53 protein-coding genes and 1 riboswitch (1 of these 54 cut by a window edge) are annotated in these 56,781 nt (G+C 58.7%); of the genes, 36 read left to right on the forward strand and 17 right to left on the reverse strand.

Annotated features, from left to right (window positions below; translation table 11 throughout):
• Positions 1–469: the 5' portion of a hypothetical protein gene (locus ACR0MS_RS00275; RefSeq protein WP_480567680.1), read on the reverse strand. 395 nt of this gene lie to the left of the window's left edge; only the first 469 of its 864 coding nucleotides appear in the window; it begins with the start codon at positions 467–469; its stop codon lies off the left edge, out of view.
• 120 nt (positions 470–589) lie between these two features.
• Between ACR0MS_RS00275 and miaB the strand changes: the two genes are divergently transcribed.
• The 17 genes from miaB to trpB all read left to right on the forward strand — a co-directional run bounded on the left by miaB (position 590) and on the right by trpB (position 18,589).
• A complete protein-coding gene (miaB, locus tag ACR0MS_RS00280; protein WP_480567683.1) occupies positions 590–1,909 on the forward strand; it encodes a tRNA (N6-isopentenyl adenosine(37)-C2)-methylthiotransferase MiaB in 1,320 nt (439 codons plus the stop codon).
• A gap of 180 nt (positions 1,910–2,089) precedes the next feature.
• The gene (locus ACR0MS_RS00285; RefSeq protein WP_480567686.1) at positions 2,090–2,854 is read left to right on the forward strand and encodes an outer membrane protein; all 765 of its coding nucleotides are present in this window, start codon (positions 2,090–2,092) and stop codon (positions 2,852–2,854) included.
• A gap of 158 nt (positions 2,855–3,012) precedes the next feature.
• A complete protein-coding gene (locus ACR0MS_RS00290) occupies positions 3,013–4,035 on the forward strand; it encodes a PhoH family protein (RefSeq protein WP_480567689.1) in 1,023 nt (340 codons plus the stop codon).
• A 38-nt stretch (positions 4,036–4,073) separates the two neighbouring features.
• Positions 4,074–4,568: an rRNA maturation RNase YbeY gene (gene ybeY / locus ACR0MS_RS00295; RefSeq protein WP_480567692.1), complete on the forward strand. Its 495-nt coding sequence runs from the start codon at positions 4,074–4,076 to the stop codon at positions 4,566–4,568.
• A gap of 37 nt (positions 4,569–4,605) precedes the next feature.
• Positions 4,606–5,493: a hemolysin family protein gene (locus tag ACR0MS_RS00300; RefSeq protein WP_480567695.1), complete on the forward strand. Its 888-nt coding sequence runs from the start codon at positions 4,606–4,608 to the stop codon at positions 5,491–5,493.
• Positions 5,490–6,986: an apolipoprotein N-acyltransferase gene (gene lnt / locus ACR0MS_RS00305; protein ID WP_480567698.1), complete on the forward strand. Its 1,497-nt coding sequence runs from the start codon at positions 5,490–5,492 to the stop codon at positions 6,984–6,986. Before ACR0MS_RS00300 ends, lnt begins: the two co-directional genes overlap by 4 nt.
• 42 nt (positions 6,987–7,028) lie before the next feature.
• Positions 7,029–7,077, forward strand: a riboswitch (SAM-SAH riboswitch).
• A gap of 5 nt (positions 7,078–7,082) precedes the next feature.
• The gene (gene metK, locus ACR0MS_RS00310) at positions 7,083–8,264 is read left to right on the forward strand and encodes a methionine adenosyltransferase (protein WP_480567701.1); all 1,182 of its coding nucleotides are present in this window, start codon (positions 7,083–7,085) and stop codon (positions 8,262–8,264) included.
• A gap of 163 nt (positions 8,265–8,427) precedes the next feature.
• Positions 8,428–9,138, forward strand: coding sequence for a tRNA (guanine(46)-N(7))-methyltransferase TrmB (gene trmB, locus ACR0MS_RS00315; protein WP_480567704.1), 711 nt, complete (start codon positions 8,428–8,430; stop codon positions 9,136–9,138).
• 69 nt (positions 9,139–9,207) lie between these two features.
• Positions 9,208–10,554: a 3-phosphoshikimate 1-carboxyvinyltransferase gene (gene aroA, locus ACR0MS_RS00320; RefSeq protein ID WP_480567706.1), complete on the forward strand. Its 1,347-nt coding sequence runs from the start codon at positions 9,208–9,210 to the stop codon at positions 10,552–10,554.
• A complete protein-coding gene (gene cmk, locus ACR0MS_RS00325) occupies positions 10,551–11,168 on the forward strand; it encodes a (d)CMP kinase (RefSeq protein ID WP_480567709.1) in 618 nt (205 codons plus the stop codon). The genes aroA and cmk overlap by 4 nt, the downstream gene beginning before the upstream one ends.
• A 106-nt stretch (positions 11,169–11,274) precedes the next feature.
• Positions 11,275–11,790 carry a hypothetical protein gene (locus ACR0MS_RS00330; RefSeq protein WP_480567711.1) on the forward strand — a complete coding sequence of 172 codons (516 nt, stop codon included), beginning with the start codon at positions 11,275–11,277 and terminating at the stop codon, positions 11,788–11,790.
• Positions 11,791–12,030: 240 nt separating this feature from the next.
• Positions 12,031–13,716 (forward strand): tryptophan halogenase family protein, encoded by a 1,686-nt coding sequence (locus tag ACR0MS_RS00335; protein WP_480567714.1) that lies wholly within the window; start codon positions 12,031–12,033, stop codon positions 13,714–13,716.
• A gap of 294 nt (positions 13,717–14,010) precedes the next feature.
• Complete coding sequence (gene rpsA, locus ACR0MS_RS00340; protein ID WP_170769919.1) at positions 14,011–15,687, forward strand: 30S ribosomal protein S1; 1,677 nt, start codon at positions 14,011–14,013, stop codon at positions 15,685–15,687.
• A gap of 272 nt (positions 15,688–15,959) precedes the next feature.
• Entirely contained in the window at positions 15,960–16,244 is a 285-nt protein-coding gene (gene ihfB, locus ACR0MS_RS00345) for an integration host factor subunit beta (RefSeq protein WP_037310872.1), read from the forward strand.
• A gap of 6 nt (positions 16,245–16,250) precedes the next feature.
• Positions 16,251–16,601 carry a lipopolysaccharide assembly protein LapA domain-containing protein gene (locus tag ACR0MS_RS00350; protein ID WP_480568586.1) on the forward strand — a complete coding sequence of 117 codons (351 nt, stop codon included), beginning with the start codon at positions 16,251–16,253 and terminating at the stop codon, positions 16,599–16,601.
• 9 nt (positions 16,602–16,610) lie between these two features.
• Positions 16,611–17,252, forward strand: a complete 642-nt coding sequence (locus ACR0MS_RS00355; protein ID WP_480567718.1) for a phosphoribosylanthranilate isomerase — start codon at positions 16,611–16,613, stop codon at positions 17,250–17,252.
• An 89-nt stretch (positions 17,253–17,341) separates the two neighbouring features.
• Positions 17,342–18,589 (forward strand): tryptophan synthase subunit beta, encoded by a 1,248-nt coding sequence (gene trpB / locus ACR0MS_RS00360; protein WP_480567721.1) that lies wholly within the window; start codon positions 17,342–17,344, stop codon positions 18,587–18,589.
• Positions 18,590–18,683: 94 nt separating this feature from the next.
• Here the strand turns inward: trpB and ACR0MS_RS00365 are convergent, their stop codons facing one another.
• From ACR0MS_RS00365 to ACR0MS_RS00395, 7 genes are all read right to left on the reverse strand, one after another.
• A complete protein-coding gene (locus tag ACR0MS_RS00365) occupies positions 18,684–19,058 on the reverse strand; it encodes a DUF2237 family protein (protein WP_480567724.1) in 375 nt (124 codons plus the stop codon).
• A 9-nt stretch (positions 19,059–19,067) separates the two neighbouring features.
• Positions 19,068–20,231, reverse strand: coding sequence for a serine hydrolase domain-containing protein (locus ACR0MS_RS00370; RefSeq protein WP_480567728.1), 1,164 nt, complete (start codon positions 20,229–20,231; stop codon positions 19,068–19,070).
• Between the two features lie 82 nt (positions 20,232–20,313).
• Positions 20,314–21,006, reverse strand: coding sequence for an aminoacyl-tRNA hydrolase (gene pth, locus ACR0MS_RS00375; protein WP_480567731.1), 693 nt, complete (start codon positions 21,004–21,006; stop codon positions 20,314–20,316).
• 139 nt (positions 21,007–21,145) lie between these two features.
• Positions 21,146–21,805, reverse strand: a complete 660-nt coding sequence (locus tag ACR0MS_RS00380; RefSeq protein WP_480567733.1) for a 50S ribosomal protein L25/general stress protein Ctc — start codon at positions 21,803–21,805, stop codon at positions 21,146–21,148.
• A gap of 247 nt (positions 21,806–22,052) precedes the next feature.
• Positions 22,053–23,219, reverse strand: a complete 1,167-nt coding sequence (locus ACR0MS_RS00385; protein WP_480567735.1) for an alpha-hydroxy acid oxidase — start codon at positions 23,217–23,219, stop codon at positions 22,053–22,055.
• Positions 23,220–23,380: 161 nt separating this feature from the next.
• On the reverse strand, positions 23,381–24,172 hold the full coding sequence (trpA, locus tag ACR0MS_RS00390) for a tryptophan synthase subunit alpha (RefSeq protein WP_480567739.1): 792 nt from the start codon (positions 24,170–24,172) through the stop codon (positions 23,381–23,383).
• Between the two features lie 78 nt (positions 24,173–24,250).
• Positions 24,251–24,736, reverse strand: coding sequence for an acyloxyacyl hydrolase (locus ACR0MS_RS00395; RefSeq protein ID WP_480567742.1), 486 nt, complete (start codon positions 24,734–24,736; stop codon positions 24,251–24,253).
• Positions 24,737–24,933: 197 nt separating this feature from the next.
• On the opposite strand from ACR0MS_RS00395, the gene ychF reads away from it, so the two are divergent.
• The 7 genes from ychF (at position 24,934) to ACR0MS_RS00430 (ending at position 33,484) form a co-directional block, all read left to right on the forward strand.
• The gene (ychF, locus tag ACR0MS_RS00400) at positions 24,934–26,031 is read left to right on the forward strand and encodes a redox-regulated ATPase YchF (RefSeq protein ID WP_480567745.1); all 1,098 of its coding nucleotides are present in this window, start codon (positions 24,934–24,936) and stop codon (positions 26,029–26,031) included.
• 67 nt (positions 26,032–26,098) lie between these two features.
• Positions 26,099–26,533 (forward strand): ester cyclase, encoded by a 435-nt coding sequence (locus ACR0MS_RS00405; protein WP_480567748.1) that lies wholly within the window; start codon positions 26,099–26,101, stop codon positions 26,531–26,533.
• A 93-nt stretch (positions 26,534–26,626) separates the two neighbouring features.
• A complete protein-coding gene (locus tag ACR0MS_RS00410) occupies positions 26,627–27,508 on the forward strand; it encodes a LysR family transcriptional regulator (RefSeq protein WP_480567750.1) in 882 nt (293 codons plus the stop codon).
• Between the two features lie 85 nt (positions 27,509–27,593).
• Complete coding sequence (locus ACR0MS_RS00415; protein WP_480567753.1) at positions 27,594–29,297, forward strand: NAD(P)H-dependent oxidoreductase subunit E; 1,704 nt, start codon at positions 27,594–27,596, stop codon at positions 29,295–29,297.
• Positions 29,298–29,311: 14 nt separating this feature from the next.
• Entirely contained in the window at positions 29,312–32,095 is a 2,784-nt protein-coding gene (gene fdhF, locus ACR0MS_RS00420) for a formate dehydrogenase subunit alpha (RefSeq protein ID WP_480567755.1), read from the forward strand.
• A gap of 95 nt (positions 32,096–32,190) precedes the next feature.
• Positions 32,191–32,979, forward strand: coding sequence for a cyclase family protein (locus ACR0MS_RS00425; RefSeq protein WP_480567758.1), 789 nt, complete (start codon positions 32,191–32,193; stop codon positions 32,977–32,979).
• On the forward strand, positions 32,972–33,484 hold the full coding sequence (locus tag ACR0MS_RS00430) for a thioesterase family protein (protein ID WP_480567760.1): 513 nt from the start codon (positions 32,972–32,974) through the stop codon (positions 33,482–33,484). Before ACR0MS_RS00425 ends, ACR0MS_RS00430 begins: the two co-directional genes overlap by 8 nt.
• On the opposite strand, the gene ACR0MS_RS00435 is transcribed toward ACR0MS_RS00430, so the two are convergent.
• From ACR0MS_RS00435 to ACR0MS_RS00445, 3 genes are all read right to left on the reverse strand, one after another.
• Positions 33,481–37,560 carry a translocation/assembly module TamB domain-containing protein gene (locus ACR0MS_RS00435; protein WP_480567763.1) on the reverse strand — a complete coding sequence of 1,360 codons (4,080 nt, stop codon included), beginning with the start codon at positions 37,558–37,560 and terminating at the stop codon, positions 33,481–33,483. The genes ACR0MS_RS00430 and ACR0MS_RS00435 overlap by 4 nt on opposite strands.
• Positions 37,557–39,362, reverse strand: coding sequence for an autotransporter assembly complex protein TamA (locus ACR0MS_RS00440; protein WP_480567765.1), 1,806 nt, complete (start codon positions 39,360–39,362; stop codon positions 37,557–37,559). Before ACR0MS_RS00440 ends, ACR0MS_RS00435 begins: the two co-directional genes overlap by 4 nt.
• A gap of 158 nt (positions 39,363–39,520) precedes the next feature.
• Positions 39,521–40,744, reverse strand: a complete 1,224-nt coding sequence (locus tag ACR0MS_RS00445; RefSeq protein ID WP_480567768.1) for a urate hydroxylase PuuD — start codon at positions 40,742–40,744, stop codon at positions 39,521–39,523.
• Positions 40,745–40,840: 96 nt separating this feature from the next.
• Between ACR0MS_RS00445 and ACR0MS_RS00450 the strand changes: the two genes are divergently transcribed.
• Positions 40,841–41,755: a LysR family transcriptional regulator gene (locus ACR0MS_RS00450; protein WP_480567771.1), complete on the forward strand. Its 915-nt coding sequence runs from the start codon at positions 40,841–40,843 to the stop codon at positions 41,753–41,755.
• A 4-nt stretch (positions 41,756–41,759) separates the two neighbouring features.
• On the opposite strand, the gene uraH is transcribed toward ACR0MS_RS00450, so the two are convergent.
• Entirely contained in the window at positions 41,760–42,116 is a 357-nt protein-coding gene (uraH, locus tag ACR0MS_RS00455) for a hydroxyisourate hydrolase (RefSeq protein WP_480567774.1), read from the reverse strand.
• A gap of 209 nt (positions 42,117–42,325) precedes the next feature.
• Here uraH and puuE point away from each other — a divergent pair, with 209 nt between their 5' ends.
• The 3 genes from puuE to ACR0MS_RS00470 all read left to right on the forward strand — a co-directional run bounded on the left by puuE (position 42,326) and on the right by ACR0MS_RS00470 (position 45,713).
• Positions 42,326–43,744 (forward strand): allantoinase PuuE, encoded by a 1,419-nt coding sequence (gene puuE / locus ACR0MS_RS00460; RefSeq protein ID WP_480567777.1) that lies wholly within the window; start codon positions 42,326–42,328, stop codon positions 43,742–43,744.
• Complete coding sequence (locus tag ACR0MS_RS00465; RefSeq protein ID WP_480567780.1) at positions 43,741–44,223, forward strand: ureidoglycolate lyase; 483 nt, start codon at positions 43,741–43,743, stop codon at positions 44,221–44,223. Before puuE ends, ACR0MS_RS00465 begins: the two co-directional genes overlap by 4 nt.
• A gap of 62 nt (positions 44,224–44,285) precedes the next feature.
• Entirely contained in the window at positions 44,286–45,713 is a 1,428-nt protein-coding gene (locus tag ACR0MS_RS00470) for a nucleobase:cation symporter-2 family protein (protein WP_480567782.1), read from the forward strand.
• Positions 45,714–45,749: 36 nt separating this feature from the next.
• Here ACR0MS_RS00470 and ACR0MS_RS00475 read toward each other — a convergent pair whose 3' ends face one another.
• The 3 genes from ACR0MS_RS00475 to ACR0MS_RS00485 all read right to left on the reverse strand — a co-directional run bounded on the left by ACR0MS_RS00475 (position 45,750) and on the right by ACR0MS_RS00485 (position 48,037).
• Positions 45,750–46,736: a type I glyceraldehyde-3-phosphate dehydrogenase gene (locus ACR0MS_RS00475; protein WP_480567785.1), complete on the reverse strand. Its 987-nt coding sequence runs from the start codon at positions 46,734–46,736 to the stop codon at positions 45,750–45,752.
• A gap of 54 nt (positions 46,737–46,790) precedes the next feature.
• Complete coding sequence (locus tag ACR0MS_RS00480; protein ID WP_480567788.1) at positions 46,791–47,114, reverse strand: hypothetical protein; 324 nt, start codon at positions 47,112–47,114, stop codon at positions 46,791–46,793.
• Between the two features lie 89 nt (positions 47,115–47,203).
• Complete coding sequence (locus tag ACR0MS_RS00485) at positions 47,204–48,037, reverse strand: bifunctional allantoicase/(S)-ureidoglycine aminohydrolase (RefSeq protein WP_480567790.1); 834 nt, start codon at positions 48,035–48,037, stop codon at positions 47,204–47,206.
• Positions 48,038–48,210: 173 nt separating this feature from the next.
• On the opposite strand from ACR0MS_RS00485, the gene ACR0MS_RS00490 reads away from it, so the two are divergent.
• Positions 48,211–48,567: a hypothetical protein gene (locus ACR0MS_RS00490; protein WP_480567793.1), complete on the forward strand. Its 357-nt coding sequence runs from the start codon at positions 48,211–48,213 to the stop codon at positions 48,565–48,567.
• 7 nt (positions 48,568–48,574) lie between these two features.
• Here ACR0MS_RS00490 and ACR0MS_RS00495 read toward each other — a convergent pair whose 3' ends face one another.
• A complete protein-coding gene (locus ACR0MS_RS00495) occupies positions 48,575–49,510 on the reverse strand; it encodes a 2-hydroxyacid dehydrogenase (RefSeq protein WP_480567796.1) in 936 nt (311 codons plus the stop codon).
• Between the two features lie 239 nt (positions 49,511–49,749).
• On the opposite strand from ACR0MS_RS00495, the gene ACR0MS_RS00500 reads away from it, so the two are divergent.
• From ACR0MS_RS00500 to ACR0MS_RS00510, 3 genes are read left to right on the forward strand one after another with little or no spacing between them, the layout of a single operon-like run.
• Positions 49,750–50,556 carry a thioesterase family protein gene (locus ACR0MS_RS00500; RefSeq protein WP_480567799.1) on the forward strand — a complete coding sequence of 269 codons (807 nt, stop codon included), beginning with the start codon at positions 49,750–49,752 and terminating at the stop codon, positions 50,554–50,556.
• 3 nt (positions 50,557–50,559) lie between these two features.
• A complete protein-coding gene (locus ACR0MS_RS00505) occupies positions 50,560–51,276 on the forward strand; it encodes a DUF1007 family protein (RefSeq protein WP_480567802.1) in 717 nt (238 codons plus the stop codon).
• Positions 51,261–52,205 carry a nickel/cobalt transporter gene (locus ACR0MS_RS00510; protein WP_480567805.1) on the forward strand — a complete coding sequence of 315 codons (945 nt, stop codon included), beginning with the start codon at positions 51,261–51,263 and terminating at the stop codon, positions 52,203–52,205. The genes ACR0MS_RS00505 and ACR0MS_RS00510 overlap by 16 nt, the downstream gene beginning before the upstream one ends.
• Here the strand turns inward: ACR0MS_RS00510 and truA are convergent.
• The gene (gene truA, locus ACR0MS_RS00515; RefSeq protein WP_480567808.1) at positions 52,198–52,974 is read right to left on the reverse strand and encodes a tRNA pseudouridine(38-40) synthase TruA; all 777 of its coding nucleotides are present in this window, start codon (positions 52,972–52,974) and stop codon (positions 52,198–52,200) included. The genes ACR0MS_RS00510 and truA overlap by 8 nt on opposite strands.
• A gap of 107 nt (positions 52,975–53,081) precedes the next feature.
• On the opposite strand from truA, the gene ACR0MS_RS00520 reads away from it, so the two are divergent.
• The 4 genes from ACR0MS_RS00520 to ACR0MS_RS00535 are packed head-to-tail and all read left to right on the forward strand — an operon-like array spanning position 53,082 to position 56,693.
• On the forward strand, positions 53,082–54,494 hold the full coding sequence (locus ACR0MS_RS00520; protein WP_480567810.1) for a YcjX family GTP-binding protein: 1,413 nt from the start codon (positions 53,082–53,084) through the stop codon (positions 54,492–54,494).
• Positions 54,491–54,946, forward strand: coding sequence for an N-acetyltransferase family protein (locus ACR0MS_RS00525; protein WP_480567812.1), 456 nt, complete (start codon positions 54,491–54,493; stop codon positions 54,944–54,946). Before ACR0MS_RS00520 ends, ACR0MS_RS00525 begins: the two co-directional genes overlap by 4 nt.
• Positions 54,939–55,928, forward strand: a complete 990-nt coding sequence (locus ACR0MS_RS00530; protein ID WP_480567815.1) for a YcjF family protein — start codon at positions 54,939–54,941, stop codon at positions 55,926–55,928. The genes ACR0MS_RS00525 and ACR0MS_RS00530 overlap by 8 nt, the downstream gene beginning before the upstream one ends.
• A 54-nt stretch (positions 55,929–55,982) precedes the next feature.
• Positions 55,983–56,693, forward strand: coding sequence for a VIT1/CCC1 transporter family protein (locus tag ACR0MS_RS00535; RefSeq protein WP_480567818.1), 711 nt, complete (start codon positions 55,983–55,985; stop codon positions 56,691–56,693).
• Positions 56,694–56,781: the final 88 nt, after the last annotated feature.

Below are 56,781 nucleotides of genomic sequence, written 5' to 3' on the forward strand. Positions count from 1 at the left end.
TGTCCAGCAGGGCGCAATCGGGGGCTACCCCATTCGGCGCAGCCGTCAGATCATCCGCGTAGAGGTCAACAACATGGCATAGCATGGAATTTCTGCGCTCTTCCGCATGGAATGCCAGCAACTCGCCAATGGTCCGCGTTTCGCAAAACGGATAGAACAGGTATTCGGTGTTATAGCAGTAATATATCCAAACATCGGGCGCGGCCTTCATGACCTTGTTGATCGTCTCAAAGACCGCTGTGCGCGGCGCGCATGTCAGGGTGACGCGGTGAATGCGGTCGGCAAGGGCAGGGTCCAGAGAAAACTCCTGTGGCATGAACGCGACAAGAGATTTGAAGCCCAGATTCAGGTGGTGATGGATGGTGCCGTCGACCTCAACATCGTCTTCAGCAAAAATCAGTGCGACGGGGCTTTTCGCAAGGGCCTCTGCGCCCGTTCGCAGGAAGGAGTTGAGAGAGTCGTACTGCATGGCCCGTCTGATTTCGTCCAACTGGAGTTTTTGGCCAAAATCGGGTAATCGCGCGGGCATTGCAAGCGGCGTTCGTAAGGTATAGACGACGCCGATCCCGCGAACGCAAAGGCTACACCCATGTCGGAACCCAAAAAGCTGTACATCAAGACCTATGGTTGTCAGATGAACGTCTACGACAGCGAGCGTATGGCCGAGACGATGGGTGGTCAGGGATATGTCGAAACAAAGACACCTGACGATGCGGATATGATTCTGCTGAACACCTGTCACATAAGGGAAAAAGCGGCTGAAAAGGTCTATTCCGAGTTGGGCCGTTTCAAGGGGCTGAAAGCCGAAAAGCCTGATCTGAAGATCGGCGTCGCAGGCTGTGTTGCGCAGGCCGAGGGTGAAGAGATCATGCGCCGTCAGCCTTTGGTCGATCTGGTAGTCGGGCCGCAAAGCTATCACCGGTTGCCCGAGATGGAGGCCAAAACCCGCGAGGGTGCCAAGGCGCTGGACACCGACTTCCCCGAGGAAGATAAGTTCGAAAAGCTGAAAAACCGCCCCAAGGCCAAGCGCGGCCCGACGGCGTTTCTGACCGTGCAAGAAGGCTGCGACAAGTTCTGTGCCTTCTGCGTGGTGCCCTATACCCGTGGTGCCGAAGTCAGCCGTCCCGCCGATCGCATCATCCGTGAGGCGCAGGATCTGGTCGAACGCGGCGTGCGCGAGATTACTCTGCTGGGTCAGAACGTAAATGCTTACCACGGCGCGGGGTCGAACGGGGATATGACCTTGGCGGGTCTGATCTGGGAATTGAACAAGGTCGATGGATTGGAACGTATCCGCTTCACCACCTCGCACCCCAATGACATGGCCGATGACCTGATCGAGGCGCATGGGACATGTGACAAGCTGATGCCCTATCTGCATCTGCCTGTGCAGTCAGGCTCGGACCGGATTCTGAAGCGGATGAACCGCAGCCACACGGCTGACAGCTATCTGCGTCTGATCGAACGCATCCGCGCAGCGCGGCCCGATATCATGATGTCTGGTGACTTCATTGTCGGCTTCCCCGAAGAAACGGATGCAGACTTCCAGGCCACGTTGGATTTGGTCGAGCAGGTCAGATACGGATATGCGTATTCGTTCAAGTATTCCACGCGCCCCGGAACGCCTGCGGCCGAGCGGTCTCAGGTTGATCCTGAGGTGGCGGATGACCGCCTACAGCGGCTTCAGGCCATGATCACGCAGCACCAGCGCGAAATTCAGGATGCGATGGTCGGACGAAATGTGCGCGTGCTGTTTGAAAAAACCGGCAGGCTGCCCGGCCAGATGGTCGGAAAATCCGAGTATCTTCATTCGGTTCACGTCTCTGACGCGGATGTCGGAATAGGTGAATTGAGAGACGTGCAGATCACCAGCTCAGGCTCAAATTCGCTAGCTGGCAGGTTGCTGTAACGCGCCACTTTTTGTGTCGTTGCGTCATGGTTGAATCTTATAGAAAAATTTACCCTTGATTTATTACTTGGAACTATGTTCCGAGAAAAGTCAAAGTTTTTAGGGGTATACGGCTTTGGCCGCCCCGGAGCCCATTGTTGCTTTGTCCCGTATTTTGGGGCGTAGCTATGGAGAGTGCGAGTGAAAGTTCTGAAGTTTTTTGATATACCCAAGTTCAAGCTGCCTCTTTCTGCTTTGGTTGCATTTGTGTTTCTTTCCGGCGCGACAGCGGCTGGCAATCTTGATGAAGGCGTTTCAGATCCTCCCGTCGTTAGCCCCAAGCGTTTCGATAGCGACGTCAGTGCGTTTTATCTGGGCTTGACCGGCGGTTACGCGACCAGCGGAACGGACCGGTTCGGTCTGACCACACCCTCCAATACATTTGCAATTGGCGAACTGGACCTGAGCGGTTCTTACGGGGGTGTACGGGCAGGCTGGCGGGGCATTCTTCCGGCCAAGCAAGGCCGCGATTATGTCTATGGGTTCGAAATCGGATATGATTTCGGGTCCCTGGATGACGACGTCACAACGCAAATCGGTGGCTTCACCGTGAACGGCGGGTCCGAAGTCTCGGACGTCATATCGATTCGCTTCCGAAATGGCCTTACCAACAAAAGCGGCACGGTGCTGTATTTCCTTTCGATGGGGTATGTGAACGGTGACGTCGAAACCACGAACAGCTTGACCCTTGGACCTGCGGTTCAAAGTTTCGAAGAAAGCGACTCGCGCAATGGCTTTTCGGCCAGCATCGGCGTTGAACATAACTTAAACGCCAATTGGTCGATTACTGGCGAGTATGAATACGTTCAGTTTGATTCCAAGGACATCGTCTTTGAAAACGGATTCTCGACCAAGTCGACACCGCGCTTTCGGGGGTTACGATTTGGTCTGAACTACAGGTTCTAAAGACCATTATTTACGGCTGTTCCGGGCCCGTGGGCTTTTTTTATCCGGCCGGTGATCGGCGGTTTTGACATCAGTTACGGAAAATTTGAAACTGTGGCTTGCACCCACCAAGAGATGTTGTCTACGCTCAAGGTGAAACGCCAAGACAGGAGAACGGATTGGCCATCGGTGCCCTGAACCCACCGCAGAATGAAATGCCCCAGCGTGAGGCGTTTGTTGAATTTCCAGACAACCGGTTGTTGATTGATCTGTGCGGCGAATATGACCGCAATCTGACCGATATTGAGCATAAATTATCCGTTCAGATTGTTCGGCGCGGGAACCAGTTGGTTGTGATGGGTGAGGAAGAAGCCCAGAAGCAAGCGATTGAGGTCCTTCAGGCCCTCTACACCCGTCTTGAAGGCGGGCGCGAAGTCGAAGCCGCGGACGTTGACCGCGAGCTCCGTATGGGGGGATCTGAGAAAGGCACCGGAAGCCGCGACGGTGACCAGCTTGAAATGTTCAAGGGTGGCACGGTTGAAATCAAGACCCGCAAAAAGCTGGTTGAGCCCCGTACCGACGCGCAAAAGGCTTATGTGCAATCCCTGTTCAACAACGAACTGGCCTTTGGGATCGGTCCGGCAGGGACAGGTAAAACCTATCTGGCCGTTGCTGTCGGCGTGTCGATGTTTATAGGCGGGCATGTGGATCGCATCATTCTCAGCCGTCCTGCGGTCGAGGCGGGTGAGAAGCTGGGTTATTTGCCCGGGGACATGAAGGACAAGGTCGATCCCTACATGCAGCCGCTTTATGACGCGCTGAACGATTTTCTTCCCGGCAAGCAACTGGCCAAGCTGATCGAGGAAAAGCGAATCGAAATTGCACCGCTTGCCTTTATGCGCGGCCGAACGCTGGCGAACGCTTTCGTTGTTCTGGACGAGGCGCAAAATGCCACGACCATGCAGATGAAGATGTTCCTGACCCGACTGGGTGAAGGCAGCCGGATGGTGATCACCGGCGACCGTTCGCAGGTCGATCTGCCACGCGGGGTCCAATCAGGGCTGGCCGATGCCGAGCGTTTGCTGAAGACGATTCCAAACATCAGCTTCAACTATTTCACGTCGAAGGATGTTGTACGGCACCCGCTTGTCGCCGCGATCATCGAAGCGTATGAGGCGGACTCGGGCCGTGAAACCGGATAGTTTCAAAGACCCGGCCTCGGGACTTTGGAAGTGACAGAATGAATCTCGAACTATCGGTTGAAGATGCCCGATGGCAGGGGCTGGAGCCTTTGGCCATGCGCGCAATCAAGGCGGTATTGGAACAATTTGAGCTGGACTCGGAGCAGTGCGAGGTCAGTGTGCTGGCCTGCGGCGATGCCCGCATTGCCGAATTGAACGCCGAGTTTCGCGAAAAACCGACGCCGACCAATGTTCTGAGCTGGCCAGCCGATGATCTGGCGGCTGAGGTCGCAGGTCAGGAACCGGCATTGCCGCGCGCAGACTTCACCGGAGAAATTGCGCTGGGGGACATCGCAATATCCTATGATACCTGCGCGCGCGAAGCTGCCGAAGCGAGAAAGACCATAGATGATCACGTGACGCATTTGTTGGTTCACGGAACATTGCATTTGCTGGGATACGATCACATTCGTGACCCCGACGCCACTTTGATGGAAGGTGTCGAGGTCGAGATACTTGGCAAACTGGGTATTGATAACCCATATATAGTTTAATACGGGCCCGTTCGGGCCGATCATTTGGAATGGGAAAATGGGCGATACAGACGGCAGTTCTATGGCGGCGCAGGGCGCGCAACCAAAGGACGGCGACAATGACATAAGAGAGAAAACGGGTTTCTTTTCTCGAATAGTGGATGCGTTCTCGACCCAGAACGACGAAGAAGAAGCTGCGGCCAATGGGCACGAGGTCGACAAGAGCCAACCTCGGGGCATGATCAACCTGCGGCGCATGCGTGTCGAAGACGTAGCCATCCCTACCGCCGAGATCATTTCGGTATCCTCGACCATAACCAAAGACGAACTGGCGCAGGTTTTTCGGGACAGCGGGTTGTCGCGGATACCCGTTTATGAGGGGACGTTGGATACCCCGCTTGGGTTTGTACACCTCAAGGATTTTGCGCTGACGCACGGGTTCAACGGGACGTCCTCTGAATTTGATCTGGTGTCGATGCTGCGAACCCTGTTGTTCGTGCCTCCGTCTATGCCGATTGGTGTTTTGCTGACCAAGATGCAGACGGAACGGCGCCACATGGCGCTTGTGATCGACGAATATGGTGGCGTTGACGGGTTGCTGACGATCGAGGATCTGATCGAACAGGTCGTCGGTGAGATCGCAGATGAACATGACGCAGACGAGAGCCAGCTCTGGGTGCAGGAGAAACCCGGATGCTATGTGGTTCAGGCCCGTGTCCCGCTGGAAGAATTCGAAGCCGAAATCGGACGCTCGCTGACCAGCCATGAGGATGTCGACGAGGAAGAGATCGACACTCTGGGCGGTTTGGTCTTCATGCTGTCGGGTCGTGTACCTGCGCGCGGAGAAGTTGTTCTGCACCCCGAAGGGCCAGAGTTCGAAGTCCTGGATGCCGACCCGCGCAGGATCAAACGCTTGCGTGTCATGTTGCCGGATATCGTTGCATGAACCCTGCCCAGGGCTTGCCCAATCGGTTGAGGCTTTTGGCTGCGGCGCTTTTGGGCGTGGCGACAGCGTTTGGGCTTGCGCCTTACGGGTTTTGGATTGCGTCCATTGCCGCTTTGCTTGCTCTGGCGCCGCTGTATCTGGCAACGGAAACACGGGCGCAGGCGGCTTGGCTGGGGTGGGCCTTTGCGACTGGCTATTTCGCTCATGCATTAAGCTGGATCATTGAGCCGTTTCTCGTAGACGCGGAACGACATGCTTGGATGGCCCCTTTCGCGCTCGTGTTCATGGCCGGAGGGCTGGCGCTGTTCTGGGCACTGGCCTTTTGGCTGGCGCGCCGCCCTGGGCAGGGCGTAGTTGGTCAGGCTGTGTTTCTGGCCATCGCGATATCCTTGGCTGAATGCGCGCGCGGGTATGTGTTGACTGGATTTCCATGGGCTGGACTCGCGCAGGTTTGGGTTGGCACATCACTCGCTCAGGTTTTGTCACTGGTTGGTCCCTATGGGGTGGGCGCGCTGACGCTGCTGGCGACACTGCCTATGGGAGCCGCACTGACACAACGATCCTCGTTTGCGGTGCCTGCGTGCTTGTCTGCGGGTGTGGTGTGTTTGGCCTTTGGCTACGCTGCTCTTCGGCCCGAAGTGACCGAAACAAGGCATGTTGTGCGCCTTGTTCAGCCCAACGCGCCGCAGCACCAAAAATGGGACCCGGATTACGCACCGCTGTTTTTTGCGCGCCAGATTGAGTTCACGGCCGCGCAGCCAAAACCGGACCTGATTGTCTGGCCGGAAACCTCGATACCGGCGTGGTTGGGCAGCGCGCAACCCTATCTGGACGTCGTCGTGGATGCAGCCCAGGGGACGCCGGTTTTTCTGGGCATTCAACGCGGGGATGGACCCCGGATCTACAACTCAATGATCTATCTGGACGAGGACGGCCAACAGCAAGGGCTGTACGACAAACATCATCTGGCCCCGTTTGGAGAGTATGTGCCGCTTGGCAACCTCATGGCGCGATTTGGTATCTACGGAATGGCCGCAACAACGGGCAACGGGTTCAGCGCCGGGCCGGGTGCGGCCTTGATGGATGCAGGGGGGCTGGGCAAGGCACTGCCTTTGATTTGTTACGAAGCGGTCTTTACCCAAGATGTCCTGTCCGCTCCGGGGCGTGCGGATTTCCTGTTACAGATTACCAATGACGCATGGTTTGGAACGCGATCAGGTCCCTATCAACATCTTGCACAAGCCCAGATGCGGGCCATTGAGCAGGGATTGCCCATGATGCGTTCGGCCAACACCGGCGTATCCGCAATGGTCGATCCGCTGGGCCGCGTTACTCAGTCTCTTGCGTTGGGGCAGGCAGGTTATGTTGACGCTGTTCTGCCCAAGCCTTTTGCCGCGACGCTTTATTCAAGGCTTGGGGACGTGCCCATCATTCTTTTGCTTGCCGGATTGTTTGCGCTGTTTTGGCGCAACGCTCGGCGAGAGGGCGCTTAATTTCAGATTGACCCGGTGATTTAGCAGGCGTATCCCCTCGGATGCCTGTCACAACGGCTTCCTGGCGTGACGGGGAAATCTTAATGGAGCACTTTCATGTCCCGACAGAACTACACTTTCACTTCGGAATCCGTATCCGAAGGGCACCCGGATAAGGTTTGCGACCGGATTTCCGATGCCGTCCTAGACGCCTTTCTAAATGAAGAACCCGAAGCGCGCGTGGCGTGCGAAACTTTCGCCACGACCGACCGCGTCGTCATCGGCGGAGAAGTAGGTCTGTCTGATCAGGAAAAACTGCACGATTACATGGGCCGCATCGACGAGATCGCGCGCGCCTGTATCAAAGATATCGGTTACGAGCAGGACAAGTTCCACCACGAAACGGTCGAGGTGACGAACCTGTTGCACGAACAATCCGCCCATATCGCGCAGGGCGTTGATGCATCGGGTGACAAGGACGAAGGCGCGGGCGATCAGGGCATCATGTTCGGCTACGCCACGACCGAGACACCCGCACTGATGCCGGCCCCGATCCAATATTCCCACGCGATCCTGCGCCGTCTGGCCGAGGTGCGTAAAAACGGCAGTGAACCCGCGCTGGGCCCGGATGCGAAATCGCAGCTATCGGTGGTGTATCGTGATGGCAAGCCGGTGGGCGTCAGCTCGATCGTTCTGTCAACACAGCATCTGGATGAAGCGCTCAGCTCGGATGATATCCGCGCGATTGTTGAGCCTTATATCACCGAAACCCTTCCCGAAGGCTGGCTGTCGGCTGAGACAGAATGGCACGTAAACCCTACCGGTAAGTTCGTGATCGGCGGACCTGACGGCGACGCGGGTTTGACGGGCCGCAAGATCATAGTGGATACCTATGGCGGTGCAGCCCCTCATGGTGGCGGTGCGTTCTCGGGTAAAGACCCGACCAAGGTGGACCGCTCGGCCGCCTATGCCGCGCGGTATCTGGCCAAGAACGTGGTGGCCGCAGGCATGGCAGACCGCTGCACCATCCAGCTGAGCTATGCGATTGGCGTCTCCAAGCCACTGTCGATCTATTCGGATACGCATGGCACCGGCCAGATCGCGGATGCCGAGATTGAAAAAGCCGTCGGGCAGGTCATGGACCTGACCCCGCGCGGCATTCGCCAGCACCTGCAGATGAACAAGCCGATCTACCAGCGTACGGCCGCTTACGGTCATTTCGGCCGCGAACCCGACGCCGACGGCGGTTTCAGCTGGGAGCGCACCGATCTGGTGGGTGCCTTGAAATCGGCCATCTGACCTAAACCCAAATGTGCGCCCATTCGGGCGCGCTCTTCTTCTGTTGAAAAATACTTCGGGGGGTCGCTATTGGTTGCGCCATTGGTCCGAGAAACCAATGGCGACGGGCTGGCCCCCACTGCTACTCTTGCCACATAGCTGAACGCACAGTATGGCACGCCCCATGAGCACCGAGACCCCCCAACGCCCCCGCAGAAACTTTTATGGCCGCTTCAAGGGCAAGACCCTCAAGCAAAGCCAAAAGACGTATCTGAGCGAAGACCTAGACGCCCTGTCCCCCGGCGCGGTCGATTGGGACTCGAACCCCAACCGCGATCCACTGGACCTGCAGGCGTTGTTTGGTGGGCGGGACGTCTGGCTTGAGGTCGGGTTCGGAGGCGGTGAGCATCTGGTGCATCAGGCCGCAAGCAACCCCGATATCGGTATCATCGGGGCCGAACCCTACATCAACGGCGTCGCCATGTTGTTGGGCAAAATCCGGCAAGCCAGGGTTGAAAACCTCGCCGTTCACCCCGGCGATGCGCGTGATCTGTTTGACGTGCTGCCCGAGGCCAGCATCTCGCGCGCCTTCCTGCTCTATCCCGATCCGTGGCCCAAAACGCGGCACCATCGTCGCCGCTTTGTGACGCAAGAACATCTTGAGCCACTGGCGCGGGCGCTGAAACCGGGTTCGATCTTTCGGGTCGCGACGGATATTCCCGATTACGTCCGCCAGACGCTCGAAGAAGTGCCGCGCGCCGGGTTCGAATGGCTGGCGGAGCGCCCCTCTGATTGGCGCGAGCCTTGGGGCGACTGGATTTCCACCCGCTACGAACAAAAGGCCCTGCGCGAGGGGCGCAACCCGCATTACCTGACCTTCCGCCGCAAAGACTGATTGCCGCTGGACCATCTGGCCCCAATTCGCTAATCGGCTAAGGCACTGATAGCGAAAACAGGAGCCCCCATGTCCGGACACGGCACGCCCATCCCGATGACCTCGCATCCCTGCGGTCCGCTGACCGGCACGGCAGAGGTGCCCGGCGACAAGTCTATCTCGCACCGGTCGCTGATTTTGGGCGCGATGGCGGTGGGTGAGACGAAGATTTCCGGCCTGCTCGAGGGCGAAGATGTTCTGGACACCGCCAAAGCCATGCGCGCTTTTGGCGCCCAGGTAACTGACCACGGCGGTGGCGAATGGACAGTGCATGGCGTGGGCGTCGGCGGCTTTGCCGAACCGGATCAGGTGATTGACTGCGGCAACTCGGGCACCGGGGTGCGGCTGATCATGGGCGCGATGGCGACCTGTCCGATCTCGGCCACGTTTACCGGGGATGCCAGCCTGAACAAACGTCCCATGGCGCGGGTGACGGACCCGCTGGCGCTGTTTGGTGCGCAAGCTGTTGGTCGCTCGGGCGGGCGCTTGCCGATGACCATCGTGGGCGCGGCCGACCCCGTGCCGGTGCGGTATGAGGTTCCGGTTCCGTCGGCACAGGTGAAATCCGCCGTGCTGCTGGCCGGTCTGAACGCGCCGGGCAAGACCGTGGTGATCGAGAAAGAAGCCACCCGCGACCATTCCGAGCGGATGCTGGCCGGGTTCGGCGCTGAGATTACCGTTGAGGACACTGATGAAGGCCGGGTGATCACCCTGACGGGTCGGCCCGAGCTGAAACCGCAGGTGATTGCCGTGCCCCGCGATCCGTCCAGCGCAGCATTCCCGGTTTGCGCGGCGTTGATCACACCGGGCTCGGACGTGCTGGTGCCGGGTATCGGCCTGAACCCGACCCGCGCCGGGCTGTTCACCACGCTGCGCGAGATGGGCGCGGACCTGACCTATGAAAACGAACGCGAAGAGGGTGGCGAACCCGTTGCCGACCTGCGCGCGAAATACTCGCCCAACATGAAGGGCATCAACGTGCCGCCGGAACGTGCGGCCTCGATGATCGACGAATATCCGGTTCTGTCCGTGGTCGCGGCCAACGCCACCGGCACCACGATGATGGGCGGCGTAAAAGAGCTGCGCGTGAAGGAAAGCGACCGGATCGACGCCATGGCCCGTGGTCTGCGCGCCAATGGCGTGAGTGTGGATGAGGGCGAAGAATGGTGGTCGGTCGACGGGCTGGGCATCGGTAACGTCCCCGGCGGCGGCACTTGCGAGAGCTTTCTGGATCACCGCATCGCCATGTCCTTCATGGTGATGGGGATGGGTGCGAAAACGCCGGTCTCGGTGGATGATGGCGGCCCGATTGCGACCTCGTTCCCGATCTTTGAACCGCTGATGGCGGCGTTGGGTGCCAAGGTGGACCGCACGTGAGCTTCACGGTTGCCATAGACGGGCCAGCGGCTGCGGGGAAGGGCACGATCTCCAAGGCGTTGGCGGCGCATTTCGGGTTTGCACATCTGGATACCGGGCTGCTGTACCGCGCAGTGGGGCGCCGGACTCTGGACGGGATTGAACCCGCTGCCGCTGCCCAAGCTTTGACCGCAGAAGAGTTGGACCAAGGTGATCTGCGCACCGCTGAAATCGCGCAGGCCGCGTCAAAGGTGGCCGTGATCCCAGAGGTTCGGTCAGCACTTGTGGACTTTCAGCGCAGTTTTGCGGCCCGGCCCCAAGGTGCTGTTCTGGACGGGCGCGATATCGGGACGGTGATCTGCCCCGAGGCAGAAGTTAAGCTGTTTGTCACTGCCAGCGCCGAGGTCCGGGCAGAGCGGCGATATCTGGAACTCAGCGCCAAGGGGTCCGACACAACGCGGGCGCAGGTACTGGAAGATGTCCGCGAACGCGACGCCCGCGATGCCGAGCGCAGCACGGCCCCTATGAAACCCGCGGAGGATGCTGTGCTGCTGGATACGTCGAACCTGAGTATCGAAGCGGCGTTGGCCGAGGCGATCGCCATCGTTGAAGACGCCAAGCGCAAGGGTTCCTAGAACCTTGAATGGACTCACGATTTTGGGAACGCTCCTCACCAAGCTTTGTTTGGTCAGGCAGCTTAGGGCTGCGTAGGATGGATTGGTAATCCGCAGGAGCGATACCATGATCCGATTGACCTTAGCTCTGATTTTTCTGGCCGGAAGTCTGGCTGCGCAGGAAGTCGAACCACCCATGACCTATGAGCGTCTTGGGAAGATAATCTTTGCGCTGGATCCGGACGCGCAACCCCAAGGGCCGGGTTTCCAAATGACCGTGTCGGATGTTTCGGTCTTGGTGATCACGGATATCAACGCGGACCGGATGCGTGCAATGGTTTCCATCAGCAGCGCCGCGGATTTGTCTGCTGCGGACCTTCAGCGCATGATGCAGGCGAATTTCGACAGCACTCTGGACGCGCGTTATGCCATTGCCAATGGCACGTTGTGGGCAGCATTCATTCACCCCCTGTCCAAACTGGACAAGGACCAGCTGATTTCGGGGCTGGCCCAGACCGTGAATATCGCCAAGACATATGGCACCCTGTATTCAGGCGGCGCTGCTGAGTTCGGAGGGGGTGACAGCCATGACCTTCAACGCGAATTGATAGATGAACTGCTGAAGAAGGGCGAGGAAATCTAATACGGGCGCAGAGTTTACGTAGTTCCAAAAGCTGGATTTTCGAACAGGAACCCGCGTGTGGAATCGGTCAAAACCGGGGGCGTATTCACGATTTCTCGCGGGGTGCTAAGCCGGGGTGGAACGGAGAGACCATCACCGATTGTCACATGTTTGAACACGCTGACAACCAAGGCGGCCAAGGCCCTAGCGAGGTGTCGGAAAGCTGGTATAGTCCCCTGAAATATTGAGGGGGAGAGCTAAATGAACAATCGTTTGCGTAAAATCACTATCGTCGGCGGCGGCACTGCAGGTTGGATGACCGCGCTGATCCTTGAGATGGTGTTTTCTCGCACGTCAGCGCCAAAGGACCGACCGCGCATCTGCCTGATCGAAAGCCCGAATATTTCGACAGTGGGTGTGGGCGAGGCCACCGTGCCGCGCATGCCGGTTACACTGCGGCAGGCTGGGATCGCCGAACGGGATTTCTTTCGCGAGACGAACGCGTCATTCAAGCTGGGTGTGAAGTTCTGCAACTGGAACAACAACGCCAAGGGCAATCGCATCGACTATATGAACCCTTTTGCCCATGGCCAGATGCTGGAAGGGCTAGAGGCGGCCGAATATTTTCTGCGCTTTGGCAACGGGGATCGGGATTTCACGCAATCTATCTCGCCGCATGACGATCTGGCCCGCCTGTGCAAAGGCGCGCGGCCACTGGGCGCGCCGGAATTCGAACAACGGTTCGGCTTTGCATACCACCTGGATGCGGTGAAGTTCGCGGGGATGCTGACCAAGGTTTGCACCAAGCGCGGTGTCGAACATATTCAGGATGAGGTTCAGGCGGTTGAACTGGATGAACAGGGCAATGTCAGCCATCTGATGCTGGAGCGTAAAGGCCGCCACGATATCGAGATGGTTGTGGATTGCACCGGGTTCCGGGGGTTGATCATCAATCAGGCTCTGGGTGAGCCATTCATGGATTACTCGGACTACCTGCCCAATGACCGGGCCATGGCCCTGCAGGTCGAACATCCTGACCCTGAAAAGATCGAAAGCGCTACGCGCTCCACCGCGTTGGGGGCCGGTTGGACGTGGCGGGTGCCTTTGTTCAACCGTGTCGGCACCGGCTATGTCTATTCCTCGGCGCATCGGACGGATGACCAGGCGGCGGATGAATATCTTGAATGGCTGGGCGACAGCGGCAAGGGCCTCACGCCGCGCGTGATCCCGATGCGGGTCGGACGGGTGCGCAATGCCTGGGTCAAGAACTGTGTGGCCATTGGTCTGTCCGGCGGGTTTATCGAGCCGCTGGAAAGCACCGCGATCCATATGATCGACCACGCGGTGCGTTGGTTCGCCGAACATCTGCCCACTCAGGCGATCGAACCGTCCTTGCGGGCGCGGTATAACCGGCAGATGGACAAGCTTTATAATGAGGTTCTGGAATTCATCTGTCTGCACTACCGTTTGGGCAACCGCACGGACGATCAGTATTGGATCGACGCCCGGACCGAGATGAAAATACCCGACCGGTTGGCCGAGAACCTTGAGCTGTGGCAGCACCGCTTGCCGATGCAGCACGATGTCGAGTTCGCGACGCTCTTTGATCACCGCGTTTATCAGACAGTGCTGTTGGGCAAGCAAGTCTACGATACTGGCTATGGCACTGGCATTCGCGATCGGGTGCGGCCTTTGAAAAAGCCGATCTGGTTCCAGTGGTGGAAGGGCGCAAAAGTGGACCTTGCACAGATTCTCAAATCCATGCCGGATCACAAGACCCTGCTGCGTGATATCCGAGGAGAGCTGGAAAAGCCCGCCTTCGGCAAAGCGGTCGCGGCGAAGCCGACGGTTGCGATGCCGGGTGCGAAACCTGCGCCGGTGGCCGTCCAGAACATGCCCAACTTCGCTGAAATCCAGAGCGGCGCAAAGGATTTGCAGTTGTTCTAGAATTTGCCAGTGAGCCGGGCGGTGAATTTCGCCCGGCCGCTGGGTCATTTGTCAGCAGGTATTGCAGGTTATAGTGTGCATTGCCCGTTATAACTTGCAGCGCCTTGGCGAACCCGCTATAGAGCGCGCGTCGACAAGGCGATTTGAGCCATAAAACAATGAGACGAGCAGGGTCGGAACTAACCGGCCCTCTTTGTTTTGCGGCATATGTCAGGTCGTCTGACCAATCCATTAAGACCGGCGGAGACAACCGCTCGGCCAGCAAAAACGTACTGTAAAGGAAAACAACGCCACATGGCTAACGCATCCATGGAGGAATTCGAAGCCCTCCTTAATGAAAGCTTCGAAATGGACACACCCGAAGAGGGTTCTGTTGTCAAAGGCAAGGTTCTGGCGATCGAAGCCGGCCAAGCCATCATCGACGTAGGCTACAAAATGGAAGGCCGCGTTGATCTGAAAGAATTCGCAAATCCCGGCGAAGCTCCTGAAATCGCTGTAGGTGACGAGGTCGAAGTTTACCTGCGCGCCGCAGAAAACGCCCGTGGCGAAGCCGTCATCTCGCGCGAGATGGCCCGCCGTGAAGAGGCATGGGACCGTCTGGAAAAAGCATATGCCGACGACCAGCGCGTCGAAGGTGCAATCTTTGGTCGCGTCAAAGGTGGCTTCACCGTCGATCTGGGTGGCGCAGTTGCGTTCCTGCCCGGCTCGCAGGTTGACGTTCGCCCCGTGCGCGACGCTGGCCCGCTGATGGGTCTGAAACAGCCGTTCCAGATTCTGAAAATGGACCGTCGCCGTGGCAACATCGTTGTGTCGCGTCGCGCCATCCTGGAAGAATCGCGTGCCGAACAGCGCGCCGAAGTTATCGGCAACCTGTCCGAAGGTCAGACCGTCGAGGGTGTTGTCAAAAACATCACCGAATACGGTGCATTTGTTGACCTGGGCGGCGTAGACGGCCTGCTGCACGTCACCGACATGGCGTGGCGTCGTGTAAACCACCCGTCCGAGATCCTGACGATCGGCGAAACCATCAAGGTTCAGGTCATCAAGATCAACAAAGAGACCCACCGCATCAGCCTGGGCATGAAGCAGTTGCAAGAAGATCCGTGGGATCTGGTTGCTGCCAAATACCCGCTGGGCTCGGTCCATCAGGGTCGCGTCACCAACATCACCGACTACGGCGCGTTCGTCGAGCTGGAAGCCGGTGTCGAAGGTCTGGTGCACGTCTCCGAGATGTCCTGGACCAAGAAAAACGTCCACCCCGGCAAAATCGTTTCGACCAGCCAGGAAGTCGACGTCATGGTTCTGGAAATCGACGGCGCCAAGCGTCGCGTGTCTCTGGGCCTGAAGCAGACTCAGCGCAACCCGTGGGAAGTGTTTGCAGAAACACACCCCGAGGGCACCGAAGTCGAAGGCGAAGTCAAGAACATCACCGAATTCGGTCTGTTCATTGGTCTCGAAGGCGACATCGACGGCATGGTTCACCTGTCGGACTTGTCCTGGGACGAGCGTGGCGAGGATGCGATCCAGAACTACCGCAAGGGCGACATGGTTTCGGCCGTCGTTTCGGAAGTTGACGTCGAAAAAGAGCGTATCTCGCTGTCGATCAAAGCCCTGGGCGGTGACAAGTTCGCCGAAGCCGTGGGCGGCGTGAAGCGTGGCTCGGTCATCACTGTCGAAGTCACCGCGATCGAAGATGGCGGCATCGAGGTGGAATACGAAGGCATGAAATCCTTCATCCGCCGTTCGGACCTGTCGCGTGACCGTGCCGAGCAGCGCCCCGAGCGTTTCTCGACCGGTGACAAGGTCGACGTCCGCGTCACCAATGTCGACAGCAAGACCCGTCGTCTGGGCCTGTCGATCAAGGCACGCGAAATCGCCGAAGAGAAAGAGGCCGTGGAACAGTACGGTTCTTCCGACTCGGGCGCGTCGCTGGGCGACATCCTGGGTGCAGCGCTGAAGTCCGGCGACTAAGCCCGGGCAATCAGCCAAAACCAAATTCACGGCCTCGCGCATATGCGCGGGGCCGTTTTTGTTGCGAATCAATATGTTCCAAAAATTGCGGCCAGTTCGTGCATCACGCTCTCAATTCGAGCCAATTTCCCGTTATCCGGCAAAAAATCGCGTGAGTTTTCAGCAAAATTAAGGCTTTGCGCCCAGAGTCAACATTCCCCCAATCCGGGTTTCTTTCTATACTGTTCAGAAGACTAGACATGGTTAACCGGTCGCCTGGGAGGGTAGCGCACATGATCCGTTCAGAACTGATTCAAAAAATCGCCGACGAAAACCCGCATCTCTATCAGCGTGACGTTGAGCGTATCGTGAATACAGTGTTCGAAGAAGTTACGGACGCCATGGCGCGCGGTGACCGTGTTGAGCTGCGTGGATTTGGCGCGTTTTCGGTCAAGCAGCGCGACGCCCGTGTCGGACGCAACCCCAGAACTGGTGAGACTGTTCAGGTTGAAGAAAAATGTGTTCCATTTTTCAAGACAGGTAAGTTGCTAAGGGATCGTTTGAACGGTAAAGCCTAGGCCATGATGCGCTACCTTCGATATGCTTTTCTGGCGATCCTCGGGATTGTCCTGATCTCAGTTTCTCTTGCCAATCGCGAAGCCGTGGAATTAACGCTGATGCCGCAGGCCTTTGCCGACCTGCTTGGCTTTAATTTCAGCGTGTCGCTGCCTTTGTTCCTTGTGGTTCTGGGCGGCGTGGTTGCTGGCCTTGTCATCGGTTTCCTGTGGGAATGGCTGCGTGAGCACAAGCACCGCCGCGATGCGACCGCCAAGACAAGCGAAGTCCGCAAGCTTGAGCGTGAGGTCAAGAAGCTTAAGAAAAAGCAGAACGAAGGCAAAGACGAAGTTCTTGCGCTGCTGGACGAAGCCAGCTGAGGCCAACTGATGCCGGATATTTCCGTTAAAATCTGCGGCCTGACCGCACCGGATCACGTGCGCGCTGCGGCTGAGGCCGGAGCGCGGTATCTTGGGTTCAATTTTTTCCCGAAATCCCCCCGGTATGTCTCGCCCGAACAAGCGGCTGCGTTGATGCAGGCCGTGCCGGTTGGGGTGGCTAAAGTGGCCTTGGTGGTGAACGCATCGGATGAGGAACTCGACAGCATCACCGAGGTTGCCCCGTTTGACATGTTGCAGTTGCATGGGTCCGAAAGCGTTGATCGCGTTCGTGAAATCAAAGCGCGCTATGGTTTGCCTGTGATCAAGGTGATCGGGGTGGCGGACGCCGACGATTTGACCGCAATCGACGAATACAGCGAGGTTGCAGATCAGCTTTTGATCGACGCCAAGCCGCCCAAGAATGCGGTCCTGCCGGGCGGCAATGGGCTGGCCTTTGACTGGCGGCTGTTGGCCGGACGCAAGTATTGGCGCAAACCGTGGATGCTGGCAGGTGGTCTGAACCCGGACAACGTGGCCGAAGCGATCCGCATGACGGGTGCGCGTCAGGTCGATGTGGCCTCTGGCGTGGAAAGTGCGCCCGGCGTCAAGGACCCTGCTTTGATCAGTGCGTTCATCAAGGCCGCTCAATAGCGCTGCTCTGGGTGCCGTGACGTACGTTTTGCCATGGCAAATCCCGCAGCTACCTCCTATGAACAACGGGTACGACGATGGAGACAGCCATGGCCAACGATCTTTTCAATTCCTTCATGTCCGGCCCCGATGAGCAGGGACGTTTCGGCATCTTCGGGGGGCGGTTTGTCAGCGAGACGCTGATGCCTCTGATCCTGTCGCTGGAAGAGGAATATGAGAAGGCCAAGGATGATCCGACCTTCTGGGCCGAGATGGATGATCTGTGGGCCAATTATGTGGGTCGCCCCTCGCCGCTGTATTATGCGGAGCGTCTGACCGAGCATCTGGGTGGCGCGAAGATCTATCTCAAGCGCGATGAGCTGAACCACACCGGTGCGCATAAGATCAACAACGTGCTGGGCCAGATCATTCTGGCGCGGCGCATGGGCAAGACCCGGATTATCGCGGAAACCGGGGCAGGGCAGCACGGTGTAGCTACGGCCACGGTCTGCGCCAAGTTCGGTCTGAAATGCATTGTTTATATGGGTGCCCATGACGTACAGCGTCAGGCCCCGAACGTGTTCCGTATGCGCCTGCTCGGGGCCGAGGTGATTCCGGTCACGTCCGGTCGTGGCACGCTGAAAGACGCGATGAATGACGCGCTGCGCGACTGGGTGACCAATGTGCGTGATACGTTCTATTGCATCGGCACCGTGGCTGGGCCTCACCCCTATCCGGCGATGGTGCGTGATTTCCAGTCGATTATCGGCAAGGAAGCCAAGGAACAGATGATGAAGGCCGAAGGCCGTCTGCCCGACACGATCATCGCCGCCATCGGCGGTGGGTCGAACGCGATGGGCCTGTTCTACCCGTTCCTTGACGACAAATCCGTCAACATCATCGGTGTTGAGGCCGGTGGTAAAGGCGTGAATGAAAAGATGGAGCATTGCGCGTCGCTGACCGGCGGTCGCCCCGGCGTGCTGCATGGCAACCGCACCTATCTGCTGCAGGATGACGACGGGCAGATTCTTGAGGGTTATTCGATCTCGGCCGGTCTGGACTATCCCGGTATTGGCCCCGAGCATTCGTGGCTGAATGACATTGGCCGGGCCAACTATGTCTCGATCACCGATAAAGAGGCGCTGGAGGCGTTCCAGCTTTGCTGCGCGACCGAAGGCATTATCCCGGCGCTCGAACCCAGCCACGCGCTGGCGCATGTAATGAAGATTGCGCCGGAACTGCCCAAAGATCACCTGATCTGCATGAACATGTGCGGGCGCGGCGATAAGGACGTGCAGACCGTGGCGAAGTATCTGAACTTTGACATGTCGGATACCGAAGGGCGCTCGGCAGACTGACCTTTTTTCGACTAAAGAACGGCGCGCCATCTGGCAGCGCCGTTTTTGCATCCGGAATTCGCAAAAGTTGGGCAGGCGATCCCTGCCTGACCCGTTAGTCCGGTGCCGCTTTCTCCTGTAAGACGCGCAACGGCACTACGTCCAATGCCCTCTGATGTGTTGCCTCAAGATGCACCATGGGGGCGCACCCTTCGTCGTAAGCTTGAAGAAACCGCCCGGCGCAGAGGCACCAGCTGTCGCCCGGTTTGAGACCCGCAAAGTCGAACTCGGGGCGCGGTGTACTGAGGTCGTTTCCAACATATTTCGAATACGCAAGGAATTCGGCCGTCATGACCGCGCAAACGGTGTGACTTCCCTGATCTTCGGGGCAGGTATTGCACGCCCCATCCCGAAAAAACCCGGTCAGGGGATCGCGAGAGCAGGGGGCCAGAACACCCCCCAGAACATTTATGCTGTCCTGCTTCTGCATGACGCCATCTTACAGGCTTTGCGCAATTTTGCGGAACATTTCGATATTTTCTTCGTTCACACCCGCATCGCGGAAGTTGCGGTCCGCCCCGGTTGAAACGATCAGAACATCGCGGGCTTGGTCGAAATAGATATATTGGCCGTAAACACCACGCGCCATGAACTCACCTTCTTGCGCGCCGACCGGAATCCACCATTGATAGCCATACCCGATTTTCCCGGCCTCAGTCGGTGCGCTGGGGGCAACGGCCTCGGCGATCCAGTTGGCAGGGATCAGTTGCTGGCCGTTATGTGACCCATTCTGTAAAACAACCTGCCCAAATCGAGCAAAGTCGCGGGTGGTGAAGTTCAATCCCCCCAGCACGAACGCGACGCCAGCGCCGTCCGTGACGTAATAGCCATCTTGCTCCAACCCGAGCGGTTGCAAGATCCGATCCGTTAGAAGGTCAGCAACGCTGCGGCCGGTCGCGCCACGGATCACCATTCCGATGACATGGGTGTCAATCGAGACATACTGCCAGGTGTCGCCCGGTGTGGTGAAGCTGTCCTGAAGCGAGGCCGCGAAATCGTCCAACTCGCCCCCCAGCGCAAGCACCCGGCCCATCCGGTTAATGTCTGAATCGTAATCCAGATAGTCTTCGTTGAACGTCACGCCGCTGGCCATGTTCAACACATTGCGGATCGTGGCACCGTCATAGGCTGAGCCTTCCAATTCTGGCGCGTATTTTGTGACCGGATCATCAAGTGAATCGATCGCGCCCTCGGTCAGAAGGATGCCCAAAAGGGAAGAGAGATAGCTTTTGGCAACTGACCATGAAATGCGCCGATCATCCGGCCCGGTGCCCAGATAATATTCCTCGAACCGGATCTGCCCATCCTGCATCACCAACAAAGATGTTACGGTGCGGTCCTCGATCCAGCCGTCGGTGCCTTCGGGCAGATCGAAGCCCGGACCGTAAGGCAACTCCCATGTCGGACCGTCCCCGCGCGGTAGGTCAACCTTTAGAAAGGCCTCGTCCATATGAGAGAAATTGTGAACGATCTTGTCCTCGGCGAACAAGCTGTTAACGGCCATCAAGCGATGGATTTCTTCGCGTTTCCAAAAGCCTACAACAACCGCGGCCAGCACCAGCATCAAAACGACGCGAAGCACCCACTTCAAAAAGGTTCTCATCCATTTCCTCCCATTCTCGGGTGGCATTGGAACGCGATTGGAAGATATCCGCAAATGATACGTTGCGGCAGTGTCGGTACGTCTATTTGAATTTGTCCAACAGCCGTTGCATGGCCGAACGGTCGTCGGGTTCCGCCTGTACCTCTGATTGAGGGATCGGCTTGGCGGTTGGCTTGGCAGACTCAGAGGAGGACTTGGAAGACCGTGGCGGGGCTGTGCGCAAGGCGACAGCATTCATGAACTTGCCGCCCTCTCCACCTGCCAGATACCCGGCACCGTCGGACACGCCGCGCAGAACGTCGTCCAGCCAGTCGCTGTCGGCCTTGGCGAAGTCTCCCAGAACGTAAGGTGAGACCATTTCCTTGCGTCCGGGGTGGCCGATCCCCAGCCGCACCCGATCATAGGCCGGGCTGATATGTTCATGGATCGAGCGCAAACCATTGTGGCCAGCATGTCCGCCACCCGCCTTGACCCGAACTTTACCCGGTGCAAGGTCAAGCTCGTCATGGAAAACGGTCACGTCGGTCGAGTCGAGCTTGTAGAAGCGCATCGCTTCGCCAACGGACTGGCCCGAACGGTTCATGAAGGTCTGAGGTTTGATCAGCAGGACTTTTTCACTGCCTAAGCGCCCTTCGGAAATTTCGGCCTGGAACTTGGATTTCCACGGCCCGAACCCGTGATCATCGGCGATCCTGTCGACGGCCATAAAGCCAATATTATGCCGGTTTCGGGCATATTTTGATCCCGGATTTCCCAAGCCGACAAACAGCTTCATTCCTACGTCCTTACTTTGCGCACCGATCTGCAATTGGTTGATGGCATGGATCAGGGGCAGTTTTCCAGCCCGTTCAATCCAAAAGAAAAGACGGGACCCTAGGGCCCCGTCCGGAAAATCTGGAACTGTGTGTCCGGATTTATTCTTCAGCTTCTTCCTGGCCGACGACTTCAACCTCGTCTGGTGCCACTTCGCCCTCTTCACCTTCTTCATCGTCGCTGGACGACAGTCCGGTCGGTGCCGAGATGTTGGCGATCACGAAGTCACGGTCGATGGTCGGCTTGGTACCTGCAGGCAGGTCGACGGCCGAGATGGTGACAACGTCGTTGATGTTCAGACCGGTCAGATCAACGGTGATCTTCTCGGGGATTTCACCCGCGGTGCACATCAGTTCGACTTCAGGACGGACAACGGTCAGAACGCCGCCCTTTTTGATGCCGGGTGCTTCTTCTTCGTTGACGAACTCAACAGGGATGAACAACGCGATCTTGGTGGTCCGACGCAGGCGCATCAGGTCCAGGTGGGTTGGCAGGTCTTTGACGACGTCACGCTGAACGTCGCGGCAGATGACGCGGACGTCTTCGTGGCCTTCAACCTTCAGGTTCCACAAGGTCGACTTGAACCGGCCCGCTTTCAAACGCTTGAACAGAACGTTGAACGGGATGTTGATCGGCAGCGGATCTTTGTCACCACCAAATACAATGCCCGGAACCATGCCGTCGCGACGCGCTTGACGAGCGGCGCCCTTGCCTGTCCCCGTCCGTTCCAGAGCTACGAGATCAGGAATCTCACCAGCCATGTTATATTCTCCAATGTTAGGGCGGGCATCCTCCAAGGCTGTATGCCCGCGTGAAGCCGCGTCCTTAGCTTGATTCACTGCAATTGGAAAGGGCTTTTTGCGGGATCAGGCTTATTGCGAGGCTCTGCCTCGCGCTCCGGGATATTTGGGGCCAGATGAAGCAGGGATCCTTCATTCATCTGGCCCCAAATATCCCGGGGGAGTCGCGGCTTGCCGCGGCGGGGGCAGCGCCCCCTGACCCCGATGGTCAACTTTGCCAGCGACCGCCAAAACCCTCGGGTACCAAAAGGTTATGGCGCCCCAGATCGCCGACATTCCGTTCGCCGCACAATGCCATCGTGGTATCCAGTTCCTTGTGGATAACTTCAAGCGCGGTCGTCACGCCTTTTTGCCCCATTGCCCCCAAACCATAGACAAAGGCACGGCCGATATAGGTGCCCTTTGCACCCAAAGCCAATGCCTTGAGTACGTCTTGCCCCGAGCGAATGCCGCTGTCCAAGTGAACCTCGACATCACCGCCGACCGCATCCATGATTTCAGGCAAAACGCGGATCGAACTGAGTGCCCCGTCCAACTGGCGGCCACCGTGATTTGACACAACGATGGCGTCGGCTCCCAATTTGGCCGCCATTTTTGCATCCTCGGCGTCCAGAATGCCCTTGAGTATTACTTTCCCGCCCCATTGCTCCATCAGCTTCTCGACTTTTTTCCAGTCAAGGCTGGGGTCAAACTGTTCTGCCGTCCACGCGCCGAGGGAGGAAGCATCCGAGACCCCTTCGGCGTGCCCGACGATATTGCCGAATTTCCGCCGATGAGCGCCCAGCATTTCAATGCCCCATGCCCATTTTGTCATCAGATTGGCGATGGTTTTTGCGGTCAGTTTTGGCGGGGCAGACAGACCGTTTTTCAGGTCTTTGTGCCGTTGGCCAAGAATTTGCAGGTCCAGGGTGATAACCAGGGCCGAACAGTTCGCGTCTTTGGCGCGCTGGATCAGGCGTCCGACATAGTCCTGATCTTTCATTGTATAAAGCTGGAACCAGAATGGTTTTGTCGTGTATTCGGCCACATCCTCGATCGAGTTGATCGACATGGTGGACAGGGTGAAGGGAACGCCGAACTCTTCGGCGGCTTTGGCAGCCTTCATCTCTCCGTCGGCGTGTTGCATCCCGGTCAAGCCGACCGGCGCCAACGCAACCGGCATCGCGACGTCTTGACCGATCATTTGTGACGCGGTCGAGCGTCCGGCCATGTCCACGGCGACGCGTTGGCGCAGGCGGATATCCTCGAAATCCGAGCTGTTTTCGCGGAAGGTTTGTTCTGTCCAGCTTCCGCTTTCGGCGTAGTCGAAAAACATGCGCGGAACGCGCCGTTCGTAGATCCGTTTAAGGTCTTCTATGTTCGTGATGACTGGCATGTGGCTCTGGCCTTTTGAATTGGTTCTTTTTTCTTACCAATTATGGAAGAGTGCCGCAACGTCACATATCTGCGGTCCGATGCCGCGCCGACGATGACAAAAAAACCGCGGGTTGTTAAGGCCAGCCGCGGTTGATCTTATTTCCGGACTTGTCAGTATTTTCAGGCAGAATGCGCCCCGTCTGCCAGCGTTCCGACGAAATCAAGGACTTCGGAAACGGGCTTACCCTCGGCGATTTGACTGACGATTGCCGACCCGACAACCGCGCCATCTGCGACCGAAGCGATCGCACGGGATTTCTCGGGCGTGTTGATTCCAAAGCCGACAATGACAGGAAGATCCGTTGCCGCCTTGATCCGGGCAACCTCGGGGCCGACATTCGTCGCTTGCGCTTCGGCGGCACCGGTGATTCCCGTGATCGAGACGTAATACACAAAGCCCGACGTATTTTGCAGAACACGGGGCAGACGTTTGTCATCAGTTGTCGGAGTTGCCAGGCGGATAAAGTTCAGACCCGCGGCCTGCGCTGGCAGGCACAGTTCTTCGTCTTCCTCGGGGGGAAGGTCTACGACGATCAGCCCGTCAATTCCCGCAGCTTTGGCGTCGGTCAGAAATGTATCGACCCCGCGGCTGTAGATCGGGTTGTAGTATCCCATCAGGACGATGGGAGTGGTGTCGTCCGTCTCACGGAAGGCGCGTGCCAGATCCAGGGTTCTTTGCAGGGTCATTCCACCATCCAGGGCGCGCTGTCCGGCCGCCTGAATCGTCGGACCGTCGGCCATGGGATCGGTGAATGGCAAGCCAAGCTCGATCACATCGACACCCGCACCCGGCAGCCCCTTCACGATTTCGAGTGAGGTGTCGAAATCGGGGTCCCCGGCCATAATGTAGGCGACAAAGGCTTTCTTGTTTTCGGCCTTCAGAGCGGCAAACTTGGCGTCGATACGGGTCATCAGCAGTCCTTGCAAACAGGTTCGACCCTGATGTGCAGAAACTTTGCGCGGAAATCAATCCCGCCGGGTCAGATTGGCCTAGAACCCGTAGTGATAACGCAGGAACAGGGCATTCACGCCTGGATTGAAGCTTTCGGTGCTGGCGTTGGACTTGTGCGTTACAGCCAGCGAAATCGCGTTGCCGTTGTCCAATGCGTAACCAACACCCAGAAGGCTTCGAATTTGGAAGCTGCCGCCCAAGTCGTTGTCATCATTTGAGGCGTTGTAATAGCCGGGCATCACACTGAGTTCGGCGAACCACCGGTCCGAGAAGGAATAGATCCCAATCAGACCCGCACCGATATGCGTGTCGCCGTCGACATCAACTGTCAGCGCCGCCCCCAAGCCCGCGCTGAACCGGGTGGCCTCGTGAAAGGGGCGGTGCTGGTATTCCAGTGAAAAGATGGCCTGATCTTCACCATTGCTATCGGAAAAATCAGCATAGCCTGCGCCGAATATTACGGATTGAGCGTGCGCGGACGCTGCGGAAAGCAGGAAAGCGGTGCAAATAAGTAGGAATTTCATAAGGCAACTTCGTCAATCTGTTCGCGTTAGTTCTGACAATGGTTACCTTTGGTCATCAAAATCAAGTCGCGATCAGGACACGCGCATTGACAGGATTGTGATGTTGCAGATCGGACTCGAGCCAAGTTGAGCCGTTGGGTTGCGCATTTCAACGTACCTGAATAGAAGACGCCGTCGTATCGCTTCAGGAGGCCGACATGGGCTTTAAAATGGGAATCGTGGGTCTGCCGAATGTGGGCAAGTCGACCCTGTTTAACGCACTGACCAAAACGGCGGCTGCGCAGGCGGCGAATTTCCCGTTCTGCACCATTGAACCGAATGTTGGCGACGTGGCGGTTCCTGATGACCGGCTGGACAAGCTGGCAGCGATTGCCTCGTCGAAGCAGATCATCCCGACGCGTATGACCTTCGTGGACATTGCTGGTCTGGTCAAAGGTGCCTCGAAAGGCGAAGGGCTGGGCAACCAGTTTCTGGCCAATATCCGCGAAACCGACGCGATTGCTCATGTGCTGCGCTGTTTCGAAGATGGCGACGTGACCCATGTGGACGGCCGCGTGGACCCGGTGGCCGATGCCGATACGATCGAGACCGAGCTGATGCTGGCCGATCTGGAAAGCATCGAAAAGCGCCGCGCCAATCTGGTGCGCAAGCTGAAGGGCAACGACAAAGAGGCGGCACAGCAGGACCGCCTGCTGGCCGAGGCGCAGGCGATGCTGGAAAACGGCAAACCCGCGCGTCTGGTTGAGGTCTCGGACGAAGACGCCAAGGCGTGGAAAATGCTACAATTGCTGACCACCAAGCCGGTTCTCTATGTCTGCAACGTGTCCGAGGAAGAAGCCGCCGAGGGCAATGAATATTCCGCCAAGGTCGCTGAAATGGCCGCCGCGCAGGGCAATTCCCACGTCATCATCAGCGCCAAGATCGAGGAAGAGATCAGCCTGCTGGAAGACGACGAAGCCCAGATGTTCCTTAAGGAAATGGGTCTGGAAGAGCCCGGCCTCGACCGTCTGATCCGCGCCGGTTACGACCTGCTGAAGCTAGAGACCTATTTCACCGTCGGCCCGAAAGAGGCCCGCGCCTGGACCATCCGCACTGGCACTGCCGCGCCGCAGGCCGCTGGTGTGATTCATGGTGACTTTGAGAAGGGCTTCATCCGAGCCGAGACCATCGCCTATGACGACTATATCGCCGCCAATGGCGAACAGGGCGCGAAAGAGGCGGGTAAGATGCGGGCTGAGGGCAAGGGCTACATCGTCAAGGATGGCGATGTGATGCACTTCTTGTTTAATACGTAAGGCGGTGCAATCGCGTCAGTAAATGTGCTATCTGAAACCGGGTTTTGCTAAATTTGGTTGGGTCCGGATGGAAAACGCACACGTCGACGTAAACAAAGCCGTTGTGCAAAGATATATCGACGAAATTCAGAATGGTCATTCGCTCGACGCGATCTCCGAGGTTTTCGCCGAAAATTTCATCGACCATACCGCAAGCGGCGGTGGGGCGTTTGTCGGTGGCATTGAGGGGTTGAAACAGGGGTACGCAAGTTTCCTCAGGGCGTTCCCCGACTTACATGCCAGCGTCGAGGCACTGATCGCTGAGGGCGATAAAGTTGTTGCTTATAAGACGCTTAGGGGAACCCATTCGGATGATTGGTTGGGTGTTCCGGCAACTGGGCGCCGCGTGGAGTTCAGGATTATCAGCATCTACAAAATCAAAGATGGGAAACTGTCAGAGTTTTGGGGGTTACAGGACGAAAACACTCTCAGGCAGCAATTGGAAAACGGCCCTAGGCGTTGACCGGATACGGTACAAAAACGTGTAGAGAATCCGCTGTTTTCTGTCAGAGAACGGGGTAGTGTTGGGCCGATCAATCGTTCGAGATGGCCCCAAATGATCGAAATCCGCGACCTCCAACTCCTCAGCGCCCTTGCGCGGCACCAACATTTTGCCAAGGCAGCCGAGGAATGCGGGATTTCGCAGCCTGCGTTCTCGATGCGCATCCGTAACCTTGAAGACCGGCTGGGCGTCTCAATCGTCCGCCGCGCTAACCGGTTTCAGGGCCTGACCGAAGAGGGCGAGATGATGGTCCGGCGGGCGCGGCGGATATTGGACGACTCCAAGGCGTTGGAGCAACAGGTGCTGGCGGCGCGGGGCGAAATTACGGGGACTTTGATCCTGGGCGTTATTCCGACGGCGATTGCCTTTACCGGACGGCTGATCAAACGGTTGCAGCAGGCGCATCCGCGCATCTTATCGCGGATTGAAACCATGTCTGCGACAGCGATACAGCACCGGCTGGATGAGGGCAGTCTGGATGCGGGCATCACCTATGGCGACAGTATCGGCACCGATCTGCGGCAAGTGCAGCCCTTGTATGAAGAAACCTATGTGCTGCTGGTCCCGTCGCATATGACCGAGGAATCCGGGCCGATTCCATGGGCGCAAGTGGCTGAATTCCCGATCAGCCTGCTTGAGCCGCAGATGCAGAACCGTCGCATACTGGACCGGATTTTCGCCGAACAGGGCCTGCACCCGCATGTGGTGGCCGAAACCAGCGGATTCACCGCCTCGATGGTCATGGCGCGCGAGGGGTTGGCGGCCACTGTTGTCCCGCGCGTTCTTGTGCGCGCGCTGGGCGATTTGCGGGGGACCAAGGTGCTGCCGCTGGTCGATCCCGTTGTCAGCAAACCAATATGTCTGGCGACCCTGACGCGCGAACCGGAATTGCCCACGGTCGAGGCGCTGCGCGCGGTGGTGGCCTCATTGCGGTGATAAGGTGTCGTTATCGTGCGATTGAAATAAGCGATTTGACGATATGTTAGTCTGATGAGACACGGGGCCTCAATCGGAGGGCATCATGGCACCATTAGACACCAAGCCATCAGGCGCACCCAAGGGCGTCTGGAAGTCAGGTAAAGGCAAAGGGCGGCACACGCCCAAAGGCCGTCAGTTCACGGATGAGGCGCAGGCTGAGATTCATCGCCTGTTGGGGGGTCGCCCGCGCCGCCGCGATCTGCTGATCGAATTCCTGCATTTGATTCAGGACGCGCACGGCCATATCAGCGCCGATCATATCGCTGCTTTGGCGGTCGAAATGCGCATCGGTCAGGCCGAAATCTATGAAACCGCCACCTTCTACGCGCATTTCGATGTGGTGAAAGAAAGTGAGACGCCTCCACCCGCGCTGACGATCCGTGTCTGTGATTCCCTGTCCTGCGAAATGGCTGGTGCGCAGCAGTTACAGAAAGCTCTGGCAGATAGTCTGGACCCGGCTGAGGTTCGTGTTGTCCGTGCGCCCTGCATGGGCCGTTGCGACACCGCGCCTGTGCTTGAGATCGGTCACAATCATATCGACCATGCCACCCCCGAAAAGGTGCAGGCGGCGATTGCTGCCGATGATACGCACGCGCATCTGCCTGACTACGAAACCTTTGCCACCTATGAGGCCAACGGCGGCTACGCCAAGCTGAAAGACCTGCGCGACAATGGCGATTGGGAGAAGGTGCAGGATGACATCCTGTCCTCGGGCCTGCGCGGTCTGGGTGGTGCTGGTTTCCCGTCGGGCAAGAAATGGGGCTTTGTTCGCATGAACGAAGGCCCTCGCTATCTGGCCGTGAACGGGGACGAAGGCGAACCGGGCACGTTCAAGGATCGCTACTATCTTGAACGCACGCCGCATGTCTTCCTTGAGGGTATGCTGATCGCGGCATGGGCAGTCGAGGCCGAGACCTGCTTTATCTACATGCGCGACGAATACCCTGCGGTGCTGGAGATCCTGCGCCGCGAGATTGCCGCGCTGGAACGGGCCGGGATTGTTGAACCCGGCTATATCGACCTGCGCCGCGGTGCCGGCGCGTATATCTGCGGTGAAGAATCCGCGATGATTGAATCGATCGAAGGTAAAAAGGGCCTGCCGCGTCACCGTCCTCCGTTCGTGGCGCAGGTTGGGGTCTTTAACCGCCCGACCTTGGTGCACAATGTCGAGACGCTGTATTGGGTCACCAAAGTGTGCCGTGCGGGGCCGGAATGTCTTAACAGCACCGAAAAGAACGGCCGCAAGGGGCTGCGCAGCTATTCGGTCTCGGGCCGTGTGGCGCAGCCGGGCGTGTACCTGCTGCCCGCAGGTTCGACCATTCTTGACGTGATTGATGCGGCTGGTGGCATGGCGGAAGGCCATGTGTTCAAGGCGTATCAACCGGGCGGGCCGTCGTCAGGTCTTCTCCCCTCCCGCATTGACGACGTCCCGCTCGATTTTGACACGTTGCAGCCTTTGGGCACGTTCATCGGCTCGGCCGCGGTGGTGGTTCTGTCCGATCAGGACACGGCCCGCGATGCGGCGCTGAACATGCTGCGGTTCTTCGAGGATGAAAGCTGTGGCCAATGTACGCCCTGTCGCGCGGGTTGCGAGAAGGCGGTCAAGCTGATGCAGGCCGACAAGTGGGACACCGATCTGCTGGAAGATCTGTGTCAGGTCATGGGCGACGCCTCGATCTGTGGTCTGGGGCAGGCGGCCCCGAACCCGATCCGCCTTGTCATGAAACATTTCGCTGACGAAATCTGAAGGGAGACAGAGCCATGCTAGACGCAAGCCCAACCAAGACCGTCACCTTCAACCTCAACGGCGAAGATGTCACCGTGCCCGAAGGCTGGACCATCTGGGAAGCCGCCAAGGGGCAGGGGTTCACCATCCCTCACCTGTGCCACAAACCGCAGCCGGGCTATCGCCCCGACGGGAACTGCCGCGCCTGTATGGTCGAGGTGGAAGGCGAGCGCACGCTGGTCGCCTCGTGCATCCGCCCTGCGGCGGACGGTATGGTCGTCAAGACCGACAGTGACCGCGCCGAGAAATCGCGCGCCATGGTCATGGAGCTGTTGGTGGCTGACCAGCCGGAAGAGGCACACGACACCTCAAGCCATTTCTGGGACATGGCCAAGCTGAACGATGTCTCGGATAGCCGTTTCCCGGCGAAAGAGGTCGAGAAAATCCCGCTTCTGGATGACAGCCACGTTGCGATGCGCGTCAATCTGGACGCCTGCATCAACTGCAACCTCTGCGTCCGGGCCTGCCGTGAAGTGCAGGTGAACGACGTGATCGGCATGGCTGGTCGCGGTCATACGGCGCAGGTGGTGTTTGATCAGAACGACCCGATGGGCGATTCGACCTGTGTGGCCTGTGGTGAATGCGTTCAGGCTTGCCCGACCGGTGCTCTTATGCCTGCCACCGTGCTGGATGACCAGCAGAAGGGCGACAGTAAGGACTACGATTCTGAAACCGAAAGCGTCTGCCCGTTCTGTGGCGTGGGCTGCAAGGTCTCACTGAAAGTCAAGGACGGCAAGGTCAAGTATGTCGAGGGCATCAACGGCCCCGCAAACGAAGGCCGCCTGTGTGTCAAAGGCCGGTTCGGGTTCGACTATATCCACCACCCGCACCGTCTGACCAAGCCGCTGATCCGGCGCGAGGATGCGCCTGCCAAGGGTCTGAATGTCGACCCAAGCGATCTGTCGACCCATTTCCGAGAGGCGACTTGGGAAGAGGCGATGAATCTGGCCGCGACCAAGCTGAAGGGCCTGCGCGAAGAAGACCCGCGCAGCGTTGCAGGCTTTGGCTCTGCCAAGTGCACCAACGAAGAAGCCTACCTGTTCCAAAAGTTCATCCGTCAGGGCTTTAAGCACAACAATGTCGACCACTGCACCCGTCTGTGCCACGCGTCGTCCGTTGCTGCTCTGATCGAGAATGTGGGCTCGGGCGCTGTGACCGCAACCTTCAACGAGATCGAAAACGCGGATGTGGCGATCATCATCGGCTCGAACCCGATCGAGAACCACCCCGTTGCGGCGACCTATTTCAAGCAGTTCGCCAAGCGCGGCGGTAAACTGATCGTGATGGACCCGCGCGGTGTCGGGATGCGCAAATTTGCAGATGAAATGCTGCAATTCCGTCCGGGGGCGGATGTCTCGATGCTGAACGCGATCATGAACGTGATCGTCGAGGAGGAGCTGTACGACAGCCAGTACATCCACCGCTGGACCGAGAACTGGGAGGCCGAGAAAGAGCACCTGCGTCAGTTCACGCCCGAGGCGATGTCGCCGATCTGCGGTATCGAGCCAGACCAACTGCGCCGCGTCGCGCGGACCTTTGCGCAGGCCAAGGCTGGTCTGATCTTTTGGGGGATGGGCGTCAGTCAGCACATCCACGGCACGGATAACTCGCGCTGCCTGATTTCGTTGGCTCTGATGACCGGCAATGTTGGTAAGCCCGGCGCGGGTCTGCACCCGCTGCGCGGTCAGAACAACGTGCAGGGGGCCTCGGACGCGGGTCTGATCCCGATGTTCCTGCCTGACTATCAGACCGTGACCGATGATGGCATTCGCGCCAAGTTCAACAACGTCTGGAACTCGGACGACTTCTCGAACGAGAAGGGTCTGACAGTGACCGAGATCATCGACCAAGCCTATGCGGGCAACATCAAGGGTATGTATATCATGGGTGAAAACCCGGCCATGTCCGACCCGGATGTGAACCATGCGCGCGACGCGCTGGCCAAGCTGGACCTGATGATCGTGCAGGACATCTTCCTGACCGAGACAGCAAACTATGCCGACATCATCCTGCCTGCCTCGGCGCTCTATGAAAAGAACGGCACCGTTTCGAACACCAACCGTCAAGTGCAGCGGGTGCGCCCAGCCGTGACCCCTCCGGGTGAAGCGCGCGAGGATTGGAAGATCACCGTCGAACTGGCGCAGCGGATCGGGCTGAACTGGGATTATACTGATGTGTCTCAGGTCTTTGCCGAGATGAAGCTGACGATGAACTCGCTCAACAACATCACGTGGGAACGGTTGGAGAGTGAGACGATCACCTATCCATCCCTGTCGGAAACCGATCCGGGTCAATCCATTGTGTTCGGCGATGGTTTCCCGCGCACCGATGGCAAGGCAAGGTTCACTCCGGCCAGTGTCATCCCGCCCGATGAGGCCCCGGATGAGGACTATCCAATGATCGCCACCACGGGCCGTCAGTTGGAACATTGGCACACGGGGTCGATGACCCGCCGGTCCAACGTGCTGGACGCGGTTGAGCCCGAGGCGAACTGTTCGATGAACCCCCGGACGCTGAAGCTGATGGGCATTGAGCCGGGCGAGATGATCCGCCTGACCACGCGGCGCGGCTCGATCGAGATCATGGTGCGCGCGGATCGCGCGATCGCCGAGGATATGGTGTTCATCCCGTTTGCCTATGTCGAGGCGGCGGCGAACATCCTGACCAACTCGGCCATCGACCCTTATGGTAAAATCCCCGAGTTCAAGTTCTCGGCCATTCGCGTCGAAAAGATCGAAGACGCGATCGCTGCGGAATAAATGGAGAAGGCGGTCACAGCGACCGCCTTTTTCTTTCCTTGACAGCAGGTTAGATGCGGCCAAACCTATCATCGCTTGGGGTGATGGAGGGTTTCATGGCACGCCGTTTTGTCGATTTGTCCGTTCCGCTGGAAACCGGGATCGTATCCGACCCGCCGATCATGCTGCCCGAAATCGAATACCTGACCCATGACCAGACAGCAGAACAGGTCACGTCTTTCTTTCCCGGCCTGAGGAAGGATGATCTGCCGGGGGGCGAAGGCTGGGCCATCGAGCGCCTTCAGATCGCGACCCATAACGGTACGCATCTGGATGCGCCGTATCACCACCACTCGACAATGAATAAGGGCGAACGCGCGATTACCATCGACGAAGTGCCGCTCGAATGGTGCATGAACCCCGGTGTGAAGCTGGACTTCCGGCATTTCGATGACGGCTATGTCGCGACAGCCGCCGATGTTGCCACAGAGTTGAAGCGCATAGGTCACGATCTGCAACCGCTGGACATTGTGATCGTCAACACGTCCGCGGGAACGCAGTACGGTCAGCCGGACTATCTGATGAAAGGCTGCGGCATGGGCCGTGAGGCAACGCTGTACCTGACGGAACGCGGCGTGCGCGTGACCGGCACGGATGCCTGGAGCTGGGATGCGCCCTTTGCCCTGACTGCACAGGAATACGCTGAGACGCAGGATGCCTCGATCATCTGGGAAGGGCACCGCGCCTCGATGGAGATCGGGTATTGCCACATGGAGAAGCTGACAAACCTTGAGGACCTGCCGCCGACGGGGTTTGAAATCTCGTGCTTTCCTTTCAAGATCAAGGGCGCGTCGGCAGGCTTTGTTCGGGCCGTAGCAATTTTTGAGGAGGATGCAGATGACTGAACCCCTAAGCGGGCATGACGGCCCCTATGATGCGCCGGTCGAAATTCGGGGGTTCCGGGTGCTGCCCGAATGGATCGACTATAACGGTCACATGAATGTGGGTTACTACGGCGTGGCCTTTGATCTGGCGCTGGAAAAACTGATGGTCGAGCATCTGGGTCTTGGCGAAGTGCAAGTGGCGGCTTTGGGGCAGGGACCGTACGTCCTGCAATCTCATATGACGTTCCTGCGCGAAGTGCAGGAGGATGAGTCGTTCTTTTTTCGGATTCGCTTGTTGGATGCAGACCACAAGCGCGGTCACTATTTCGCACAGATGCTGTCAGAAAACGACGGCGAGGTCTGCGCAACCCAAGAGGCGTTGTTCATGAATGTCAGCCATCAAACCGGGCGTTCGGTCGCGTACCCGGACTGGGCGGCGGAACGGCTTGCCAGAATGGTGCGCGATCACGCAGGTTTGGACGCAGCACCACAGGTCGGACAGGCGATAGGGATTCGGCGCGCTTAGTAGTCGCGTTCGAAAAACACCCCGACGCCTGTTTCCCCGCGCCCGTCTACTGTTCCGCGAACAGTGAAATTGTCGGTTACATCGAGGTTCAGGTTCACCTCGGTATCGCCCTCGGTGTTCACGGTGAAATCGGTGTAGAGATTGTCACTCAGATAAGCCCCTGCGCCCAGTCGACCCGCGCCGCCTTCGGTCGCGCCGATATCCACCGAGTCAACACCGGTCGCATCGCGTAGCCCCTTGGTGGCGTCCCCGCCCGCACCGCTGAGTTGTGCAAGCGACGCAGCCATCTGCGCAATGACAAACGGTGACAATTCGGAAAAGCGGTTGCCGAACAGAAGCATCGCCAACGCCTCTTCCGCAGGGCGCTCGGGGTCGGAAAACACGTCCACTTCCGGCGCATCCAGCGGACCGGCGATTTCAATGGTTGCCGTTCCGTCCGACGTGCTGGCCGAAGATTCGAACTCGATATAGGGGGTCAGGTCGCCTTGCAGGGTCACGATACCTTTGGTCAGCGCCAGCCTGCGGCCCAGAATGTCAAAGTTACCGCGGATCAGTTCGATCTGACCGGATGGCACAACCGAGGAGGTGGTGCCGCCAATAAACAGGCGGCCACCCAGTTCCGCGTTCACACCGCGCCCGCGCACAAAGACGGCCTTCGGCGCCAGCAGCGTAATGTCGAGCGCAATGCGGGAATCGCTTGGCGTCGCTTCTTCGTCCACCACAAGCCCTGCACGCTCGCGGGTTAGCAAGCTGGCCGAACCTTCGCCGATATGCTGAATCTCGGGGATTGGTGCGGCGCCTACGGCCCCGGATGCGGCGGCCAGATTGATATTCGTCTCTTCGAACGTAATCTGTCCGGCGACCGAGCTGTTGCCGGCCAAAGCACCGGTCATGGCGATTTGGCCGTTCAGGGTTGTTTCATACAAAAGCTGATCGGTCAGAACGAGGCTGTTGAGCGTTGTCGTGATATTTGCGTTGAACGGTGGCGTCAGGTCTACCGGGCCTGCGACGACAAAATTGCCACCGGCACGCGGCCCGCCGCTGAGGGAAATCGTCGCCCGGCTCTGGGCCAGTTCAACTGACCCGCTGATGCCTGTGATCGTCTGCCCGGCACCGGGAATAGCCAGAGAAGTGCCCGAGGTGGTTATCGTTCCACTCAGCGCGCTCAAAGAGGGTTTCCCCTTCAGCGCCAGATCAAATCGCGCCGTGCCGTCGATCTTGTTGGGGGTGATAAACAGGTTGGCGATGCCGATATTGACCCCGCCGACAGCTTTCAGGTCGGCCGCGCCCGATGCTTCGTCAAACGTGCCGGACACCTGACTGTTGATCTCTGCCGGGCCCTCGGCGGACGTGTCGATTGTCCAGACGCCATTGTCGCGCTTGGCTGTGCCTTTTGCGGCGATCGTGCCGGGAAAATCAGGGGCGAACCGCTCAATCCGGTTGAGCTTTGCGTCAAAGTCCAGATCAGCCGCCCCGTCTGAATCCACGGACCCTTCCAGTGACGCGTATGAACTGTCCGGTCCGCGCAGGTTTGCCGTCCCTTCCAGACCAGAGGTGGTCGGCGCGACGTTCCCTTCCAGTGTCAGCGGGCCGGACAGTGTTTGTGTGATCCGTGCGACGTCGTCCAGTTGAACGAAATAGTTCAGCCCCCCGGATTCGCGCGCGATCTTCCCTGATGCATTGGCAGAAATAGCCGACCCTTGCAGGCGGAAATTGCGAACTTCAAGACCCTGATCCCCGTTCTGGGCGTCCACGGTCAGGGTAGTGCGGCCTGCGACAAGCTTGTCGACAAAGTCGATACCCACCTGAATGTCGTCGGCGTCCAGATTGCCTTGAATATCAAAGGCGCGGGAGGCCAGATCGCCGCCGCCTTGAAAATCGGCGGTTACGGAACCGGTCAGGTCTTGGCCAGCCAGCCCCGAGAAGAGGGATAGGTCTGGTACATCAATGCGTGCCTCGCCTTCGCCCGATGGCTCTCCGGTCGGGTCGGTCACGGTGGCCTGTACCTGTGCGCTGAGGGCCTTGCCATTCACCGTCGCATTGCGAATCTCGATCTGATCGGCAGAGCGCGCGCCGTCCCATTGAATAGTGGTTTGGCCGGTCAGAAGCGGGTCGATATCGGCCATGCCGGTTTGAAGGTTCCTGCCGACCACACTTGCGGTGCCGTCAAACTCCAACGTCTGCACTGTTCCGGTGCCGTCGACTTCGGCCCTAACAGAGCCGCCAAGATCGCGCTGGGCCAGACCCGAGAAAACAGACAAATCCGGTGCGTTGACCTGCGCTTGCCCGTCGATGGTCAGGTTCCCATTCGGCGTCGTGACCACCCCGTTTGCCTGCGCATGCGCCGCTGCGCTGTTCAGTTCAAAGGACCGGATCGTGATGCCGTCAGACCCGCGTTTGCCGTCCAGAGAGATCGTGGTTTCCCCGGTGATCACCGGATCAATATCGTCGCGCCCGGTGGCCAGATCGCTGCCGTCAACAAACAGCGTCCCGTCGAAACTGCCCTCCAGCGGTGACCCTTTCCCTTCGACCCGCGCCGATACCTGCCCCTTGAGGTCAAGCTTGGCGATGTCCGAAAACCGGGCCAGATCGGTTGCGTCAAGCGTTGCCGATCCATCCACGGTCAATCCGCTTGTCAGACCGTCTATCAGTGCATCCAAAGCCAGCGCGTAATCAGACCCGATCAGTTCGAACCCGGACAGATTGAGGGACTGATCGCTGCCATAATCGAATTGCCCGTCCAGCGTGATGCGCTGGCCGACGGCTGTGTTCAGGGCCGGATCGGTCAGGTCGATACCAGTGACACTCGCCTGAACATCCCCGCTGACGGCCAGAGACTCGCCCTGGTCCAGCACGCCTTGTGCGCTGATGCGTGCGTTTTGCAGATTGGCCTGCGGCGACTTGAACGCGTTTGCGGTCAGGCTCAGATCCCAGAGGTTTCCGTTTTTCTGATCATACAGCGCGGAAATCTGCGCCGCCTCAATGGACGTTTCACCGCCAGCGACCGGCAACACGACCGCCTCACCGCCGGGTGGAGTGATGCGGCCCTGAAGGGCAGCCAATTGGAGCGAGCCGCCTTCGGCCAGTGCCAATTCACCTTTTAGGTTCAGCGCCTGTGTGGTCAATTCAAGATCCGACACCTCAAGCGCACCTTCGGGTTTGGTTTGCCCATCTACGAACAGGCGCGTTTCTGTCCCGAAGAACGGGTCAATTTCGGCGGTCAGAAACGGCGTCAGATCGCCGCTCAGGTCTGTCGTAAAGGCGATCCCTTGCTGTGCGCCACCATCAGCCGCACGCAGGCGCACCTGCCCCGAAACGCGTTGTTGGTTGTCGCTGCTCAAGCCGATATCGGCTGTGAAATCTGTCAGCGGACCCGATCCCTTGGCCGTCAGGCCAATCGGCGGGCTGTCCGGGATTTTCAGAGCGGTCGAAATCAACCCGCCAGCGGCCTCGATTACCTGTAGGTCCAGATTGATCTCGCTTGTGGCGTTTTGAAATCCTGCCGTCAGCTTGATCTCGTCCCCTGCGCGATCCAGACGGGTTACATCCAGCGATGTGTCGAGCGTTCCGTCCGCCAAAGACAGGTTGCCGTTGACCGAAAGGTCCGCCGCGACCCCGATCAGAGGTTCGCCCAAAGACACTTCGTCGATGCGAATTTCTCCGATTTCAATCGCGACGGGCAGTTCCGGCAGTTGGAAGGGCTGCGTTTCGGCAGAGGCCGTCGGTTCCTCCGTCGTCGTCGCACCAGGTGCGCGGGCAATGTCGATCTCTTGCGCGGTCAGGGAATTGACCGAAAACCGACCACGGATCAGGGCCAGACGGTTCCAGTCAAGCTGTGCGTCCTTGATGGTCAGCCAGACGCCTTCGTCGTCCGCTACGGTAATTTCCTCGATCGTCGCGCGCGCGCTCAGCGCACCCTGAAGGCCGGTCACCGTCACGTTCTGATTGTCGCCTGACAGCGTGTCCTGCAGAAAATTCTCCAGCATACTGCCGCCGCTATCTTCCTGCGCAATCACGGGCGGCGCGGTCAGGATAAGCGTCGCGGTCAGAACAGGATATGAATATCGCCGTATCAAAATGCCTGTCCGATCCCGATATAAAACTGCAGGCCGTCGCCCGTATCGCCCTGAACAGGCACTGCGAGATCAAGGCGTAGCGGGCCAAATCCGCCCAAATCATACCTGACGCCCAAACCCGCACCGGAATGAGAAGCCGCGGCGCTGGTGACAAAAGAGGACGAGTCCACCACACCATAGTCGTAAAACCCGACAAGCGATATCGTCTCGGTTATTTTTCCACGTACTTCGCCGGACAGACCAAGAAAGGACTTGCCGCCAGCAACTTCGCCTCCAACCGGGATGCCGAGGCTTTCAAAAGGCTGCCCGCGTACGGTGCCGGCCCCGCCCGAGAAGAACAGGAAGTCAGGCGTCACGCCATCCAGCGAGGGGCCAAGGACCGACCCGACCTGAACCCGCCCGGCCAGGACGATGCGCCCCCCGGTGTTCAGACTGGTGTAGCCACGCCCGTCAAAGAAGAACCGAATGCCTGTTTCCGTGCCAGACAGCCCGACGAATGGCATGATCTGAGAATCCAGATAGAATCCACGCGTCGCGCTGACCTTGCTGTCACGTTGGTCCCACTCTGACCGCGTTGGAATAATGAAATAGCGGAACTTGCGACCGTCGCCAAAAGCGTCATCGGCATTCGACCACTGAAAGCCAGCCGAGGCTTCGGCATAAAGGCGATCTGAAAATGTACGCCGCGCACCATAGGCCAGCGACGTGATTGTCACGTTGTAGTTGTCAGTGTTCCGACGTTCGATCAACGCGCTCCAGAACGTGTTGTCGTCCGGACCCAGCCTGTCGGGTTGATCCAGACGAAGACCGATGCGCCCGTCCAAATCCTCGGCCCCGCCGATGTTGCGAAGGGCAGCTTCGAAACGGAGCCTTTCAGCGCGCCGGAAGACATTGCGATGGGACCAGGTTGCGGTCACGTCGATCCCGTCGCGCGATGCAATCTCGAACCCGAACGTCAGGCGGCGTTTCGGCAAGTCCTCGAAAGTTGCGTCAAAATCCAGCGTCCCGTCCGGGTTCGGAGTTTCGTGTTCTTCGATGGAAACCACGTTGAATGTGCCGGTCCGACGCAGGCGTGTTCCAACTTTTTGAATTTGTTCGGGTGAGTAAACCTCGCCCGACGGGAAACCTGCAATTTTCTCGATGGATTCGTGGCGCACATCCGAGTCGCCCTTGATGAACATTTTCCCGAAGGTCAGGCGAGGCCCCGGTGCCAGGTCGACGCGCGCATCCAGCCTGGCCTGCGCGTGTCGCGCGATGACCTGTTCGTCCTCAACCCCGGCCTTGGCATGGCCCGCGTCGCGCCAACCCTGCACACCAGCAGAGGCCGCGCGCTGAATGGCGCCGGTTGTGGCCAACTGGCCCGTTGCGAAATCTTCGGGCAGCTCGGTGTCAGGGGCCAGCGGAACAACGACCGCTTCGCCAAACTTGAAGCTGGGGCCGGTGTTTACCGTGATTACGGCGCGATTGACTTGCGCCGGAACGCTGAGAGAGCTGATTTCCGCAGCTTCCTGACCGTCCAGCTTGATGCTGACGACCGGGCTGAAATATCCCTCGTCATAGAGAATTTGAACGATGGTTCGGTAATCCGACAAAGCGGCTGACAGAATTTCCAGCGGGGTGTCCAGCCCGCGCGACTCTGCCGTCGTCACCGAGGAGGTTTCTTCGATCCGTTTCACCAGCGCAGTTGACGCACCTGGTGCCGTCAAAGTTGTTTCAAGCGCGGCAACGGATGTCGGCAGGGCAAGTGAGAGCGCACCAAGAAGGCAATTTCTCAAAACGGCGTACCGCCCGCTTCCCTGCATCTTTTGGCTCCAACTGCCCCAAGTCGAGTTTTAGGTCACCGTCTTGTGCGATGCGACGGTTCGTTAAAGCCATGTTAGAGCATCAATTTTCGCGCAGGGAAGAGAATTTTTGAACGAACCGGTCGAATTCGCATTTGTGTGGTCGGTCAGTCTCGGACTTATGATCCTACGTTGCGGAACCAACGGATGATGGCTTCGCGATCCTCGGGTTCCATATAGGTCACGTTGGCCGGGGGCATGGCGTGGCTGACGCCCGATTGCAGGTAAATCTGTTTTGCGTTGCGGGCAATGTCTCCTTCGGTTTCCAGCAACACGCCCTTTGGGGCCCATTGGATACCTTCCCACACCGGTTCGCGGGCGTGACACATCGAGCATCGGCCCAGTACGATGTCATGAGCTTCTTCAAACCCATCAGCCGCCGCAAACTTCTGCTCATATGGCGTAAGGGGCTGCGCCTCTGCCTCTTCCAGCGGCTTGTACATTGGTGCAGTCGAAAGCCACATGATCGCGATGAACAGCAATGCGGTGACCAGCCACGTCCACGTGGGATCGCCCGCGCGCGCATGGCGAGTATTGAAGTAATGGCGGATCGTGACCCCCATCAAGAAGACCAGCGCGGCGATGATCCAGTTGTATTCCGTCGCAAAAGCCAGCGGGTAATGGTTCGACAGCATCAGGAAAACGACAGGCAACGTCAGATAGTTGTTATGGGTCGAACGCAGCTTGGCAATCTTACCGTATTTCGGGTCTGGAGTGCGGCCGTTTTTCAGGTCATCCACCACGATGCGCTGGTTCGGCATGATGATGAAAAACACGTTGGCGGTCATGATCGTCGCCGTGAACGCGCCCAGATGCAGCATCATCGCCCGACCAGTGAAAATCTGGTTGTACCCCCAGCCCATCGCCACAAGCAGGACGAACAAAAGCACCATCAGCAGCGTTGGGCGCTCACCCAGTCCTGACTTGCAGAGAAAATCGTAGATCAGCCAGCCGACGGTCAGGGACGCGGCCGAGATCGCGATACCCTGCCACAAGGCGAGGTCCGCCTTTTCCGCGTCGATCAGATACAGCTCTCCGCCGACCCAGTAGACGATCATCAGCAATCCGGCACCGCTGAGCCAGGTCGCGTAGCTTTCCCATTTGAACCAGGTCAAGTGATCGGGCATCCGCCCGGGCGCGACCAGGTATTTCTGGATGTGGTAGAAACCGCCACCGTGGACCTGCCATTCCTCACCATCCGCAGGTCCGGGGATATTGCGGTTCAGGCCAAGGTCCAGCGCGATGAAATAAAAGGATGATCCGATCCAGGCGATTGCAGTGATTACGTGCAGCCAGCGCACAGCAAATGCCATCCAGTCCCAGAACACGGCGAATTCGAACATGAGAGGTTTCTCCGATTGGTTGCCGCCACACTAGGCAAACGCGGTTTTCTTCGGTATTCCCGTATATTGTCAAACTGTATCAAAAAAAACGATAAGATGTCCTATCTCGACAATATCCGAACCTTTGTCAGGGTCTATGATTTGGGCAGTATGTCCGCCGCAGGGCGCGACCTGCGCATTTCGCCTGCGGTGACTTCAGCGCGGATTTCCCAGCTCGAGGATCATCTGGGTGTCCGCCTGTTCCAGCGCACGACACGCAACCTCAGCCCGACCGAGCAGGGGCGGGCATTTTATCCTGGCGCGGTGGCGGTTCTGGATGCGGTTGACGAGGCTGAGGCACAGGTGGTTCACCTGACCGAAGCGCCGCGCGGGTCGTTGTTTGTCGCCGCGCCTCTGGGTGTTGGACGCAGGCTGCTTGCCCCGCATGTACCTGACTTTCTTGAGGAATACCCCGAGATCGACGTTCGGCTGCGCCTGACAGACCGATCCGTTGACCTGACGACCGAAGGGCTGGATCTTGCGTTTTTCATCGGTCAGCCAGAAGACAGCACCTTGCGCATTCGAAAGATTGCGGATTGTCAGCGCGTCCTGTGTGCTGCCCCGGAATACATAAAACGTCGGGGTTTGCCCAAAACCGGATCGGACCTGATTTCGGAAAAGCACGAATGCCTGAACCTGCGCTTTCCGGGTGCTGCTGAATTTCAATGGCAATTGGAAACGCCCGAGGGGGCCAAACGCTTTGCGGTGACCGGTCGGTTTGAATGCGACGATGGGGACGTTCTGACGGACTGGGCCTTGTCAGGGCAAGGCATAGCAATGAAGCCCGTTTTTGAGGTGACGGATCACCTGAAGGCCGGGCGTCTTGTACCCGTCGCCACGGACACGCCTCCGGTTTCCGTCCAGATGGCGTGTCTTTATACACACCGCAGGCATCAGGACCCTAAGGCGCGGTTGTTCATGGACTTCATGATTGCCCGGATCGGGGACGTTGTCCGCAATTCAGAGGTTTGAACCCTCAACTGCCGCGATAGGTTGAGTACCCGTAAGGCGACAGCAACAGCGGCACGTGGTAATGCGCTTCGGCATCGGACATGCCAAACCGGATGGGAACTTCGTCCAGAAACAGTGGTTCTTCTGCGGACTGACCGGTTGTACGTAGATAGTCCCCAGCGAAGAAAACCAGCTCATAAGTGCCGGTCTTGAAGTCGTCCTTGGGCAGGATCGGGCTGTTTGTGCGCCCGTCCTCGTTGGTTTCTGTCTCGGCCAGCTTGCGGCGATTTCCGTCCGTGATTTCGAACAGCTCAATTTTCAGCCCTTCTGCCGGACAGCCGCGCGCAGTGTCCAGAACATGGGTTGTCAGATAACCTGCCACGGGAATCTCCTAATTTCTAATCGTCTCATTGGTTTGCTGTTGCTTATCACACAAAGCAATCATGTTTTGTTTGACACAGTCTGGTTTGAATCCCGAAACTTTGGGAATGCCGAAAGAAATGGAAACAGCGTTCGGATTGATTTGATAATCATCGCTCCGTTTCTGCGGTAAAGCGTAGGTAATGTGACAAAGACAAGACGGAAAACATCATGCAGCCCCCTCGTTACCCTCGCGACATGATCGGATACGGAGCCAACCCACCAGACGCCAAATGGCCGGGTGGGGCGAAATTGGCAGTCCAGATTGTGCTGAACTATGAAGAGGGCGGAGAGAACTGCGTCTTGCACGGGGATGCCGCGTCCGAGGCGTTCCTGTCCGAGATCGTCGGAGCCGCCCAATGGCCGGGACAGCGCCATTGGAACATGGAGTCGATCTATGAATACGGATCGCGCGCCGGGTTCTGGCGCTTGCACCGGCTGATGCAGGACTTGCCGATCACCGTTTACGGTGTCGCAACGGCCTTGGCCCGGTCCCCGGATCAGGTCGCGGCAATGACATCCGCAGGCTGGGAGATCGCGAGCCACGGCCTCAAATGGGTGGAACATAAGGACATGCCCGAGGACGAAGAACGCGCCCAGATTGCCGAGGCGATCCGTCTGCACACCGAGGTTGTCGGTGAACGTCCGGTGGGGTGGTACACGGGGCGCTGTTCCGAAAACACCGTGCGGTTGGTCGCCGAAGAAGGGGGCTTTTCCTATGTGGCTGACACCTATGCTGACGATTTGCCCTATTGGATGAATGTCGGTGGGCGGGATCAGTTGATCGTCCCCTACACGCTGGACTGCAACGATATGCGTTTTGCCACGCCGCAGGGGTTTAACTCGGGGGATCAGTTCTATTCGTATCTCAAGGACAGTTTTGACGCGCTTTACGCAGAAGGTGAGGCGGGTGCCCCCAAGATGCTGTCGATCGGGTTGCATTGCCGCCTGATCGGTCGTCCGGGCCGGGTCATGGCCCTGAAGCGGTTCTTGGATTACGCGCAGGGGCATTCGGATGTCTGGTTCGCGACCCGCCAGCAAATCGCCGCGCATTGGGCGGAAGAGCATCCACCTGTTTCGCGGGCCAAACCGTCCGAGATGGACCGGGACGCGTTTGTTGCAGCCTATGGCGGGATATTCGAACACTCTGCCTGGATCGCTGAACGTGCCTATGATCTGGAACTGGGTCCGGCCCACGATACGGCTGGCGGCTTGCACAATGCGCTGGCTCGCATGTTCCGATCCGCCTCGGAACCAGAGCGGCTGGGCGTCCTGACGGCGCACCCGGACCTTGCGGGTAAACTGGCGCAGGCCAAGCGGCTGACACAGGAAAGTACGTCCGAGCAGGCTTCGGCCGGATTGGACGCACTAACGGATGCCGAGCGTGACGCATTTACGGATCTGAACACGCGCTATACGCAGAAATTCGGGTTTCCCTTCATCATTGCGGTGCGCGACCACAACAAGGCTTCGATTTTGGACGCGTTCCAGCGCCGGATCGAACAGGATCGAGATACGGAATTCGCCGAAGCCTGTCGTCAGGTCGAACGTATTGCCGAGTTCCGATTGCAAGACGTGCTGCCCTCATGAAGCGGATTGCGGCAACCCCACTGACGCCTGCGGCGTTCGCGCCTTTTGGGGATGTGATCGAAGTCGCAGGCGACCCGGACAAGATCATCAATCAGGGTCAGTGCGGCCGGTTCCATGATCGCGCCGAGCTGGATTTTTCGGACGGCCGTGCAGGGATCAGCCTGTTCAACGCCAACCCGCGTGCCCTGCCATATCAGCTTGATATGGTAGAGCGGCATCCGGATGGCAGTCAGGCCTTTATCCCCATGACTCATCAGCCTTTTCTGGTCATCGTTGCTCCGGACGAGAGCGGCAAGCCGGGCGAACCGGTGGCGTTCATTACCTCGCCGGGGCAGGCCGTGAACTATCACAGGGGCACATGGCATGGCGTTTTGACGCCACTGCATGGCCCCGGCCTGTTCGCGGTGGTTGATCGGATCGGTACTGGCGCCAACCTTGAGGAATTTTGGTTCGACACGCCCTACGAAGTCGTGTCGTGACCGTTGAAGCCGCAGGATAAGCGGCAAGACCCCCGTGAACCTGACAGAGAGGACAGTAACTCATGGCTGACACTTCCATAGGGACACCCGAACAGCTTCGGGACCCCAACTATACTCCGGCATTGCACAAGGCCGTTCCGCTGGGCATCCAGCACGTCTTGGCGATGTTCGTATCCAACGTCACCCCCGCGATCATCGTGGCAGGGGCGGCTGGGTTCGGATTTGGGTCCAACTCGCCGGACTTTCCTGAATTGCTGTACCTGATCCAGATGTCGATGCTGTTTGCGGGTGTCGCGACGCTGTTGCAGACAGTAACGCTGGGGCCTGTGGGTGCCGCGCTGCCGATCGTGCAGGGCACCAGTTTCGCATTTCTTCCCATCATGATTCCGCTGGTCGCGGGTAAAGGTGTCGACGGGCTGGCGGCATTGTTCGGCGGCGTGATCGTCGGCGGTTTGTTCCATGCTTTGCTGGGCACGGTGATCGGCAAAATCCGCTTTGCGCTGCCGCCTTTGGTCACCGGGCTGGTGGTCACCATGATCGGTCTGGCACTGGTCAAAGTTGGCATTCAATACGCAGCCGGAGGTGTTCCGGCCATTGGGACACCCGAATATGGGTCGGCCCTGAACTGGTCGGCGGCTCTGGTCGTGATCATCGTCACGCTGGCGCTGAAGTTCTTTACGCGCGGAATGCTGTCTGTCTCGGCCGTCCTGATTGGCCTCGTGGTCGGCTACGGATACGCCCTGATGGTCGGTATGGTCACGTTCGAAGCAATCGGCACAAGTTGGGATCGCGCGGCCTCCTTTGCGTTGCCGGTGCCCTTCAAATATGGGTTTGAGTTCTCGTTCGCGGCGATCATCGGTTTCTGCCTGATGGCCTTTGTGTCGGCGATTGAAACCGTGGGCGATGTGTCCGGCGTCACCAAGGGTGGGGCTGGGCGCGAAGCCACAGACAAGGAAATCGCCGGGGCCACCTATGCGGACGGTTTCGGATCAGCCTTGGCCGGTGTGTTTGGCGGCTTGCCGAATACCTCCTTCAGCCAGAATGTCGGGCTGATCGCCATGACCGGTGTGATGAGCCGCAATGTCGTCACGATTGGCGCGCTGTTCCTGATCCTGTGCGGTCTTGTGCCCAAGGTCGGGGCGATCATTCGTACCGTCCCCATCGAAGTGCTGGGCGGTGGTGTGATCGTCATGTTCGGAATGGTCGTCGCAGCCGGTGTTTCGATGCTGTCAGATGTGGACTGGAACCGGCGCAACATGGTGATCTTTGCGATCTCGCTGTCGATCGGGTTTGGCTTGCAGCTTGAGCCCAACGCGGTTCAGCACTTGCCTGACACGCTGGGCATCCTGATGAAAAGCGGCCTATTGCCTGCGGCGCTGATCGCGATCGTCCTGAACCTGATCCTGCCGCACGAACTGGCGGATGAGGCGACCGAAGAAGTCTCGGGCGGGATGTCCGGGCATGGGTCGGGCAGTTTGCCGGGCGAATAGATAAAAGAGAGCGGATCGCAGAGTTCTGCGGTCCGCTCAGCTGCGGGCCATCAACCGCGCCACGTCCAGCATCCGGGCTGAAAAGCCCCATTCGTTGTCATACCATCCGAAAACGCGGACTTGGTTTTCGCCGATCTGACGTGTTTCGGGGCCAGCAATGACCAGAGACTCGGGGCGCGTGCGCAGGTCGGACGAGACCAGCGGCTCGTCCGTCCAACCCAAGACAGGCGAGGATGACACCGCCGCGCGCAATTCCGTATCGAACGCCTTGGGCGTCATGCCCCGTTCCAGTGTCACAACCAGATCAACCGCCGAAACGCTGGCCGTCGGAACCCGAACCGCAGCACCGGAAATGCGACCTGCGAGATGGGGCAACACCTCGTCAATCAGATGCGTGGCGCTTGTGGTGGTCGGCACCATCGACAACGCCCCCGCACGAGACCGGGCCAGATCGCCGCGCGGCGCGTCGACCATCGGCTGGCTGTTGGTATAGCAGTGGATGGTGGTCATATGCGCCGAGGCCACGCCCCCGATCTGATCCAGAACCTTGACCAGGGGCGCAAGCCCGTTGGTCGTGCAGGACGCGTTCGAAACGATCCGGGCGGCACCCAGTTGATCTTCGTTCGCGCCCAAAACAATCGTGACCTCAGTTGCGGGGGAAGGGCCGGAGATCAGCACCTTGTCGGCTCCGACGGTCAAACCCTGACTGGCCACGTCCGACGTTCTGGCAACTCCGGTACAGTCCATCAGGACATCAACGCCGGTCAGGTCCACCTGCGACAAGTCCGAACTATGCGTGACCGGGATCGCGCGCCCGTCTACCACCAGTTCTGCATCACCTTGCGTGACCGCGCCGGGGTAGGGGCCAAACGTGCTGTCGTATTTGAACAGGTAGGCGCAGGTCTCAAGCGGTGCGATATCGTTGATCAGCACCAGCTCAACGTCGTTGTCCTGCGGCTGGGCCAGAAGCTGCCGCAGGATCGTGCGGCCGATCCGACCGAATCCGTTAATCGCGAGTTTCATGCGCAAGCTATGGCAGCGCGCCGCGCCGACCTCAATGCCCGTTTGATCCCGGGGTCAGTTGCAGCTGACTTGCGAAAAGAACTGCCCCGAGATGTTCTGATACATGCTGCCGATAATCGGTCTGCATCCCGTAGCCTGCTGAATCGCGGCAGCGGCCTGAAGCGTGCGCAGGCGCGGTGGCGGGCCAAAGGGGTTCAGATTGTTGCTGTCCCGCGTCGCGCGATACACGACCGGCGCATCCGATATCTGCGTCACCGCCCAGGTGCGGCTCATGACGAAAACCTGTTTGGTTTCTTCCTTGGCGACAACAGGGGTTGCCTGAAAAGCAGTCAGGCCAACTGTTGCTGCCAGTGCCAGCATTGATCCGCGCAGTACCATTGAACAATCTCCAGTGCTAAAAACAGGTGTTATTTCACCAGATTCAAGCGCTTCTGTGAAGCCCTGCGCGGGAAAAAGCCGATTTGCCGTCAGCGCTTGGTTAACGACAGGGGCATGTGCCGGTTTACGTCCTTGTAAAGCAGGTAACGGAATCTGCCCGGCCCACCGGCGTAACAGGCCTGAGGGCAGAACGCGCGTAGCCACATGTAATCGCCCGCTTCGACCTCGACCCAGTCCTGATTCAACCGGTAGACGGCTTTGCCCTCTAATACATACAAGCCATGTTCCATGACATGTGTTTCAGCAAACGGGATGACGCCGCCGGGCTCAAACGTCACGATGTTGACGTGCATGTCATGGCGCAGATCCTGAGGGTCAGCGAACCGGGTTGTTGCCCAGCGCCCTTCGGTTCCGGGCATGGGGATCGGTGCGACGTCGCGCTCGTTCGTGATGATCGGGTCGGGGGCTGGCAGGCCGGGGACAGGTTCGTAAGCTTTGCGAACCCAATGGAATCGCGCGATTTCATCAGCGCGGTTGTGCAGGGTCCAATCCGATCCGGCCGGTATATAGGCGTATCCGCCGGTTTCAAGCACGTGGACCGCCCCGTTCAAGGTCAATGTCACGGCCCCTTCGACCACGAACAGAACACCTTGTGCGTTTGCGTCGGTCTCGGGTCGGTCGCTGCCGCCGCCGGGCTGCACCTCCATGATGTACTGAGAGAACGTCTCGGCAAAACCGCTTAAGGGGCGGGATAGAACCCACAGGCGGGTATTTTCCCAGAACGGCAAATTGCTGGTTACAATATCCCGCATCGTGCCCTTGGGGATTACGGCATATGCGTCGGTGAACATCGCGCGGTCGGTCAAAAGCTGATCCTGCCCCGGGTGACCGCCGGTTGGCGCATAATATGTTGGCTGTGCCATTTCGTGCCTCTAACTCGTGTTTCGGGCACTATGCTGGGATTGCACTTTCGCCTCTAGCGGCAGAGTCGCGATAGGTTTGTTCGGGATTATTTGAAGGTCGCAAGGGGACTTGGCCGCCCTTTGCAGGCGGTATAGTCTGAATGGTGAAGTCATTTTTGAAAGGTGAGGTATTCATGAAACCTCAGGCGATCACGGTATTTGTTTTTGCAGCTATGGTGGGTTTTGGAACGGCCGGTCACGCGAAACCCTTGTCGAGAATCATTGCTGAAATGGGGCTGAGCCCGGCGGACTTCAACGTGGTGAATGCTACGGCGGATTCGATGCTGGAAAATGGTGCTCCTCCGGTTGGAACAGAACGTAATTGGTCCAATCAGGACTCGGGGTCAAAGGGAACCATTCGCGTGCGCGACGTGCGTGACAATTGCGTACATTTTCAACACGTGATCCAGCCCGCAGGAGCAGAGCAGACGCGTGAGGTCAGAACCCGCAGGTGTCAGGACGCCGGCGGTGCCTGGATTCTGACCCCCTGACCAGCCCTCAATACCCCCGCGCGCGATCCACTTCGTGCAGCAGGGGTTTCCCGTCTGTCAGACGTTGAAAATTCTCGGCCACGTCCCCAAGCGCCTCGCCCAGATGCCACCCCGAAACATGCGGGGTGATCATCACGTTCGGATGGGCCCATAACGGGCTTTGCGGCGGCAGCGGTTCAGTGGATGTGACATCAAGAACGGCGTGCGCCAGAGTGCCCTTGTCCAAGGCCGAAATCAGCGCCGTTTCATCAATCAGATCACCGCGTCCCGCGTTCAGCAGTTGACTGCCCGGCTTCATGGCCGCCAGCATTTCGGCATCGAACAATCCGATGGTCTGTGGCGTCGACGGCAGGATCGCGCAGACATGGTCGCATCGGCCCAGCAGGTCGGGCAGGGCCGCGTCCCCGTGCAGACATGTCACCCCGTCAAGTTGTTTGGGTGAACGGCTCCAGCCGATGACGTTGAACCCGATTGCGCGCAACATCAGGGCGCTGCGGGCACCGATATGTCCCAAACCCAGAACTCCGACAGTTTTCTCGGGGGTGTAGCCCGGCGCCTTGGGCAGCCACTTGGCCTTGCGCTGGGCTGTTTCGTGGAACGAGACGTTTCTCTGGCGGTGCAAGATGTAGGTCACGAACCATTCTGCAATGCCTTGTGCCGGGGCATCCGGTTTCAGGCGCGCCACACGAACGTGGTCAGGCAGGTTTGGATTGCCGAGGATCGTCTCAACCCCTGCACCCAGTTTCTGAACAAGTTTCAGATTGGGAAGTTGCGATGGATGCGTGTCTTTCAAACCGACAACCGCAATCATCGTGATGTCGGCGGGATCGCCGATGGTGTCCCGTGTCCTCACATCCAGACCCGGGCGCAAACGCTGAATCTCGCCGACAATGTCGTCATCGCTCATCCAGTCGGACAGTCCTGTTTCGATCAGCAAGGCCATTTTGCGCTCCATATATGTCATTCCGAGTGTTGCAGTGTTCGGTCGCCAACTGGACAGTGTACTGGCAGCTAAGTCATTCTCTTCCGGAACGTAAAGACTGGTCACCGGGTTCGCGCAGAAATATTCTTGGACACATGTGCGAACTCGGTGCTTGGCTGACGGGCTGAATGCGGTACACAGACGTCAGGTCGCCTAAACCGAACTAAGAAATGCGCTGGGGAAAAGGTGTAAGCAAAAACATGAGCAGCAACCCTGATGTGAACCAGCACACCTTTTTCTACATTCGTGCAGACGGTGCATTTGTCGGCAACGAAGCCGCGCGCGGGCCCTGGTCGCAAGATCATTGTCATGCGGGGCCAGTCACGGGCCTTGTAGCGCGGGCCGCGGAAACCGAGGTTGGGTCCGACAAGATGCTGACCCGTTTGACGATCGACATGTTGCGTCCGATGCCTTTGGCCGGATTGCGCGTTGCGGCGGAAACCACACGGCATACCAAGACGATGGCAACGACACGGGTCACCGTGCATGATCTGGACGATACCCTTTGCGCCACGGCGACGACCATGCATCTGGTTCGCCGAAACCTTGGGCCTGTTCCAAATGTGACCGTGTCGCCGCCCCAATTTGAAGATGCGGTGACCGGCCCTTTCCCGATTGGCGAGACACGCCACAAACTGCGCGGCTTTGCTAATCATACCGAGATTCTCTATCCGAAAGGCGGCAATCAGGGGCCGGGGCCCAAGGCGATCTGGATGCGCACGCCTCCTTTGTTGCCTGATGAGGTTCAGTCGCCCATTCAGGCCCTGTGTCCCTTGGCCGATTGCGGCAACGGCCTGTCCTGGAATGCGCCGACAACGGAAATGGGCTTTATGAACACGGACCTGACTGTGCAGGTTCATCGCGAACCGGTGTCGGACTGGCTGGCGTCGGACTCGATATGCCACTGGCAGCCATCTGGAATCGGGATGTCTCAGTCGGTGCTTTACGATACCGAAGGTCCGGTTGGTGTAGCGCTGCAGACGCTGGTTTTGTTCCCGCAACCCTGATTGATGGCTGAAATCCGCACCCGTCAGGCGAAACGCATTGCCGGACGCGGGCGGTCATCCTATCTTTCGCATATGCGTTGGTTTTTGACCCTCTTGACCTGCTGTGCCCCGATTCCGGCACTGGCTCACCCGCATGTCTTCATCGACACGGGGTTGGAGTTCATCGTGGATGAATCCGGAAACCTGACACATGTCCGCGTCACTTGGGCCTATGATGAGTTCTACTCGCTTCTGGTCCTTGAGGACATGAAGCTGGATCAGGACGCAGATGGCATACTGACCCCAGCCGAAGAAGGTTTTCTGGCTGGGTTTGATGCGCAATGGGTCGAAGGATACAACGGCGATCTTCTGGTTTGGGCGGATGGAAAACCGGTTGCCCTGTCCGGCCCGGCAGAGGCCTCTGCCACGACCGAGGATGGCCGCATCGTCACGACCCATCTCAGGGCGGTCGAAGGCGCTGCGGCACCGGCGGCAAACCTGACTGCCAAAGCCTTTGATGAGACCTATTACACGGCCTACGAAGTAACGCGTCCCGTTACCGTTTCCGGGTCGCTGTCATGTCAGATTGGCCGGATTGAACCGGATATTGACGGGCAGTTGGCCCAGATGCAGGCGTTTTTGCGCACATTGGACGCCGATTATGACCTTGAGGAAAATGATATCCCGCTCGTCGGCGAGAACTTTGCGACCGAGATCCGTATTTCATGTCCAAATACCTGATTGTACCGGTCGCTCTGGCCATTGGATTGCTGCTTTGGTTCTGGGGCAGCGGGGGGTTCGACCAGCTTGCGGCTTGGGCGGCTGGTGAACAGCGCGCGTTCCAGAACCAGATCGCCCGGTCATTGAGGGCCGCTCGCGCCGAGCAGCCCGAGGCCGTCGCGACATTGCTGACCGTTTGTTTCGCCTATGGGTTTTTCCATGCCATCGGTCCGGGGCACGGTAAGGTGTTGATCGGAGGGTACGGTTTGGGCCGCCGCGTCGCATTCTGGCGGCTGTCAGCGATCAGCGTGTTGTCGAGTTTGGGGCAGGCCGTGACTGCGATCGTGCTGGTCTATGCGGGTGTTCTGGTGTTCCAGATGTCACGGGAAAGCCTTGTGGGGACGACCGAACAGGTCATGGCGCCCATAAGCTATGGCGCCATTGCTGCAATCGGGCTGTGGCTGGTGTTCCGAGCCTTGCGAAGCTTTGCAAGGCGGCACAAGTCCCAGACATCCCAACACGATCACCATCATCACGACCACGGCGACCACCATCACGACCATCATCACCAAGAAGGCGAAGTCTGCTCGGATTGCAGTCATCGCCACGGCCCCACCGCCGAGGAGGTTGCCAATGTCGGTAGCCTGCGCGAGGCGTTGATCCTGATCGCCGGAATCGCGGCCCGGCCCTGCACTGGCGCGTTGTTTGTGCTGATCCTGACGTGGCAGATGGGCATCGCGATGGTGGGGATCGCAGGGGCGTTTGCCATGGCACTGGGAACGGCGATGGTCACGACTTTGGTCGGTTGGACCTCTCTGGGTCTGCGCGGTGGATTGCTTGCCTCGGCCTCGGCCACACGGTTTGCGCAAGTGCTGGCCCCGACCATCGAACTGGTTGCGGGGCTGATGATTGCCGTGATTGCCAGCGGGCTCTTGTTGCGCGCTATCTGAGTTCGTCAAAAACCGGTTGAGGGTAGCCGACCCGCGCCAGATAGAGCCCCTGCGGAGGGCACACCGGACCACAAGCCGCACGGTCAGCCGCTTGCAGGGCGACACGCACATCCTCGGGCGTCCACGCCCCCGCGCCAACACGTTCCAGCGTGCCGACAAAGCTGCGCACCTGATTGTGCAGGAAAGACCGGGCGCGGACGTGAAAGTGGATTTCGGGGCCGGAAAAACCCTGAACCTGTTCAACGCGCAATTCGTCCAGAGTTTTGACCGGGCTGGCGGCCTGACAGATTGAAGAACGGAACGTCGTAAAGTCATGACGGCCAATCAGCATGTCTGCGCCTGCTTGCATGGCGTCCACATCCAGCCTGTGGTTGATCTGCCAAACCTGCCCGGCGTCATGGGTCGCGGGCGCGCGGCGCATCAGGATGCGAAACAGATACTGACGTTCCACAGCGGAAAACCGGGCGTGCCAGTCATCCTCGACCCGCGCGGCTTTCACAATCGCGACGGGCTGCGGTTTCAGGTGATAGTTCAACGCTTCTGACAGGCGGAACGGGTCCCATTCCTTGGTCAGGTCGCAATGGGCAACCTGTCCCAGCGCGTGCACCCCGGCATCCGTTCGACCGGCTGCGGCAATCGTATGGGCACCGGGCTGGATACGCGACAACGCCTGTTCGATGGCCCCCTGAACGGAAGGCAGCTCTTTTTGCCGTTGCCACCCGGCGAACGGCTCTCCTTGGTATTCGACTTTCAGTGCGTATCTTGGCATGGGCTGCTGGTAACGCGCCGCACCGCAACGGGCAAGAGCGGGAAAGCGCTGGTATGTCAGGTCCGCGCTACCTATTTTGAGAGAAACGAAAAAAGCGGGGCGACAATTTGGTCATCTCTTCCCTGTCAGACAGTCTGGTGCGTGGCTTTGAAAGTGTCGGTGACAGCGTGTCCGAAGCCCTGTTCGAGCCGGTCATTCGTCTGGGCGTCACCGGATTGGCGCGGTCGGGCAAAACGGTGTTCATCACCTCGCTTGTTGCCCATTTGCAGGACCGGGGCCGCATGACCGGTCTGGTGGCCCAGCGCGAGGGGCGGATCAACGCCGCCTATCTGCAGCCGCAACCTGACGACACAGTGCCCCGGTTCGACTATGAAAACCATCTGGCGGCCCTGACCGGACCGCAACCACATTGGCCGGACAGCACCCGTGCCGTGTCGGAACTGCGCCTGTCGTTCAAGGTGCGTCCCGCTGGTTTGCTGTCGGGGTTGCAAGGACCGCGAACGGTTCATCTGGATATCGTGGACTATCCGGGCGAGTGGCTTTTGGACCTGGCCCTGTTGGACAAGTCTTATGAGGAGTGGTCGACCGAGACGCTGAACCGCATCGCAGGTCGCGCCGAGGCAGACGCATTTCTGGCGCTGGCCAAGGCTGCAGAGCCTGCGGCCGAGCACGACGAACCCACCGCGCTGTCGTTGGCCAAAGCCTTTTCGGATTACCTGAACACGGCGCGGGACGCAGGATACTATGACTGCACGCCGGGCCGGTTTCTGCTGCCCGGCGATTTGTCGGGCTCTCCGGTTCTGACCTTTGCGCCGTTGCCCGTTGATGGCAAAGCCCAGCGGCGCAGCCTTCACCACGAGATGGCCCGTCGGTACGCGGCCTATAAATCTCAGGTCGTAAAGCCGTTCTTTCGCGATCATTTCTCGCGAATTGATCGTCAGGTGGTGTTGGTCGACGCGCTGGGCGCGATCCACAAGGGTCCGCAAGCGGTTGAAGATATGCGGCGCGCGATGGCGGATATCCTGTCGGCGTTCCGACCGGGTCGCAATGCGTGGTTGAGCCAGCTTCTTCTGGGCAAACGGGTCGAGCGTATCCTTTTTGCCGCGACCAAGGCCGATCACCTGCATCACCTACAGCACCCCCGCCTGACCAATATCATGGAAGCTCTGACACGCGACGCCCGCGATCGGGCGAATTTTGCCGGTGCGCAAACAGCGGCCTTGTCGCTGGCGGCGCTGCGCGCGACGACCGAAGAAATCCGGTCCCATCAGGGGGCAGACCTTCCTTGTGTGCGCGGTACGTTGCCCGATGGAAAGCGCGCGGCTTTCTATCCCGGTGAATTGCCCGAAGACCCGGCCCGCCTGTTAGGGCCTGCCCGTGATGGCGCAGGTGCATGGCTGGACGCCGATTATGGTTTCATGGCGTTTGAGCCAGCCCAACTGACATTGCGACCGGGGGATGGCCCACCCCATATCCGTTTGGACAGGGCGGCGCAGTTCCTCATAGGAGACCGCCTATGACCGTGGTCCTGCGTGCAGCCCGCAGCACGGATGCCGGTGCGACCGGTGAAATCCTGCATGGTTTCGCGCTCGAACATGACTGGATGCCGGAATTGCATTCGCGCGCCGAGACCATAGCCTTTTGCGGTCGGATGATTGATCAGGACTGGGTGACCGTTGCGGAAACCGATGAGGGCATCGTGGGTTTTCTGGCTTTGAACCAAAGCGAAGTTCATTCCCTGTATCTGGCGCCCAAAGCTCGAGGGCGTGGGATCGGACAACGTCTGTTGGACGACGCCAAGTCCAAGCGGGCCGAACTGTCCCTGTTTGCGTTTCAGCTAAACCTGCGGGCCTGTCGGTTTTACGAACGCAACGGGTTTTCCGAAGTCGCCCGCAGCGACGGGGCGGATAATGACGAAAACCTGCCGGACATCAAATATGTCTGGAAGAAAAGCGAGGCTGTCGATGGCTAAAGGTCCTGTTGTATTTGATCTGGACGCCGAAGAGCCCTCGGTCGACGTGTCGACTGCGCCGCCTGTTCCGGACGTCGCGCCAATGCAGGGGCAGGCCATGCAAACGGCGGTCAGATTGGCGGCCAGAAAGCCCTCGGTCTTGTCCCGGTGGTTCTGGGGGCTGGCTACTGCAGCGGTTGGTGCCGTCGTTTCCATCGCCGCTTGGGATTTTGTCACGTCACTGTTGCTGCGCGCACCTGTTCTGGGGTGGATCGTAACCGGGCTGTTTGGCGCTCTGGCTCTGGTCGCGCTGCTCATCGCCATGCGCGAGTTGGCTGCGATTGGTCGCTTGTCTCGTATCGACGGCCTGCGCCGGGCTGCTGACGAAGCGCTGGCCGACGAAGATTTGAAAAAGGCCCGCGACGTGACCGAAAAACTGATCAGTTTCTACAAAGGCCGCGACGACACGAGATGGGGACGTGACCGGTTGAACGAGCGTATGGGCGAACAATTCGACGCTTCGGGCTTGTTGGAGCTGGTCGAGGATGAGTTGCTTGCCCCACTGGATGCAGCCGCCAGCCGCGAGGTCGAGGCGGCGGCGCGTCAGGTCGCAACCGTGACAGCTCTGGTCCCGCTGGCCTTGGCGGATGTTGTGACGGCGCTGGCCGCGTCGCTTCGGATGATCCGTCGCATTGCCGAAATCTATGGGGGGCGTTCCGGGTTTCTAGGAGGTTGGCGGCTGACGCGCGCCGTGTTTGTGCATCTGGTGGCCACTGGCGCCGTGGCAGTGGGCGACGATCTGCTGGAGCCTGTTTTGGGTGGCTCGGTCCTTAGCAAACTGTCCCGCAGGTTTGGAGAAGGGCTGGTGAACGGCGCACTAAGCGCCCGCGTTGGTGTTGCGGCGATGGACGTGTGTCGGCCTTTGCCATTCTCGGACCGTCATAAACCGTCGACGCGCACGATGATCAAGCGGGCTTTGACCGGTTTGTTCTCCAAGACTTGACGTAACGCAAAGACTTCCTGTCTGCTGGTCCGCATAAAAGCGCCGGAGCCAGCCATGACCGAGCACGGACACAGCCAGCAGGAAATTTCCGAGAGGATCAACGCCCCGCCGGGCCGCGGCGTGCTGCGCGATGTTGTCTATGGCGGGATTGATGGTTCGGTCACGACATTTGCGATCATTGCTGGCGTGGCCGGGGCGGGACTGTCACCTTTTGTCATCGTTGTTCTGGGACTGGCAAATGTTTTGGCCGACGGGTTTTCCATGGCAGCGGGCAATTACTCGGGCACCAAGGCCGAATTGGATAATGTCCGCCGTATTCGGGCCATTGAAGAGCGACATATTGACCTTTATCCTGATGGAGAACGTCGCGAAGTCCGGGAAATTCTTGCCCAGAAAGGCCTGTCCGGGCGCGTGCTGGACGAGGCGACGGATGCGATCACCGACAACCACGAAAACTGGATCAATCTTATGATCGAGGGTGAATATGGCCTTGGAGCCGTTGATCCGAACCCGTTCAAGGCTGCGATGGCGACATTCATGGCCTTTCTGGTTGCGGGGATGATTCCGCTCTTGCCGTTTTTGCTGTCTGTCGAGAACGCGTTCACGGTGTCTGTGTGGATGACAATGGGTGTGTTCTTCGCGATAGGCGCGATGAAAAGCCGATGGTCGCTGGCCCCATGGTGGCGGTCAGGAATGGAAACGCTGCTGATTGGCGGTGCAGCCGCGTTGATTGCGTATCTGGTGGGGTCGTTGTTCCACCCATAGGGGATGCTCATGTATCTACGGGCAAGCGAACCCGCGCCATTCGCCGCAGGGGGCGGAAGCTCTGGACCATCCGATGCGGGCGTCCTAT

The organism is Ruegeria sp. CJ2 (assembly GCF_056536745.1).

Excerpts from the sequence above, each read along its gene's own strand:
- miaB (WP_480567683.1), top strand. The coding sequence starts at position 590 with ATGTCGGAACCCAAAAAGCTGTACATCAAGACCTATGGTTGTCAGATG.
- ybeY (WP_480567692.1), top strand. The coding sequence starts at position 4,074 with ATGAATCTCGAACTATCGGTTGAAGATGCCCGATGGCAGGGGCTGGAG.
- ACR0MS_RS00300 (WP_480567695.1), top strand. The coding sequence starts at position 4,606 with ATGGGCGATACAGACGGCAGTTCTATGGCGGCGCAGGGCGCGCAACCA.
- lnt (WP_480567698.1), top strand. The coding sequence starts at position 5,490 with ATGAACCCTGCCCAGGGCTTGCCCAATCGGTTGAGGCTTTTGGCTGCG.
- metK (WP_480567701.1), top strand. The coding sequence starts at position 7,083 with ATGTCCCGACAGAACTACACTTTCACTTCGGAATCCGTATCCGAAGGG.
- trmB (WP_480567704.1), top strand. The coding sequence starts at position 8,428 with ATGAGCACCGAGACCCCCCAACGCCCCCGCAGAAACTTTTATGGCCGC.
- aroA (WP_480567706.1), top strand. The coding sequence starts at position 9,208 with ATGTCCGGACACGGCACGCCCATCCCGATGACCTCGCATCCCTGCGGT.
- ACR0MS_RS00330 (WP_480567711.1), top strand. The coding sequence starts at position 11,275 with ATGATCCGATTGACCTTAGCTCTGATTTTTCTGGCCGGAAGTCTGGCT.
- ACR0MS_RS00335 (WP_480567714.1), top strand. The coding sequence starts at position 12,031 with ATGAACAATCGTTTGCGTAAAATCACTATCGTCGGCGGCGGCACTGCA.
- rpsA (WP_170769919.1), top strand. The coding sequence starts at position 14,011 with ATGGCTAACGCATCCATGGAGGAATTCGAAGCCCTCCTTAATGAAAGC.
- ihfB (WP_037310872.1), top strand. The coding sequence starts at position 15,960 with ATGATCCGTTCAGAACTGATTCAAAAAATCGCCGACGAAAACCCGCAT.
- ACR0MS_RS00350 (WP_480568586.1), top strand. The coding sequence starts at position 16,251 with ATGCGCTACCTTCGATATGCTTTTCTGGCGATCCTCGGGATTGTCCTG.
- ACR0MS_RS00355 (WP_480567718.1), top strand. The coding sequence starts at position 16,611 with ATGCCGGATATTTCCGTTAAAATCTGCGGCCTGACCGCACCGGATCAC.
- trpB (WP_480567721.1), top strand. The coding sequence starts at position 17,342 with ATGGCCAACGATCTTTTCAATTCCTTCATGTCCGGCCCCGATGAGCAG.
- ACR0MS_RS00365 (WP_480567724.1), bottom strand. The coding sequence starts at position 19,058 with ATGCAGAAGCAGGACAGCATAAATGTTCTGGGGGGTGTTCTGGCCCCC.
- ACR0MS_RS00370 (WP_480567728.1), bottom strand. The coding sequence starts at position 20,231 with ATGAGAACCTTTTTGAAGTGGGTGCTTCGCGTCGTTTTGATGCTGGTG.
- pth (WP_480567731.1), bottom strand. The coding sequence starts at position 21,006 with ATGAAGCTGTTTGTCGGCTTGGGAAATCCGGGATCAAAATATGCCCGA.
- ACR0MS_RS00380 (WP_480567733.1), bottom strand. The coding sequence starts at position 21,805 with ATGGCTGGTGAGATTCCTGATCTCGTAGCTCTGGAACGGACGGGGACA.
- ACR0MS_RS00385 (WP_480567735.1), bottom strand. The coding sequence starts at position 23,219 with ATGCCAGTCATCACGAACATAGAAGACCTTAAACGGATCTACGAACGG.
- trpA (WP_480567739.1), bottom strand. The coding sequence starts at position 24,172 with ATGACCCGTATCGACGCCAAGTTTGCCGCTCTGAAGGCCGAAAACAAG.
- ACR0MS_RS00395 (WP_480567742.1), bottom strand. The coding sequence starts at position 24,736 with ATGAAATTCCTACTTATTTGCACCGCTTTCCTGCTTTCCGCAGCGTCC.
- ychF (WP_480567745.1), top strand. The coding sequence starts at position 24,934 with ATGGGCTTTAAAATGGGAATCGTGGGTCTGCCGAATGTGGGCAAGTCG.
- ACR0MS_RS00405 (WP_480567748.1), top strand. The coding sequence starts at position 26,099 with ATGGAAAACGCACACGTCGACGTAAACAAAGCCGTTGTGCAAAGATAT.
- ACR0MS_RS00410 (WP_480567750.1), top strand. The coding sequence starts at position 26,627 with ATGATCGAAATCCGCGACCTCCAACTCCTCAGCGCCCTTGCGCGGCAC.
- ACR0MS_RS00415 (WP_480567753.1), top strand. The coding sequence starts at position 27,594 with ATGGCACCATTAGACACCAAGCCATCAGGCGCACCCAAGGGCGTCTGG.
- fdhF (WP_480567755.1), top strand. The coding sequence starts at position 29,312 with ATGCTAGACGCAAGCCCAACCAAGACCGTCACCTTCAACCTCAACGGC.
- ACR0MS_RS00425 (WP_480567758.1), top strand. The coding sequence starts at position 32,191 with ATGGCACGCCGTTTTGTCGATTTGTCCGTTCCGCTGGAAACCGGGATC.
- ACR0MS_RS00430 (WP_480567760.1), top strand. The coding sequence starts at position 32,972 with ATGACTGAACCCCTAAGCGGGCATGACGGCCCCTATGATGCGCCGGTC.
- ACR0MS_RS00440 (WP_480567765.1), bottom strand. The coding sequence starts at position 39,362 with ATGCAGGGAAGCGGGCGGTACGCCGTTTTGAGAAATTGCCTTCTTGGT.
- ACR0MS_RS00445 (WP_480567768.1), bottom strand. The coding sequence starts at position 40,744 with ATGTTCGAATTCGCCGTGTTCTGGGACTGGATGGCATTTGCTGTGCGC.
- ACR0MS_RS00450 (WP_480567771.1), top strand. The coding sequence starts at position 40,841 with ATGTCCTATCTCGACAATATCCGAACCTTTGTCAGGGTCTATGATTTG.
- puuE (WP_480567777.1), top strand. The coding sequence starts at position 42,326 with ATGCAGCCCCCTCGTTACCCTCGCGACATGATCGGATACGGAGCCAAC.
- ACR0MS_RS00465 (WP_480567780.1), top strand. The coding sequence starts at position 43,741 with ATGAAGCGGATTGCGGCAACCCCACTGACGCCTGCGGCGTTCGCGCCT.
- ACR0MS_RS00470 (WP_480567782.1), top strand. The coding sequence starts at position 44,286 with ATGGCTGACACTTCCATAGGGACACCCGAACAGCTTCGGGACCCCAAC.
- ACR0MS_RS00475 (WP_480567785.1), bottom strand. The coding sequence starts at position 46,736 with ATGAAACTCGCGATTAACGGATTCGGTCGGATCGGCCGCACGATCCTG.
- ACR0MS_RS00480 (WP_480567788.1), bottom strand. The coding sequence starts at position 47,114 with ATGGTACTGCGCGGATCAATGCTGGCACTGGCAGCAACAGTTGGCCTG.
- ACR0MS_RS00485 (WP_480567790.1), bottom strand. The coding sequence starts at position 48,037 with ATGGCACAGCCAACATATTATGCGCCAACCGGCGGTCACCCGGGGCAG.
- ACR0MS_RS00490 (WP_480567793.1), top strand. The coding sequence starts at position 48,211 with ATGAAACCTCAGGCGATCACGGTATTTGTTTTTGCAGCTATGGTGGGT.
- ACR0MS_RS00495 (WP_480567796.1), bottom strand. The coding sequence starts at position 49,510 with ATGGCCTTGCTGATCGAAACAGGACTGTCCGACTGGATGAGCGATGAC.
- ACR0MS_RS00500 (WP_480567799.1), top strand. The coding sequence starts at position 49,750 with ATGAGCAGCAACCCTGATGTGAACCAGCACACCTTTTTCTACATTCGT.
- ACR0MS_RS00505 (WP_480567802.1), top strand. The coding sequence starts at position 50,560 with ATGGCTGAAATCCGCACCCGTCAGGCGAAACGCATTGCCGGACGCGGG.
- ACR0MS_RS00510 (WP_480567805.1), top strand. The coding sequence starts at position 51,261 with ATGTCCAAATACCTGATTGTACCGGTCGCTCTGGCCATTGGATTGCTG.
- truA (WP_480567808.1), bottom strand. The coding sequence starts at position 52,974 with ATGCCAAGATACGCACTGAAAGTCGAATACCAAGGAGAGCCGTTCGCC.
- ACR0MS_RS00525 (WP_480567812.1), top strand. The coding sequence starts at position 54,491 with ATGACCGTGGTCCTGCGTGCAGCCCGCAGCACGGATGCCGGTGCGACC.
- ACR0MS_RS00530 (WP_480567815.1), top strand. The coding sequence starts at position 54,939 with ATGGCTAAAGGTCCTGTTGTATTTGATCTGGACGCCGAAGAGCCCTCG.
- ACR0MS_RS00535 (WP_480567818.1), top strand. The coding sequence starts at position 55,983 with ATGACCGAGCACGGACACAGCCAGCAGGAAATTTCCGAGAGGATCAAC.